The organism is Afipia sp. GW823-FHT06G09 (assembly GCF_058794875.1).
Genome location: NZ_JBXAHF010000004.1, coordinates 168584 through 226254, shown reverse-complemented (window position 1 = coordinate 226254; position 57671 = coordinate 168584). Strand labels below are relative to the sequence as shown.

The 57671-nt window shown below is 61.7% G+C and carries 42 protein-coding genes and 1 pseudogene (2 of these 43 running past the window's edge); 9 read left to right on the top strand and 34 right to left on the bottom strand.

Annotated elements, in window-relative coordinates; all coding sequences use genetic code 11:
* The 7 genes from AC1Q67_RS17890 to AC1Q67_RS17860 form a co-directional block, all read right to left on the bottom strand.
* Nucleotides 1-3108, bottom strand: partial view of a carboxyl transferase domain-containing protein gene (locus tag AC1Q67_RS17890; protein ID WP_492236971.1) — the 5' portion only. Its footprint begins 210 nt before the window's first position; only the first 3108 of its 3318 coding nucleotides appear in the window; it begins with the start codon at nt 3106-3108; the stop codon falls past the left edge of the window.
* Nucleotides 3109-3188: 80 nt separating this feature from the next.
* Entirely contained in the window at nt 3189-4910 is a 1722-nt protein-coding gene (locus AC1Q67_RS17885; protein WP_492236972.1) for an AMP-binding protein, read from the bottom strand.
* A 36-nt stretch (nt 4911-4946) separates the two neighbouring features.
* The gene (locus AC1Q67_RS17880) at nt 4947-5822 is read right to left on the bottom strand and encodes an ABC transporter permease (RefSeq protein ID WP_492236973.1); all 876 of its coding nucleotides are present in this window, start codon (nt 5820-5822) and stop codon (nt 4947-4949) included.
* 1 nt (nt 5823) lies between these two features.
* A complete protein-coding gene (locus AC1Q67_RS17875; RefSeq protein ID WP_492236975.1) occupies nt 5824-6777 on the bottom strand; it encodes an ABC transporter permease in 954 nt (317 codons plus the stop codon).
* A 57-nt stretch (nt 6778-6834) separates the two neighbouring features.
* The gene (locus tag AC1Q67_RS17870; RefSeq protein WP_492236977.1) at nt 6835-8388 is read right to left on the bottom strand and encodes an ABC transporter substrate-binding protein; all 1554 of its coding nucleotides are present in this window, start codon (nt 8386-8388) and stop codon (nt 6835-6837) included.
* Nucleotides 8389-8405: 17 nt separating this feature from the next.
* Nucleotides 8406-9416, bottom strand: a complete 1011-nt coding sequence (locus AC1Q67_RS17865; protein WP_492236978.1) for an ABC transporter ATP-binding protein — start codon at nt 9414-9416, stop codon at nt 8406-8408.
* A complete protein-coding gene (locus AC1Q67_RS17860) occupies nt 9416-10459 on the bottom strand; it encodes an ABC transporter ATP-binding protein (RefSeq protein WP_492236980.1) in 1044 nt (347 codons plus the stop codon). The genes AC1Q67_RS17865 and AC1Q67_RS17860 overlap by 1 nt, the downstream gene beginning before the upstream one ends.
* Before the next feature lie 396 nt (nt 10460-10855).
* On the opposite strand from AC1Q67_RS17860, the gene AC1Q67_RS17855 reads away from it, so the two are divergent.
* Nucleotides 10856-11644: a GntR family transcriptional regulator gene (locus tag AC1Q67_RS17855; RefSeq protein ID WP_024574068.1), complete on the top strand. Its 789-nt coding sequence runs from the start codon at nt 10856-10858 to the stop codon at nt 11642-11644.
* 17 nt (nt 11645-11661) lie between these two features.
* On the opposite strand, the gene AC1Q67_RS17850 is transcribed toward AC1Q67_RS17855, so the two are convergent.
* From AC1Q67_RS17850 to AC1Q67_RS17820, 7 genes are all read right to left on the bottom strand, one after another.
* The gene (locus AC1Q67_RS17850; RefSeq protein WP_492236982.1) at nt 11662-13464 is read right to left on the bottom strand and encodes an AMP-dependent synthetase/ligase; all 1803 of its coding nucleotides are present in this window, start codon (nt 13462-13464) and stop codon (nt 11662-11664) included.
* 17 nt (nt 13465-13481) lie between these two features.
* Nucleotides 13482-14294 carry an ABC transporter ATP-binding protein gene (locus AC1Q67_RS17845; RefSeq protein WP_492236984.1) on the bottom strand — a complete coding sequence of 271 codons (813 nt, stop codon included), beginning with the start codon at nt 14292-14294 and terminating at the stop codon, nt 13482-13484.
* A gap of 5 nt (nt 14295-14299) precedes the next feature.
* A complete protein-coding gene (locus tag AC1Q67_RS17840; protein WP_492236986.1) occupies nt 14300-15478 on the bottom strand; it encodes an ABC transporter substrate-binding protein in 1179 nt (392 codons plus the stop codon).
* A 19-nt stretch (nt 15479-15497) separates the two neighbouring features.
* Complete coding sequence (locus AC1Q67_RS17835) at nt 15498-16538, bottom strand: branched-chain amino acid ABC transporter permease (protein WP_024574064.1); 1041 nt, start codon at nt 16536-16538, stop codon at nt 15498-15500.
* Entirely contained in the window at nt 16538-17416 is an 879-nt protein-coding gene (locus tag AC1Q67_RS17830) for a branched-chain amino acid ABC transporter permease (RefSeq protein WP_024574063.1), read from the bottom strand. Before AC1Q67_RS17830 ends, AC1Q67_RS17835 begins: the two co-directional genes overlap by 1 nt.
* A complete protein-coding gene (locus tag AC1Q67_RS17825; RefSeq protein WP_024574062.1) occupies nt 17416-18255 on the bottom strand; it encodes an ABC transporter ATP-binding protein in 840 nt (279 codons plus the stop codon). The genes AC1Q67_RS17830 and AC1Q67_RS17825 overlap by 1 nt, the downstream gene beginning before the upstream one ends.
* Nucleotides 18256-18386: 131 nt before the next feature.
* Complete coding sequence (locus tag AC1Q67_RS17820) at nt 18387-19163, bottom strand: FadR/GntR family transcriptional regulator (RefSeq protein WP_492236989.1); 777 nt, start codon at nt 19161-19163, stop codon at nt 18387-18389.
* 384 nt (nt 19164-19547) lie between these two features.
* On the opposite strand from AC1Q67_RS17820, the gene AC1Q67_RS17815 reads away from it, so the two are divergent.
* Nucleotides 19548-20672 carry an acyltransferase family protein gene (locus AC1Q67_RS17815; protein WP_492236990.1) on the top strand — a complete coding sequence of 375 codons (1125 nt, stop codon included), beginning with the start codon at nt 19548-19550 and terminating at the stop codon, nt 20670-20672.
* On the opposite strand, the gene AC1Q67_RS17810 is transcribed toward AC1Q67_RS17815, so the two are convergent.
* The 3 genes from AC1Q67_RS17810 to AC1Q67_RS17800 all read right to left on the bottom strand — a co-directional run bounded on the left by AC1Q67_RS17810 (nt 20673) and on the right by AC1Q67_RS17800 (nt 24309).
* The gene (locus tag AC1Q67_RS17810; protein WP_492236991.1) at nt 20673-21461 is read right to left on the bottom strand and encodes an enoyl-CoA hydratase/isomerase family protein; all 789 of its coding nucleotides are present in this window, start codon (nt 21459-21461) and stop codon (nt 20673-20675) included.
* Nucleotides 21462-21680: 219 nt separating this feature from the next.
* Nucleotides 21681-23054 carry an MFS transporter gene (locus AC1Q67_RS17805; RefSeq protein ID WP_492236993.1) on the bottom strand — a complete coding sequence of 458 codons (1374 nt, stop codon included), beginning with the start codon at nt 23052-23054 and terminating at the stop codon, nt 21681-21683.
* A 151-nt stretch (nt 23055-23205) separates the two neighbouring features.
* Nucleotides 23206-24309 (bottom strand): substrate-binding periplasmic protein, encoded by a 1104-nt coding sequence (locus tag AC1Q67_RS17800; protein WP_024574057.1) that lies wholly within the window; start codon nt 24307-24309, stop codon nt 23206-23208.
* Between the two features lie 222 nt (nt 24310-24531).
* Between AC1Q67_RS17800 and AC1Q67_RS17795 the strand changes: the two genes are divergently transcribed.
* The 3 genes from AC1Q67_RS17795 (at nt 24532) to AC1Q67_RS17785 (ending at nt 29629) form a co-directional block, all read left to right on the top strand.
* Entirely contained in the window at nt 24532-25500 is a 969-nt protein-coding gene (locus AC1Q67_RS17795; protein ID WP_492236996.1) for a zinc-binding dehydrogenase, read from the top strand.
* Between the two features lie 99 nt (nt 25501-25599).
* On the top strand, nt 25600-26967 hold the full coding sequence (locus tag AC1Q67_RS17790; protein ID WP_492236997.1) for a cation diffusion facilitator family transporter: 1368 nt from the start codon (nt 25600-25602) through the stop codon (nt 26965-26967).
* A 202-nt stretch (nt 26968-27169) separates the two neighbouring features.
* Nucleotides 27170-29629: a PAS domain-containing sensor histidine kinase gene (locus AC1Q67_RS17785; RefSeq protein ID WP_492236999.1), complete on the top strand. Its 2460-nt coding sequence runs from the start codon at nt 27170-27172 to the stop codon at nt 29627-29629.
* On the opposite strand, the pseudogene AC1Q67_RS17780 reads toward AC1Q67_RS17785, so the two are convergent.
* The 10 genes and pseudogenes from AC1Q67_RS17780 to AC1Q67_RS17735 all read right to left on the bottom strand — a co-directional run.
* A pseudogene (locus AC1Q67_RS17780) lies at nt 29550-32432 on the bottom strand (bifunctional [glutamine synthetase] adenylyltransferase/[glutamine synthetase]-adenylyl-L-tyrosine phosphorylase); the annotation flags it as partial. The gene AC1Q67_RS17785 and the pseudogene AC1Q67_RS17780 overlap by 80 nt on opposite strands.
* Before the next feature lie 11 nt (nt 32433-32443).
* Nucleotides 32444-33874 (bottom strand): ATP-binding protein, encoded by a 1431-nt coding sequence (locus tag AC1Q67_RS17775; RefSeq protein ID WP_492237001.1) that lies wholly within the window; start codon nt 33872-33874, stop codon nt 32444-32446.
* Nucleotides 33858-34583, bottom strand: a complete 726-nt coding sequence (locus tag AC1Q67_RS17770; protein WP_492237002.1) for a response regulator transcription factor — start codon at nt 34581-34583, stop codon at nt 33858-33860. Before AC1Q67_RS17770 ends, AC1Q67_RS17775 begins: the two co-directional genes overlap by 17 nt.
* 318 nt (nt 34584-34901) lie before the next feature.
* A complete protein-coding gene (locus tag AC1Q67_RS17765) occupies nt 34902-36494 on the bottom strand; it encodes a Do family serine endopeptidase (protein ID WP_492237003.1) in 1593 nt (530 codons plus the stop codon).
* Nucleotides 36495-36687: 193 nt separating this feature from the next.
* Nucleotides 36688-37188 carry a cytochrome c-type biogenesis protein gene (locus tag AC1Q67_RS17760; RefSeq protein WP_492237005.1) on the bottom strand — a complete coding sequence of 167 codons (501 nt, stop codon included), beginning with the start codon at nt 37186-37188 and terminating at the stop codon, nt 36688-36690.
* A 233-nt stretch (nt 37189-37421) separates the two neighbouring features.
* The gene (locus AC1Q67_RS17755; RefSeq protein ID WP_492237007.1) at nt 37422-39413 is read right to left on the bottom strand and encodes a heme lyase CcmF/NrfE family subunit; all 1992 of its coding nucleotides are present in this window, start codon (nt 39411-39413) and stop codon (nt 37422-37424) included.
* A complete protein-coding gene (gene ccmE / locus AC1Q67_RS17750) occupies nt 39410-39889 on the bottom strand; it encodes a cytochrome c maturation protein CcmE (protein ID WP_492237009.1) in 480 nt (159 codons plus the stop codon). The genes AC1Q67_RS17755 and ccmE overlap by 4 nt, the downstream gene beginning before the upstream one ends.
* A gap of 278 nt (nt 39890-40167) precedes the next feature.
* On the bottom strand, nt 40168-41268 hold the full coding sequence (gene ccmI / locus AC1Q67_RS17745) for a c-type cytochrome biogenesis protein CcmI (RefSeq protein ID WP_492237011.1): 1101 nt from the start codon (nt 41266-41268) through the stop codon (nt 40168-40170).
* A 192-nt stretch (nt 41269-41460) separates the two neighbouring features.
* A complete protein-coding gene (locus AC1Q67_RS17740; protein WP_492237012.1) occupies nt 41461-42879 on the bottom strand; it encodes a hypothetical protein in 1419 nt (472 codons plus the stop codon).
* A 103-nt stretch (nt 42880-42982) separates the two neighbouring features.
* Complete coding sequence (locus tag AC1Q67_RS17735; RefSeq protein WP_492237014.1) at nt 42983-43570, bottom strand: CGNR zinc finger domain-containing protein; 588 nt, start codon at nt 43568-43570, stop codon at nt 42983-42985.
* Between the two features lie 112 nt (nt 43571-43682).
* Between AC1Q67_RS17735 and AC1Q67_RS17730 the strand changes: the two genes are divergently transcribed.
* Entirely contained in the window at nt 43683-44561 is an 879-nt protein-coding gene (locus tag AC1Q67_RS17730) for an alpha/beta fold hydrolase (protein ID WP_029659619.1), read from the top strand.
* A gap of 85 nt (nt 44562-44646) precedes the next feature.
* On the opposite strand, the gene AC1Q67_RS17725 is transcribed toward AC1Q67_RS17730, so the two are convergent.
* The 5 genes from AC1Q67_RS17725 to AC1Q67_RS17705 form a co-directional block, all read right to left on the bottom strand.
* Nucleotides 44647-45120: an RT0821/Lpp0805 family surface protein gene (locus AC1Q67_RS17725; RefSeq protein WP_492237015.1), complete on the bottom strand. Its 474-nt coding sequence runs from the start codon at nt 45118-45120 to the stop codon at nt 44647-44649.
* Nucleotides 45121-45203: 83 nt separating this feature from the next.
* A complete protein-coding gene (locus tag AC1Q67_RS17720; protein WP_492237016.1) occupies nt 45204-46598 on the bottom strand; it encodes a sensor histidine kinase in 1395 nt (464 codons plus the stop codon).
* Nucleotides 46599-46875: 277 nt separating this feature from the next.
* Nucleotides 46876-47553, bottom strand: coding sequence for a response regulator transcription factor (locus tag AC1Q67_RS17715; RefSeq protein WP_492237017.1), 678 nt, complete (start codon nt 47551-47553; stop codon nt 46876-46878).
* Between the two features lie 101 nt (nt 47554-47654).
* The gene (locus tag AC1Q67_RS17710; RefSeq protein ID WP_492237018.1) at nt 47655-48227 is read right to left on the bottom strand and encodes a 3TM-type holin; all 573 of its coding nucleotides are present in this window, start codon (nt 48225-48227) and stop codon (nt 47655-47657) included.
* Nucleotides 48214-49005, bottom strand: a complete 792-nt coding sequence (locus tag AC1Q67_RS17705) for a glycoside hydrolase family 108 protein (RefSeq protein ID WP_492237019.1) — start codon at nt 49003-49005, stop codon at nt 48214-48216. Before AC1Q67_RS17705 ends, AC1Q67_RS17710 begins: the two co-directional genes overlap by 14 nt.
* 316 nt (nt 49006-49321) lie before the next feature.
* Between AC1Q67_RS17705 and AC1Q67_RS17700 the strand changes: the two genes are divergently transcribed.
* The 3 genes from AC1Q67_RS17700 to AC1Q67_RS17690 all read left to right on the top strand — a co-directional run bounded on the left by AC1Q67_RS17700 (nt 49322) and on the right by AC1Q67_RS17690 (nt 53277).
* Nucleotides 49322-49984 (top strand): hypothetical protein, encoded by a 663-nt coding sequence (locus AC1Q67_RS17700; protein ID WP_492237020.1) that lies wholly within the window; start codon nt 49322-49324, stop codon nt 49982-49984.
* Nucleotides 49985-50088: 104 nt separating this feature from the next.
* Entirely contained in the window at nt 50089-52158 is a 2070-nt protein-coding gene (locus tag AC1Q67_RS17695) for a DUF7024 domain-containing protein (RefSeq protein ID WP_492237021.1), read from the top strand.
* 72 nt (nt 52159-52230) lie between these two features.
* On the top strand, nt 52231-53277 hold the full coding sequence (locus AC1Q67_RS17690) for a DUF4214 domain-containing protein (protein ID WP_492237022.1): 1047 nt from the start codon (nt 52231-52233) through the stop codon (nt 53275-53277).
* Nucleotides 53278-53283: 6 nt separating this feature from the next.
* Here the strand turns inward: AC1Q67_RS17690 and AC1Q67_RS17685 are convergent, their stop codons facing one another.
* Entirely contained in the window at nt 53284-55065 is a 1782-nt protein-coding gene (locus AC1Q67_RS17685; RefSeq protein WP_492237023.1) for a DUF2793 domain-containing protein, read from the bottom strand.
* Between the two features lie 195 nt (nt 55066-55260).
* On the bottom strand, nt 55261-57671 hold the 3' portion of the coding sequence (locus AC1Q67_RS17680) for a baseplate multidomain protein megatron (RefSeq protein ID WP_492237024.1). 1447 nt of this gene lie beyond the right edge of the window; the window shows 2411 of its 3858 coding nt (coding positions 1448-3858); its start codon lies beyond the right edge, outside the window; it ends in the stop codon at nt 55261-55263.

Below are 57671 nucleotides of genomic sequence, written 5' to 3'. Positions count from 1 at the left end.
AATCGCTTCCATCTCCTTGCGAAAGCCGAGCCGGACATAGCCTTCCAGACCCATGCCACCAAATTCGCCGGTCGGCCACGCCGCCGTGAAGAACGACGCGTGGAAGCCACCGCCGATCATCGACTGCGCGCCAAGGCCGTAACCCTTGCGAAGCACGATTCCAAACAGTGGCACGGTCATGCTTGCGCCGGTTACGAACATGCGCGCCACATGACGAACGATTGCGGTTTTCTCTGCCTCCGGGCCAACCATGAATCCCGGCGTGTCGCACAACGACACGATCGGAATGTCGAACGCGTCGCAAAGTTGCAGGAAGCGCGCCGCCTTGTCACCCGCGTTGGCGTCGATCGCACCACCGAGATGCTTGGGATTGTTCGCAATCAGGCCGAAAGGCTTGCCCTCGATTCGGATGAACGCCGTAATCATGCCGACGCCGAAGTCGCGCCGGATTTCGAGCACCGAGCCTTCGTCTGCGATCAGATCGATGACGGATCGGATATCGTAGACACGCAGGCGGTTTTCGGGGATCGCGCGGCGTAGCAACCGCTGGTCAGGTGCTTTCCAGTCGGCAAGCGCGCCCTGAAAATACGACAGGTATTTTTGCGCGGCAGCCGTCGCGGCCTCTTCGTCCGCGACGAGAATATCGACAACCCCATTGGGCGACTGGAACGACACCGGCCCCACTTCCGCCGGATGATAGACGCCAAGGCCGCCACCTTCGATCATCGCCGGTCCACCCATGCCGATCGACGCATTCTCCGTGGCAATGATAACATCACAGCAGCCGAGCATTGCGGCATTGCCTGCGAAGCAATAGCCCGAAACGACGCCGACCACCGGCACCAGCCCGGACAACCGCGCAAACTGCACGAACGAGGGCCCGTCGAGGCCAGTCATGCCGAGCCGGTCGGTATCGCCGGGTCGACCGCCGCCGCCTTCAGCATAGAACACAAGCGGCATGCGCCACTGCTCGGCAAGGCTGAGCATCCGGTCGATCTTCTTGTGATTCATGTGACCCTGAGTGCCGGCCAGCACGGTGTAATCGTAAGAGATCACCATGCAGCGTGCATCCTGCTCGCCGAGCTTGGTTGCGTTCACTGTCGCAACACCGGCAACAAGACCGTCGGCCGGGGTGTTCTTGATCAGGTCATCGACAGGCCGGCGGCGGCGCTGCGCGGCAATCGCCAGCGAGCCGTACTCCATGAATGATCCCTCGTCGACGAGCTGGGCGATATTCTCCCGCGCCGTTCTCTGGTTCGTCTTGCGGCGGCGCTCCACCGACTGCGGCCGGTTTTCATCCAGTGTATTGCCCTGGCGTGCGATCATCTCGGCCAGATCGGGACGAATGAAATCGAGATCGATCTCGGCTTCCTCCACCAACTCCTGCCCGACCATCTCCTGCGGCTCGATATAGAGGATCGTTTCGGCCTGCATTAGCGTGACGCCGTCAGCCGCGACGATCCTGGTGATCTTTCCGCCCTGCTGGGCGGTCACCAGATGCTCCATCTTCATGGATTCGATGATCGCAAGTTGCTGTCCCGGATGAACGATGTCGCCCTCAGCAACCGGGATCGCAACCACCGTACCTTGCAGCGGCGCCGCTACTGCGACCGATCCCGCCGGCCCGCTCGTCGCGCCGTCATTCTTGGCGCCGGTACCCGATTTATCCTCGCCCACGCTTGTAAAGAACAGCGGCTGAGCAGGCTCCCTGGCCGCGCTAACAAGCGCGGCCGCATGGGTATCGACAAAATTCGTGCTGATCTGGTTGGCAACAAAATCCGGATTTGCCAGCAGCGCCTGGATGAACGGGATGTTGGTCGCGACACCGTCGATACGAAATTCGCGCAGCACGCGCGCAGCCTTTGCGACCGCATCAGGCCAGCGTGCGGACGGCGTATGAACGATCACCTTGGCCAGCAGCGAGTCAAAGGCAGCGCTTGTCTTGTAGCCAGCATAACCGAAGGTATCAACACGCACGCCCGGACCGGACGGCGGCTCAAATACCCCCAGCACGCCGCCGGTCGGCTTCGTTGCTCCGCTCTCGTCCATCACTTCCATGTTGATGCGTGATTGAATCGCAAAGCCGCGCGGCGACGGGACATCGGACTGCGCCAGCCCGAGCGAGCCCAGCGTCGCACCGTCTGCGACCGCAAGCTGCGATTTCACCAGATCGACGCCGAGCACTTCTTCCGTGACCGTATGCTCGACCTGAAGCCGCGGATTTGCCTCGATAAACGCAAAGGCGCCATCGCCCTCGCCAGCTTCCCCGTCCACCAGAAACTCGAAGGTGCCGAGGCTGTCGTAGTTCGCCGCTCCGGCCAGTTGTTTTGCGGCTTCAACGATGCGCGCACGGAGACCATCGCTAAGCGAAGGGCTTGGCGCGACCTCGATCAGCTTCTGGTTGCGGCGCTGGATGGTACACTCGCGTTCCCACAGATGGCTGATCGCGCCATGGCGATCCCCGATAATCTGCACTTCGATATGGCGCGCCTTGCGAATGAGCCGCTCGACATACACACCGTCGCTGCCAAATGCCGCTTTCGCCTCGGACTGGCAGCGTGCATATGCTTCCTCCAGATCGGACGCCTTCTCCACAGCACGCATGCCGCGGCCACCGCCGCCGGCCATCGCCTTGACCATGACAGCGCCGTCCTTGCCGAGCGATGCAAAAAACGCTTTTGCCTCGTCCAGCGTGGTCGGGCCGACGGTGCCTTCGATCACCGGGACACTGCAACGTTTCGCCAGCGCTTTCGCCGCAACCTTGTCACCGAACAGATCAAGCGCCTCAGGCGAAGGCCCGACGAATATAATCCCCTCTTCCGCGCAGCGCCGTGCCAGCACAGAGTTCTCGCTGAGAAATCCGTAACCCGGATGCAGTGCATCGCAACCGGTGGATTTCGCCGCCGAGATCACGCCTTCAATATCAAGATAGGCACGTGCACCGCGCCCGGGAATTTCGCAGGCCTTGTCCGCAGCACGGACATGAAGCGATAATGCATCGTCAGCCGGATAGATCGCAACCGTTGCGAGCCCTGCGTCTGCGGCGGCGCGCGCGATACGAATCGCGATCTCGCCCCGGTTGGCGATCAGCAGCTTGCGAAATGACATAACTCTCTCCGTCACAAAACAACATCACTCCGGTGCGGGCACTCGTGACACCGCACCGGATGAACAATTTAGCGATCAACTCACGAGGCGGCGGGCGTCTTCACGTCAAGTTCCTGCTTCTTGACCTTGCCGGTCGCGGTCATCGGCAACGCGTCGATGATCCGCACTTCCGGCACCTTGTAGACAGCCATCCGCTCCGCGCACCATGTACGAATATCTTCCGGCCTGGTCGTTCCGATCGCCTCAGGTTTGAGCTGAATGAACGCCACCGGCACCTGTCCCTTGTCGGGATCATCACGTCCGACAACACCCGACCCCAGCACCGCGGGATGCTGTCCGAGCAGCGCCTCGATCTCCGGCGGAAACACGCTCATGCCCTTGACCTTCAGCATCTCCTTGCGGCGACCGAGGAAGTGAATAAACCCTTCGGTATCGATGCATCCGATGTCGCCGGTGCGCAACCAGCCATCGACGAGAGACTCTGCCGTCGCTTCCGGCTTGTTCCAGTAGCTCTTGAGCAGCGACGGCGTGCGAACGCGGATTTCCCCCTCGCTCCCAAGCGGTACGAGTTCGCCGGTCTGGAAGTCCGTGATCTTGAACTCCGCGCCCGGCACCGGAAGTCCGACGAAAATCGGCTGCGAGATCAAATCGAAATCATTGTCCTGGAAACCCGCCGTGAAGGTGTTCGACGTATGGGTTTCGGTCATGCCATACGCAGCTTCTGTTAGAACTGTTCCCGTCAGATACTTCCACCGCTTGCGATAGTCAGGATTGAGCTTCTTCACGAACGACACCACGCGGACCTGTGTCAGCGACGACAGGTCGAACTCCTTGAATCGCGGATGATCCATCAGCTCGACCGCGCCATCCACCGGCATCGCCGTGATGTTGACTTTATACTTGTCGATAGCAGCAAGTGTGCTCACCGCATCCCAGCGCGCCAGCAGCACGAGCGTCGCGCCAGTGAACAGCGGGAAAATCAGTCCAAAGTTCTCACCCGCAATCCAGAATTCCGGGAAGAATGACAGAAAGATGCTGTCCTCGTTGGCTGCGACAGAAATGCCATGGTTGGCCGCGGCCGTATAGACCATGTCGCGTTGGGTATGGACACAGCCCTTCGGCATGCCCGTCGTACCGCCAGTGTAGTTGAGCGCCGCAATGTCATCGAGACTGGCCGGCGGCAGCGGAACAGGCGCAGGCATCGCAGCAAGAGCCGGCAGCAGATCGGTCGCGCCCGGAACCGCGAGGCGCGGGCCGGTGATCGAATCCGGGACCGGAATGGAGGGGTTTGCAGGGATAACATCGGCGAAGCTGGTGACGATGACCTCGCGCAGCTTGGTCTCCGCTCTCACCTGATCGACGGTCGCCGCAAGCTGGTCGAGCGCGACGATGACCTCGGCATCTGTGTCGTTGAGCTCATAGGCGAGCTCGAAAGCGCGCGACAACGGGCTGACTGGCACATGGATCGCACCCAGTTTAAGGATACCGAAGAACACAATGTGAAACTGCGGACAGTTTGGAAGAAACACGGCGACGCGATCGCCCTTGCGCACGCCCTTCGCCTGCAAGAGGGCTGCGAACCGGTCGCTTTGTTGATCGAGATCGGCATAGGTCGTCACATGGCCGTAGAAAATCACCGCCGGTCGCTGCGGCCGCCGTTTCGCCCAGGCACGCAGATATTCGGTAAGCGCGACCTCGCCGTGAGGATACTGCGGCACTCGCGGGATTCCCTCTGGCCATGTCTTGCTCCAGAGGGCGTGCAACTGCTCCAGATATTCTTTTTCGTCCAGGCGCGCGGCCATTTCCGTTCTTCCTTCTTATCTTTCAGAAATTAATCATCAACGGCGCTTCATGGTTGGATCGAGCGCAACACGCATCGACTCGCCCAGCGTGTTGAACGCAAGTGCCGTGAACAAAATCGCAAGCCCAGGCGGATACATCTGTTCAGGCGCGATCTCCATGTTCTGGTAAGCGCGCGCCAGCATCGCGCCCCAGCTCGGGTCCGGCGGCTGAATGCCAAGACCGAGGAAACTGAGGCTTGCTTCAGCGAGCAGCGCTGCGGCCAGCAACAACGTGACCTGGACGATCACCGGCTGAATTGCATTCGGCAGAACATGCCGCCAGAGGATGCGCCCCGTGGAAACGCCGAAACAACGCGCCACATCAACATAGAGTTCGTTGCGCACCACCAGCGTGCGCGCACGGACCAGCCGCGCCAGTTGTGGCGCGAACACGATCCCGACCGAGATCATACCGTTGGTCAGGCCGATCCCGAGTGCACCCGTGACCGCGATGGCGAGCACAATGGCTGGAAACGACAGGAAGCTATCCACCACGCGGCTGATCGCCTCGTCGACCCATCCCCCCAGATAGCCGGCCAGCACACCGACCGGAACGCCAATCGCAACGGCGATGGCGACGGCGAGAAAGCTTGCGTAGAGTGACGCCATGCCGCCGTAGATCAGCCGGCTCAGCGTATCGCGGCCGAGATCATCAGCGCCGAGCCAGTGCTTCGCCGTCATCGGCGACAAAGCCGCATCGAGATCTTGCAACGTCGGTGAATAGGGAGAAATCCAGGGCCCCAGGATCGAAATCAGGATAAGGATCAGCAGAAACGACAGGCTTAAAGCGCCCCGCAGATCAGAACGAAACCAGCGGCCGAAGCCAGCGAACCAGCTTGGCTTGCGTTCCACGATGACAACCGTATCCGCCATCTCAGGAAATCCTCGGGTCGAGAACGCTGTAGAGAATGTCGGTCAGCAGATTCAGCGTGACCACAATAAGGACCATTGCGAACACGACGCCCTGCACCACCGGAAAATCCCGGTTCATCGCAGCATTGACAATGAGACTGCCCATACCGGGAATGGCGAACACAGCCTCCACGACGACTGTTGCCGCAAGCATGCGATTGGCGAGCAGGCTCACCACCGTGAGGAGATTAACGCTGACATTCTTCAGCCCGTGCCGCCACAGGATTGACGACGGCGGCAGGCCCTTGGCGTGCAAAGTGCGCACCTGCTGCGACGACAGGATTTCGACCAGCGAGGAGCGAAGCTGCCTTGCAACCTCGGCGATGCCACCGGAAGCCAACGCTGTCGCGGGCAGAATCGCATGACGTAACGCACCCCAGGGATCCTGCGAGAACGCCACTGCCCCCGTAGCCGGCAACCAGTTCATTTCCAGTGCGAAGAATGCCACCAGCAACATGCCGAGCCAGAAGTTCGGCACAGCAACACCCAGCGATGCGATCGCCATGACGAAACTGTCGATCCATGATCCCGGCCGACTGGCCGCCGCGATACCAAGCGGAATTCCGATAAATAGCGACAGCAGCAGCGCGAGTGTCACGATCAGAAGCGTGTGTGGCAGACACCGCTGGATCGAGGTGAGGACCGCCTCACTTGAAATGAGCGAGTTCGACAAATCACCATGCGCAGCTTTCCAAAGCCACGCCCCGTATTGGACGAGAAACGGCCGGTCGAGGCCGTAGATCTCGCGGATTTCCGCGATCCGCTGTTCCGATGCATTGTCGCCAGCGAGCGTTACCGCGACATCGCCCGGCACCAGCTTCAGCAGGCCGAAAACAATGAAGGTCGAGAGCACGACCACCGGGACCGTCTGCAACAGACGGCGACCGATGATGCTGAGCTTTGCGGCGGTAATCATGACGGACCATGCCCTCGTGGTCGAATGACCGGCGCCGCAACGGCGCCGTCAAGGATATTATCCCAGCGAGATGTTCTCGAACTTCGGCTTGCCGAGCAGGTTTGGCTTGAAGCCCTTGACCTTCTCGGAGAGCGCGTCGAGTTCAAACTGGAAGGCGAGCGGAGCAGACAGCGCATTCTCCATGGTGAATCGCTGGATCTTCGCGAACACCGCTGCGCGCTTCGCAAGGTCTTCGCTTTCGCGGCTTTCCTGAATCAGCGCCGACAGCTCGGGTGCCGCAAGGCGGCCTGCGTTGTAGTAGGCGCCCTTATCGAAACCGAGCGCATAGGTCATGCTTGGATCGGGACGTCCGGTCCACGCAGACACCAGAAGATCGAACTTCTTCTCGGTGGCGAAGAACTGCGAGCTGATTTCCGCGATCGTACCGCGCGTGAACTTGAGCCGGATGCCCGCCTTGCCAAGCTGATCCTGGATCACTTCGCCGCGGCGAACCGAGTCCTGATCCATGTAACCGCCGATGGTCAGTTCAAGGCCATCCTTGAAACCGGCCTCGGCCAGCAGCTTGCGGGCTTTGTCCGGATCGTGCGGATAGAGATTGGCGATGGACTTGTCATAAGCCCAGTGCGTGCTCGGCAAGGTCATCCTTGCCGGTTCGCCAAGACCTCCCATGGTCGCCTTGACGAAGGCGTCGCGATCCAGCGCGAAATTGATCGCCTGCCGGACCTTGATGTTATCGAGGGGCGCACGAGCGGTATTGATGTAAATCTGAACGCAATACAGCGTCGGCGACGTCACCGTTGTGAGGTTCTTCGCCCGGTCAATGACCGGCTTCAGACGCGCAGGCAGCGCGAACGACATGTCGTTTTGGCCAGCAACCACCGAGCGCAGCGCGGTCGCTAGCTCGGGAATAATATTGAATTCGATCCCGTCGAGATAAGGCCGCCCCGGGCGCCAGTAGCTCTCATTGCGAGCGACGACAATGGCTTCGTTGTCGGCCCACCGCACAAACTTCCACGGCCCTGCCCCGACCGGCTTGCGGTCAGTGTCGTTGCCAAGTGCCTTGATGTTGGTCGGCGACACCATCATGCCTGCACGGTCGGAGAAGATCGCAGGCAATGCGCTGTCCGCGTTCTTCAGCTTCAACGTGACCTGCAGCGGGCCGGTGACCTCGACGGACTCGATGCTCGTGAGATCCGCTTTCACGTTCGAGCGCTGATCCGCGCGGCCGCGATCGATGTTGAACTTGACGGCTTCCGCATCGAGCGGTGTGCCATCGTGAAACTTGATGCCACTCTGGATATCGAACACCAGCGTCTTGGGGTCCGGGTAGTTCCATTTGGCAAGGCCGGGCTTCGGCTTGAGCGTGTCGTAGTCCCACTCGACCAGCGTATCGTACATGGTCCAGAGAATGCTGTGATCGGAACCTGCTCCACCAGTTGCCGGATCGAGCGACGACGGATTGACAGGCGCGGCAACTTTCAGGATGCCGCCCTTCTTTTGCGCCTCAGCGAGCGCCGGCAGACCGAATGCACCGGCGGCGGCGGCACCTCCCATCAGCGCCAGCATCTCACGACGGTGTAAAAGGCCCAGCATGTGATCGGATTTACTCATTTCGTTTCCTTCCGTTGTTATGGCGCAATTGACGCTTTTTGATTGTCCGGTGGCGGCCCGTCGGGGGTAGCGAAGTGGCAAGCAACCGCGTGTCCTGGTTTCAACTCGCGCCATGCCGGAACCTCGGCTGCGCAACGCGGCTGCACTGAGGGACAGCGGGTCCGAAACCGGCAGCCGGAGGGCGGCGCGACGGGGCTCGGGATCTCACCCTCAAGAATGATCCGTTTGTCGATCCGCATCGTGGACGGAAGTGGAATCGGCTCCGCCGACAGCAACGCCCGCGTGTAAGGATGGAGCGGCTGCTCGATGACATCTTCGGTCGGGCCAAGCTCCATCAACTTGCCAAGATAGGTCACGGCCACGCGATCGGAGACATGGGAAACAACGGAAATGTCGTGGGTGATGAAAACGTAGGTCAGCCCGAACTCGCGCTGCAGATCGGTGAAAAGATTGAGCACGTCGCCGCGGATGGACACATCCAGCGCGGCCACGACTTCGTCGCACACAATGACCTTCGGGCGGAGCGTCAATACGCGAGCAATGTTGACACGCTGCTTCTGCCCGCCCGAGAGCTGGTGCGGATACCGGCCTGCCGTTTCGGGGGACAGCCCCACCCGCTCCAGCGCTTCGATACCACGCCTGCGGCGCGATACATCGTTGCCTTCGCGCATCACCTCCAACGGCTCGATCACGCTGTCGATGATGGTCATGCGCGGATTGAGGGCCGCGTTCGGGTCCTGAAAGATGATCTGATAGTCGCGCCGGTGCTTTCTGAACTGGCCGGTGCTGAGCGATGCCGGATCGATTCCGTCATGCAGGATATGTCCGTGAGTTGGCGCGATCAGCGACACCAGCGCGCGGCCCAGCGTCGTCTTGCCCGATCCGGATTCACCGATCACGCCGAAGGTCTCACCGGCGCATACATCGAAATCCATTCCGTCGATCGCCTTGACCGTCTCGCGGCCGTCGCGCGTCGGAAACAGGATGCGCAGATCGCGTACCGCCAGAATGCTTTTCGTCGCGGTCATCAGTTCACCGCTCCCGGCAAGACGAGATCGGGCGAACGCCAACAGCGCGCGCCGCGCCCCGGCTCGACATCGATCATTGGTTGCTCGTGCTCGCAACCGGCGGCCGCATGGGAGCAGCGAGGGCGAAAGCGACAACCTGCAGGCATGCGGTTCGGCGGCGGAACGCGGCCAGGAATCGAAGGCAGAACACCGCGACGCTGACTTAGACCGGGTAACGAACGCAGAAGCCCTGATGTATAGGGATGGCGCGGGCGCATCAGTGCGTCATCGACGGGCGCGTCTTCCACCACCTCCCCTGCATACATGGTGATCATGCGGGTGCAGACTTCAGCGACCACGCCGAGATCGTGCGTGATGAAAATGAGCGCCGTGCCGGTACGCTCGCTTAAGGAGCGCAGGAGATCGGTGATCTGGGCCTGAACGGTGACATCAAGCGCGGTGGTCGGCTCATCTGCTATCAACAGCTTCGGCTTGCAGATCAGCGCCATCGCGATCATCACGCGCTGACGCATGCCGCCGGACAGTTGGTGCGGATACTCATCGCAGCGCCTCTCCGGCGCCGGAATGCCCACCTCTGCCAGGGCGGCAATGGCGCGTTCGCGCCCTTCCGCACGGCTGACGGGAAAATGCGCACGATAGGCTTCGCTGATCTGATCACCGACGGTGAAAACCGGATCGAGTGCGCTCATCGGCTCCTGAAAGATCATTGCAATATCGCGGCCGCGTACAGCTCGCATCTTGCGCGACGAAAGCCTCGCGAGATCGGTGCCCTCAAACAGGATTTCGCCTTTCACGCGCGCGGACTGCGGCGGCAGCAGCCGCAACAGCGAAAGCCCCGTCACCGTCTTGCCGCAGCCGCTCTCACCGACAATGCCGACTCGCTCGCCCGGCGCGATCGAGAAGCTGACATTCCTGGTAATCGGCAACTCGCCGTCTCCGGTCGCGAAGGACAGCGAAAGACCGCGCACGTCGAGCAATCGTGGCGCGGGCGCAGATTGCGTGCACGTCTCAGTGGAACTGGACAAGTCCGTCACGGTGACCATCACGCGGTCACGTCAAACGAACGGAAGGATTGAGCGAAACTTCGAGAGCTGCGGCACGGGACGAACCGAGGCGTCAGGGTCAACCCGATCGACATTCCCTGTCGATGGACCCCGAAGGATTAATGTCGCACGCGGCGCCTTCATCACTCTGCTCCCTTGCCTGCCTCGCCCGGTCTTGGTGCCGGGGATGACGGTCGTCCGCTCTTGTTTGCTGAAGCCGGTCGAGTTCGGGCCCAAGCGAGGCGTTTTCCCCTCTAAACGAGCCGCTGCTCGCATTTCGGGGTGACGTGCCGCCATACAAGGTTATCAGTTGTCAATTGTCAACAATTGACTTTAGCGGTAAAAAGGGACTGAGGCCGTCCGATGTGCGAACGTCCTTACACGGAGCAAAACGCAATGGACGCGCCTCTTCGGATGCAGAAGGCAACAAACGACGCCGACCTCGAGCGAAAGTTCGCGCCAAGAACAATTCCGGATCAGGTTGCCGAAGAACTCGGTGCGGAGATCGTTGCTGGCCGCCGCAAGGCCGGCGAACGTCTCGTCGAACTCGATCTCGCACGAGACTTCGGTGTCAGCCGCGGCCCGATCCGCGAGGCCATTCGCATTCTCGAACGCCGGCGCCTCGTCGAGCTGCTGCCACGGCGCGGAGCTTACGTGCGGCCTCTGTCGCTGAAATCGATCGCCGATCTGTTCAATGTCCGCATGGCCCTCTCGATGCTGGCGGTACGCGCAATGGCAACCGCACCGATCGAGAGCTATGTCGAAACTCTCGCAAGGCGCTGCTCAGAGCTGGAAGCGCTGGTGGAAACCGGCGATCCGGCGGCGTTTGCACTTGTCACGACGCGCGCGGTCAAAACTGTTGCGCGCGGCTCGGGCAACGAGCTTCTGGTCGAACTTCTGACCGATCTTGCCAATCAGACGGTGTGGACGACGATCTGGAAGGCGCCGCTCGACTATCAGACGCGGGAGCTGCGGCGACTGGCGACCGATCTGATGACGTCAACCCTGGAATCCATCAAGCGCAGGGACCCCGAGGCGGCGGCCGCTAGCCACGGCAAACTGCTTGAGGAAGACCGCGACCGGGCGCTGGAAACCCTGTCTCAATTGCGCGGAGAGTCTTTCAATCTGAGCGCCCTCTCGCAACCGGCGTCTCCGGCAACAAACGAACTGGCTCAGGCAGATTAAAGATCGGCCGCCACGTTCTACCGATAAAGGCTTTCGATTTCGGTCTCGTATTTTTTGTGCACATTCGCCCGGCGAACCTTCATCGTTGCCGTGACTTCGTCATCGTCGTGATCGAGTTCCTTGGTGAGCAGGTAGAAGCGACGAATCTGCGAGACCTGCGCGAGCTTCGCATTCGCGCCGTCGATTTCGGACTGGATCAATTCACGCAGACTCGCATTCTCGGTCAGGTTCTTGAAGTTTGTATAGGCGAGCCCCTTCTCCTCCGCCCACTTCCCCGCGAGATCATAATCAATCTGGATCAGCGCGGAAACGAACTTGCGGGCCTCGCCGATAACGATGCATTCTTTGATGAACGGACTCGACTTGACCGTATTCTCGATCTCGGACGGACTAAGGTTCTTTCCGCCAGCGGTGATCATGATGTCCTTGAGACGATCAACGATACGGAAGTGGCCATCGGTGAACTCAGCAACATCGCCGGTATGCAGCCAGCCGTCGCGGATCGCGGCCCTGGTGGCTTCCTCGTTGCGATAATATCCGGCGAATACCGTATCGCCGCGAATGAGAAGCTCGTTGGAAGCGCCGAGCTTCACCTCCATCTTGTCAATGCCATGCCCCACCGTCCCGACGCGGCGATCGGAAAGCACTTGCCCGAGCGCAATGCCGGAACTTTCGGTGAGCCCATAGACCTCGATCAAAGGCACTCCCAGCGTGCGAAAGAAATGCACAATGGCAGGCGAGATCGGCGCAGCGCCGGTCATCGCGATGCGTGTTTTCCGCAGGCCGATGAAATTCTGCAACGCGCGGAAGATCAGCCAGTACGAGAGCGTAAACTTGAGCCTCTCCGCAAACGTCCTGTCCGCCGGGTTCTTTTCGGCGAACGGCTCACATGCAGCATAAGCCCAGTCGAACAGCGCGCGTCGAACGCGCCCTGCTTCGAGCAGCTTGATGTGGATCGACGAGTGGAGCTTTTCCCAGATGCGAGGCACACCAAGGAACATGCTGGGCGCAACCTCGCGAAGATCCTCCTGCACGGTTCGGATCGACTCGCCAAAATTCACCAGCGAACCGAGATAAACCGGCACCATGACCGTCGTCATCTGCTCCGCGACGTGACATAGCGGCAGATAGGACAGAAGGCTCTCTGAGGCGTCAAGACTCAGCCGCTCCGTCGACGCGATCGCCTGTGCCCGGATGTTCTTGTAGCTGAGCATCGCGCCCTTGGGCTTGCCGGTCGAGCCGGAAGTGTAGATTACCAGTCCGATCTGCGAGAGTTGCTGGCGGTCAATGGTGCTGTCTGTCAGTCCAGCGTGAGTTGCTTCGAATTCGACGCCAAGCGCTTCGAGCGCATCGAACGACATGACCTGATCCGGCGGATAGTCCCTGATCCCCTTGGTTTCGAGGACGACGATGCTCCGCAGCTTCGGCAACTCATCGCGTCGCTCCAGAACCTTGTCGACCTGCTCCTGATCTTCGCACACGATGATCTCGGATTCGGAATGCGCGAGGACGTATGCGACTTCGTTGGCCGGGCTGGTCGGATAGACGCCGACAGCGACACCATCGACAATATTTGCCCCGAGTTGCGCAAGCACCCACTCAATCCGGTTCTCGGACAGAATGGCGACGTGGCCGTTTGCGCTCAGTCCGAGCGCCCGGAAGCCAAGCCCCACATGGCAGGCGCGCGCGTAATAGTCCTTCCAGCTGCACGGATTCCAGATTCCGTATTCTTTCTGCCGGATCGCGACACGTTCAGGATGTTTGCGTGCGTTCTCGCGCAACATCTGCGGCAGCGTGAACTCCGGAAATTTCTCGCTCATGCGATCCTCACACAGCCTCAGGACAGCCAGCGCTTGCGGCGCTTGTAGTGCTTGATCCCACGAAAGCCTTTTGTCTCGGCATTTGCTGCGCCGACGCCCAGATAGAATTCACGGACGTCCTGATCGCGCACCAGTTGTTCCGTCGGCCCGTCAGTCACGATCTTCCCCGACTCCATGATGTATCCGTAGGTGGAGACAGCGAAGGCAACCGCCGCGTTCTGCTCAACGAGCAGCATCGAGACGCCCTGCTCACGGTTGATGCGGGCGATAATGGTGAAGATTTCTTCGACCAGCTTCGGCGAAAGGCCGAGCGACGGTTCGTCAAGGAGCATCAGTTCTGGCTGAGCTATGAGCGCACGTCCGATGGCCAACATCTGCTGTTCGCCGCCCGACAGATATCCGGCGCGCCCGGTGCGCCGCTCGAACAGGCGGGGGAAATAAGTGTAGACGAGGTCGAACGGCGTCCTGCCGCCCGCCCGCCCCGACATCGCATAGGTCGCGGCGGTGAGATTCTCCTCGACCGTCAAGTCCTCGAAGATCCTGCGCCCTTCCATCACATGGAAGAGGCCGCTCCGCACCAGCTGATGCGGAGCGAAGCGCGAGATGGTGTCGCCCTTGAACAGGATTTCGCCGGTCGTCACCTTGCCGTCTTCCAGTTCGAGAAGATTGGAGACGGCCTTGAGCGTGGTCGATTTGCCGGCGCCGTTTGAGCCGAGCAACGCGACCACCGCTCCCTTGTCGACCTTCAGCGACAGGCCGCGGAGCACCTGGACCGTCTTGTTATAGACGACCTCGATGTTGTTGACTGAGAGAAGTGCTTCCGCGGTCATTGTCGTTACTTCGCGATCTTGATCCAGTCGGAGACCGGCTTCATGGTCTTGTTCGCACCGTCGTACTGATAGACGCGACCGACAGGAACGGTGTTGCCGGGAATCGAGATCGGCACTCCGATGATTCCGCCGGTATCGAAGTCCTTGATCGAGTTCAGCGAGGCCTTCATGTTAGCGGCGGTGAGCTCTTTCTTGGCGTCAAGCGTGCGCTTGGCAGCTTCGGTCATCAGCATCGCGGTCAGGAAGCCCTGCATGTAGCCGGTCGACTGATATTCCGGACGAATCTGCCGGATCTTCTCCAGCATCGGCGACTTGCCTTCCGTGTCGTAATAGTAGCGATACGGCATCACGCCCATGAAGCCGTCAGCAACGTCTGCCGACTTGGCCCAGATGGCATTGTCCATTGACCAGAACGTACCCATGAACTTGGTCTTGAGGCCGAGCTGCTTTGCCTGGGTCATGAATTCCGGCAGCGGGGCCAGAATGTAGCCGTGGAAGATCGTGTAGTCGGGATCGGCACGGCGCAGCTTGAGGACTTCGGTGGAGACGTCGACGCTGGTCGGCGGCGTTGCAATTTTCTCAACGACCTTGAGGCCGAGCTCCGCCGCCCGCTTTTCGGTCGGCGCGATCGGATCGCGGCCGAATTCGGTATCGGAGTTGACCAGAGCGATCTTGGCGCCCGGCTTCGTCTTCGCGATATATTCAAGCAAAATGCCGATCATTTCCGAATAATCCGGACCCGCGATGAACTGGTACGGGAAATTCTTCGGATCGTTCAGCTCGGTCGCGAACGACGCGCCGGCCAGAACGATATCGCCGCGGCGATTGAGTTCGGCGTTGATGGTCTTGGAGAACGCGGTGGAGTCTCCGTAGTAGAGGCTCACCTTCTCCTGGCTGGTGATGCGATTGAACACCGCCACGGAATTATCGACCTTGTAACCGGTGTCTTCAGCGACATACTTGACCTTGCGGCCATTGATGCCGCCGGCATCGTTCACGATCTTCACATAGTCCTGGAAGGCATTATTCAGCGCGATCCCTGCGAAGGCGAACACGCCGGTCATCGGCATCGATGCGCCGATCACGATGTCGTCGGCGGCCCGAACTGGTGCGTTAAAGCCTAAAGCAAAACAGCCTGCGGCTGCGTACGACAGAAGCTTCCGCCGCGTTGGAAAGATATTCATTGTTGTTTCTCCCTGCATACTATTTTTTGAACGGCCACAGATGGAAGAAGCGCCGCACGCGGCGCCAGATTTCGGCAAGGCCCTGCGGCTCGAACAGCAGGAACCCGATGATGAGCAAGCCGAAAACGATTGTCCGGATCGGTGACAATTGCGCCACCGCATTCGGAATGAAGGTCATGTAGGAAACCGCGATCTTTAGAAATTCCGGCACCATGGTCATGAAGATAGCGCCGAGGATCGCGCCGAGAATGGTGCCCATCCCTCCGACGATCACCGCGGCAAGGAAAAACACCGAATAGATCAGCGGGAAGCTTTCCGGCGTGACCACACGGAAGAAGTAAGCCCACATTCCGCCGGCGACGCCCGCATAGAATGACGACAGCGCAAACGACAGCAGCTTGTACTTCAGCAGCGGAATGCCCAGCACTTCCGCCGAGATATCGCGATCACGGATGGCGATGAAGGCCCGGCCGATACGGGTGCGGAACAGGTTGGCTGCCGCGAGAACCGACAGCGCCGTAAGCGGCATAAAGAGCCAGTACAACTGGAACGGACGCGCAAGATCATATCCGAACAGCCGCGCCGGCGGCATGCTGAGCCCCTGCGTTCCACCGAGAATTGCCGGTCCGTTGGCAAACAGGAAGTGGAGAATGAAAGACGCTGCGATGGTGGCGATGGCGAGATAAAGCCCCTTCACGCGCAGACTCGGAATGCCGACCACCATGCCGACGCCCGCCGCGACAAACCCCGCCACGACGAGATTGATAATGAACGGCGTACCCACCCGTATTTCAAGAATGGCGACGGTGTAGGCCCCGACCGACATAAAGGCGGCCTGACCGAGGCTGACGAGACCGGTATAGCCTGTGAGAATGTTGAGCCCTGTCGTGCTGACGATATGGATCAGGACGAGGCAGGCGAGATAGATCCAGTATTGATCGGCGAAGAACGGAAACAGCACGAGCCCTGCGAACAGCAGCACGAGCATGAACCGTTGCACGCTGGTGTCGAACAGCGCTTCCGCCTGGGCGTAGGTTTGATGGATGGCGCCGATACGCATCAGAGTCGCTCGATTTCAACAGTGCCGAACAATCCGTAAGGACGGATCATCAGCGCAACCACGAGAATGATGAAGGTCACGAGCAGTTTGAACTCGCCGCCCAGATAGGTGCCAACCAGCGCCTCGACAACGCCGATCGCCAGGCCCGCCACCAGCGCTCCGGCAATCGAGTCCAGACCACCGACAATGACAGCGACCAGCACCGACAGACCGAACACGCCCATGGTCGGCGAAATCCCGCCGATCGAACCGATCAGGATCCCGGAGCCCGCTGCCGCCATGCCGGCGACGATCCACGAGACCGAGAACACCGCTGGGACATTGATGCCGCAAGAGAATGCCGCCCCCTGATCCGTGGCAGTGGCGCGCAGCGCGACGCCGCCGCGCCATGTCCGGAAAACCGCAAGGAACACCGCGATCAAGATCGTCGCGACCACAAAGCTCACCGCAATCTTCGGGGAGACGTAAGCGCTGCCGATAAAGATCGGTTTCGACGGCAGGAAGTTCGGCAGCGTCGCCGGATCGCTTCCCCAGACGAATTCGACGAACCCGATCAGAACAGAGCTGAGGCCGACTGTCACCATGAACACCGAGATGGGGCTCTCGCCCAGCATCGGCCGGATCAAAACGCGCTCGATCACGCCGCCGAGAATGCCGCCGCCGATCACCGTCAGAATGATCGCGAGCCAGACCGGAAGCGCCAGCGCAGCAGTCAGTCCGAAGAAGAAATACGCGCACAGCATCAGCATTTCGCCGACCGCGAGATTCAGCACCTTGGTGGCCTTGTAGATCAGCACGAAGGCAATGCCGGTCAGCGCCAGCAATGCGCCCGACCCGAGGCCCGAGAGCACGATCTCGATGAGAAAGAGCCAATCCATCACGCCGCCTTCTCGCCCGCAATACGCCGCGACAATTCGCCAACATCGCCCGAACCCAGATAGGCCGAGATGACATCGGGGTTGTTCTGGATCTCGGCCGGCTTGCCGGCTGCAATCACCTGTCCGAAGTTCAGCACGACGACGTGATCGGAGATGTCCATCACAAGGCCCATGTCGTGCTCGACCATCAGGATGGTGACGCCCCACTCTTCTTTCACATCGAGAATGAAGCGGGCCATGTCCTCGGTTTCTTCGCGGTTCATGCCTGCGACCGGCTCGTCCAGCATCAGGATGCGCGGACGCATCGCAAGCGCGCGTGCCAGTTCGACACGCTTACGGAGGCCGTAGGACAACGACGCCACCGGCTGATCGCGGATGTGTTCCATCTCAAGAAAGTCAAGCACACGCCGCTCGATCTCGGAGCGCAGTTCAAGCTCTTCGCGTTTTGCCCGGCCGAAGTACCAGAGCGCATCGAAGACATTTGTCTCCATGTGGGCATGGCGGCCGAGCTTGATGTTGTCGAGCACAGTCATGCCGCGAAACAGCGCGATGTTCTGGAACGTGCGCGCCAGGCCGAGCTTGGCTCGCGCCGGCGGATGCAGTTTGCTGATGTCCTCGCCGCCGAACGCGATGATGCCGGTGGATGGCCGATAGAAGCCGGAGATGCAATTGAACAGCGATGTCTTGCCTGCGCCGTTAGGGCCGATCACCGCCGTGATCGATCCGGGCGCGACTGAAAACGAAACATCCGTCAGCGCCTTCAGGCCGCCGAAAGCCAGCGACAGATTGCTGACGTTCAGTTCGGCGGACGATAGCGGATCGCGATCACGCATCGTCATGCCGCGCTCCGCGCGATCGGCCTATCAATATCCGGATGCACCGGATTCCCCAACCCTGTCACCATGACCTCCCCTTTGATTTGCCCGGCGCTTCAGCGCTCTTGTGGCGAAGTGTTTTTAAACCGCTGTCCTCATCGCTTCTGCTGCGCCAGCAGCGCATGTTCCATGTACATCCGCTCCACCGGCCGATCGAGCGAGTTGCCTGCCCGCTCAAAGCCGCGCCGCCAGTCTTCGACATGCCGCCGCATCCAGATCATACCGTGTTGCTTGTCGCGCTTCCGGATCGCATCGAGCAGATGATGATGTGCGGCAATCAGACGCGGCATGCCTTCGGCAACATTGCGCACCACCATCTCGGTGGTAGGAAAGAACAGCAGACCGGCCGGCTCGCGCGCCAGTTGCAGCACGCGATTGTGTGAGGCTTTTGCAATCAGGATATGAAACTCGGCGTCGAGTTCGGCGAACGCCGCGGGATTGGCGATGGATTGCTCGGTCTTCTCAATGTTGAGAGCGATCTCGGCGATGTCCTCGTCGGTGGCGTGATCAACCGCGTACTCAATCGCAGCGACCTCGAGGATCATCGCGGTCTCGAACAATTCCCTGAACGTGACTTCGTGCAGCACAAGCGCGCGGCTCAGCCGGCTTGCGAGCTTGTTGTATCGCGGCAGGCACGCATACAGACGGCGGCTTGAATCCCGCCGGATCAATCCGCTCTCCTCGAGAACCCGGATTCCCTCGCGAACCGTCGAACGATTGACGCCGAACTGCTGAACTAGTTCGGACTCCGTTCCGATCGGGTCATCGGGCTTGATCCGGCCGTTGACGATCTCGCGCTCAATCGCGTCAGCCACCTTTTGATAGGCGGGCGCGACTTCGATGCGCTTGAAATTCGGGGACGTCGACGACATGAAAGCCCGATGTTGATTGTCGGACAATTGGTAGGGATGTGTCTTGTGCTCGTCAATGGGCTTCTAGCAGCGACTTTTTTGCTGCATTGCGAAAATTCACCGGTCAGATTGCACATTTGTTGTCTTGTCCGACAATGTAAACCAACCTGATGGCTTTTGATTGATCCCGTTGCAGTTGCTGGAGAATGTCGCCCTGCGCATCTCGGCATTGAACAACCGCGGCCGAGGTTTTCGCCGCGGCGAAAAACAAGAGCATGCGGATTCCGGAATTCGATTGGCATCGTTGCAACCGTGCAAATTGACAAGGAGGGTGCCGTAGACGAAATCCGAAGACGGGATTTCCGGTTATATTGCGCCGTCACCGATCAGCAGAGCGGATAACCTATGGTCAGCCAACGACTCCGAGCCCTGGACGGCTTGCGCGGCGTGGCCATCCTGCTGGTGATGGGCTTTCATTATTTTTATCATCTCGAGTCGTTCTACTATAAATCGACGCTGTACCCGTACGGCGAGACGTTCAGCAGCGTCCTGATCTTCAAGTACGGCTACATGGGCGTCGAGCTGTTTTTCATCATCTCTGGCTTTGTCATCGCGATGACGCTGGAAGCATCGCGATCCGTGATTGATTTCGTGATCCGCAGATTCGCGCGCATCTGGCCCGCGCTGATTGTTTCTGCGATTCTCACATTCTTTCTGCTGAACTGGTCCGATGCGCCATTCGCCCTCCACCGCCGACAGTCCTGGCCGAATTTCCTGCCGTCGTTGACGCTGACGCCGCCGTCGCTGTGGTCCGGCTGGTTTCCGAAGGTGGATTACGTCACCGGGGTCTACTGGTCGCTGGTGGTCGAGATCCGGTTCTACATGATCGCGGTGATCCTGTTCTGGCTTTTCTCGCGGGAGAAACTCGCGCGCAACCTCGTCATCTTTACACTCGTCGTCTATATCGCCCGCGCCCTGCTGCGGCGCGCGATGCCCGGCTACAACGGGGTCTATGACGCGCTGTTCATTCCTGATTACCTGCCGTGGTTCGCGGCCGGTGCGGTGTTCTACGAACTGTACAAGGAACGGCTCGCCAAAGGCGCAGCACTTATCATGCTCGCCATGATGTATGCGCTGATCGCGCGGGTCAGCACAAACTACGCGATGATCGGGCGAGATCCGGTCTTCGCTAGCGCCGCTGCGCTGTTTTTTCTGACGTTATTCTGGTTTCTCGCAACAAAACCGACGTCAATAAGAATTTTTGAAATTCGCCCGCTGGTCTGGATCGGCGAGTGCAGTTACTCGATCTATCTTTATCACTACGCGGTGGGGATGATCCTCATCTCGCAGGTGTCGAAGACCATCGGCCTCGCGCCGCAGCTTTTCCTGGTGGCGGCGATTTCACTGCTGGTGCTTGCTGTGGGCCGCGTGTCCTATGCGACGGTTGAGAATCCGGCCCGGCGCTGGCTGACGAAGCTGCTGATCGGTCCGCTGCAGAAACCTGCGGCGGCGGCATCCCCGGTGGCCTAGTTATTTGCCCGTGAAGGTCGGCTGTCGCTTGGCGAGAAACGCGTTGACGCCTTCGGCAAAGTCCTTCGTACCGATGCAGGCGCCGAACGCCTTCGCCTCAGCCTCCATCTGATCGTGCAAGGAGTTGTCTAGCGAGCCGCGCAGCAGCGCCTTTGCCTGTCCATAGGCGAATGTCGGCCCCTCCGCGAGACGTCGCGCCAGCTTCTCGGTCTCGCTGGCGAGATCGGCCGCGGGCACCACGCGATTGACGAGACCCAGCCGCAGCGCTTCCGCGGCATCATAAACATCCGACAGCAGCGCAATCTCCAGCGCTTTGCGCAGGCCGACCAGCCGGGGCAGCGTCCATGACGACGAGCCGTCAGGGCTCGTGCCAAGCTTGGAATAGGCCAGCGTGAAAATCGCGGTGTCCGCAGCAATCGCGAGATCCGTCGAAAGCGCGATGCTCATGCCCGCTCCGGCGACAGCGCCGTGCAGGCTCGCGATCACCGGTTGCGGCAGGCCCGCAAGGATTTCCAGACCCTCATGCAATGGCTCCATGATGGTTGGAACGTGCTTGCGAACTTCGTCTGCCGGTCCCTGAAATGCGGAAATGTCACCACCCGCCATAAAGGCCCGGCCCTCACCTGCAAGAATAATGACGCGGTTTCCCTTATCGGCGGCGACGCTTTTGCAGGCCGCGAGAAAGGCGTTCGCCGCATCGACGCTCAGCGCGTTCAGGACCTTGGGACGATTGAAAACGATGCGCGCAATCGGTCCATCGACTTTCAGAAGTACCGGCTGATCTGACACTGACAACTCCCTTGAGTGTGGTGGTTCGCAAGTCCGCATCATCTTTACAGCGCGTTCTTTTGCGGACTTGCGAACCAAGACCACACTAAAATAATAATTTCTAGTGTCCTTTTGAATCCGAAGTTCGCTGCGGAGCGCGCTGCCAAATAAGGCGAACTTCGGATTCAGGACACTAGAGTTGTTTCTTTGAACAATCGGTAAGCTGGAAAGTTCGGAGCGTCAACGCACAGCGAGCCGCAGGAAACTCATGATGCAGCCGAGCGCGCCGAAACCGGCCCCGAGCGCGAGCGCGAAGGTCGCGCCGTGATGACCGGCGAGCGCGAAACATAGCGCAGCCAGGGCCGCGCCCAGAGTCTGCCCGATCAGCCGCGCGGTGGCGACGATGCCGCTCGCGCCGCCGCTGCGCCCGGCAGGCGCACTGCCCATGATGGCTTTCATGTTCGGGGACTGGAAAAAGCCGAACCCGCAGCCGCAGATCGCCATGCGCCAGACGATGTCGGCAACGCTCGGTGAGGCCGGCAGCATGGCCAGCAACGCCATTCCGATCCCGAGCATGAGAAGCCCCAATCCGCCCAGCAGACCTGCGGGATGACGATCCGACAGACGCCCTGCGATGGGCGCCATGATGGCGACGACGATCGACCACGGCGTCATGAAGAATCCGGTCTCGACCTGGGTGCGGTGGAGAACGTCCTCGAAGTAGAACGGGAGCGACACGAAGGCGAGCCCCTGCACTGCGAACGAACAGACAGCGGTCGCGACCGACAGGGAGAACATCGGCCTGCGAAACAGATCGATCGGCAGCATGGGAGCCGGATGATCCGCCTGCCTGTAAAGCAGCCACGCACCGAAGATAACCGCACCCACGAGCTCGATGACGACAACGCCCATCGGCGCCTTGTGGGCGGCGCTGCCGATTCCGAGGATAAAGAGGCACAGGCTGACCGACGTCAGCAGTGCGCCGGGAAAATCGAAGGCGTGGGCCGCGCGCGGCGTCTCCGGCAGCGTCTTGATGCCGATCAGCATGGCGGCCACGCCGAACGGAATGTTGATCGCGAACAACCACGGCCAGGAGGCCACGGACAGGATGCCCGACGCCAGCGCCGGGCCGAGCGTGAATGCGGTCGCGACCACCAGCGCATTGTTGCCAAAACCGCGTCCGTGAAGTCTTGAAGGATAGACGAATCTAACGAGAGCCGTGTTCACGCTCATGACGCCGGCTGCGCCCAACCCTTGTAGAACGCGCGCAATCAGCAGCGTCGGCAACGACCACGCCAGGGCGCACGCCAGCGATGCAACCGTGAACAGCAGGAGTCCGCCAAGGTAGATGCGCTGATGGCCGACGATTTCGCCGAGCGCCGCGAGCGGCAGCAGGGTTGCGACCATCGCGATCTGGTAGACGTTCACGACCCAGATGACATCGGCGGGCGTTGTGCTGAGATCGGCCGCAATCGCCGGAAGCGCGATGTTGGCAATGGCGGTGTCCAGCGCCGACATGGCCAGGGCGGTGAAGATCGCAAGCACCGCCCAGCGTCTGGTTTCCGGTGGAAGACCATCGATCACGGGAGGCAGCTTCGCCGAAATAGCGTCCATTTCGCGAAGTGTCCTGAGGCGGTTCGCGCGCGGTGTGAGGTGCGTATGTAGCCGGAATAGGTTCAGCCTGCACCGGCGGTGCTGCATGCGGCATATGCGCAGCGCAATAACCAAGCCAAATGGCTACACGATCGCGTGAAAACCGCAGTGCTCAGGGCGAACTCAGAGAGTCCTCTCCGAGGTAGCGGATGCGCGCCTCGATCCACGACTCTTTCTGTATGGCGTCCAGGATCGCGATCGACAGCGACTTTCGCAGCGGACTGTCGGGCGGCAATGCGAACGCGTAGTTTTGCGCCTCGATGGAAATGTCCAGTACCTTGAGCCGAGACGCGAAGCCCTGCCGGATGGCCCATGTCAGCAGCGGCTTGTCATAAACGAACGCGTCGATACGGCCTGCACGCAAGGCCTTCAGTCCGTCGCCAAGCGTATCATAAGGCTGGAACTTGAGCTTGCGCCGCAGAAGATCGCCTTCGGATGATGTCCCCTTGACCGTGCCGACACGCACCGATGCAAGGTCGGAGGCGCCATAGATCGTTCCCCGGATTTGCGAAGTCGTCAGCACCGAAGTGACGCCGGCGGTAAAAACCGCAATGGTGATGACCGACACCACCAGCCAGATAGTTGCGACGCTCCGGCCGAGAATGGTCTGCGGACCCTTTTCCGCCGACGATCGCTGCGTCATCGCCAGCGTCGACCACCACACGCTGGAACTGATGCCCTTGGTGATGCCGCCTCCGAAATATTCGTTCTGCCGCCGCTCCAGCAACCAGACGAGAATACCAGCCACCAGCGTCAGCCCTATCAACACAGCAACGGCCTGGATGAAATTGAATGACGTCATCGCGCGGCGGAGTGTCGCCCAGTTCATCACACTGACGATGGGAACGGCGATGCCGGTGCCTGTCGAATAGTAAGACTGCGTGAAATCCAGAATCTTTTCGCGATCGACAGTGACGGTGATGGCGCCCACCGCAATATCGAAACGCGAGGACGCCGTCCCCTGAATCAATTCGGGCATGTCCTCGACTTCGACGAACCGGAACGTCTGGTTCGTCGCCTTCGCGACCTGCCGCCAGAGTTCGATGCTGAGACCCGACCAGGCGCCGTCGGAGCCCTTCATAGCAAACGGCGGCGCATTGTTGACGCCGACCACCAGTTCGCGCTTCGCGGGCGCCGACGCCTTCTGCGCCTGCCCTTGGGCGAAAGGCAGAACGCACGACCACACGAGCACCAGAAAGGCTATCCGCAGGATCATCGCTTCTTCCGCAAGTTCGGTGGCGTCCGAAGGCCGACCGGGAAAAATCAGTGACGCGTTTCTGACTGATTCTGCCGACATCACGTTACTAAAAAGCTGGGATCTATCAGCTATTGCCAGCCGTTATTGCCGAGCGCCGCGCGCTACCCACCTTTTGTGAGCCTTGAAACTACTGCTATACCTTGGCTTCATCCGAGTTCGCACGATCGAAAGACCAATCCCATGAAAGCCTATGTCTACGGCGCGAACGGCGCGGCGATCACCGACGTCCCGAAGCCCGTGCCGAAGGGCCCGCAGGTTCTGGTAAAGGTTCACGCCTGCGGCATGAACCGGGCGGATCTCGGCATGATCAGAGGGCATGCCCATGGCGCAGCCGGCGGCGTCGGCACTGTGCTCGGCATGGAATGGGCCGGCGAAATCGTTGAACTCGGCCCTGACGCAAAAGGCATAAAAGTCGGCGACCGCGTGATGGGCTCTGGTCCCGGCGGCTACGCGGAATATGCCGTCACCGACTACGGCCGCATGTTTCCCATTCCGGCGTCGATGGATTTCGAGCATGCGGCGTCGCTGACGCTGGCGCTGACCACGATGCACAACGCGGTCGTTACCAACGGTGCGCTTCAGCCAGGTCAGAACCTGCTCGTCCAGGGCGCGAGTTCAGGCGTCGGGCTGATGGCGCAGCAGATCGCCAGGCTCAAAGGCGCGAAGCTCGTGATCGGTTCGTCCACCGATCCGAAACGACGCGCGCAACTCACCGAGTGGGGCGCGGATCTCGCGATCGATTCCAACGATCCCGCATGGGTCGATCAGGTTTTGAAGGCCACCGGCGGCGCGGGCGTCGATGTCATCATCGATCAGGTCTCCGGCAAGCTCGCGAACCAGAACCTCGCTGCGACGAAGGTCCTCGGGCGCATCATCAACGTGGGGCGGCTTGGCGGCACCCATGGCGACTTCGATTTCGATCTGCACGCCGCGCGCCGCATCCAGTATATCGGCGTGACCTTCCGCTCCCGCTCGATCGAGGAAATCCGCGACATCTTCGCGGCGGTAAAGCAGGACATCTGGCCCGCGGTCGAATCCGGCAAGCTGAAGCTGCCGATCGACCGAATCTTCCCGTTCGGCGGCATTGCGCAGGCTGTGGACTACATGTCCGCCAACAGGCATTTCGGCAAGATTGTCCTCAAGCTCTGACCTACTATCCTTCCTGCGAATGATACGCATTTTGAATCGCGAACTCATGCGTTGACCTTCGCCGCAGGGACGTGACAAGAGGCGCGCATTGAGGAGCCGATGAGCGCAGTCAAGCAACGAGTAGCCGCGATATCGATTGTCGCCAGCGCCAGCATGGCAGCCATCAAATTCGTCGTGGGCGTAGCCATCGGCAGCCTTGCGCTCATTTCCGAGGCGCTGCATTCGTCCGTCGATCTGATCGCCACCGTCGTCACCTGGGTCGTGGTGCAGGTGTCGGACAAGCCCGCTGACGCCGAGCATCACTACGGCCACGGCAAGCTCGAAAGCCTCTCCGCACTGGGTGTGATCGCCCTGCTTTACATTCTGGCCGGCGGCATCGTGGTCGAGGCCTACAGCCGCCTGCGGGAGGGCGTAGCACCGCCGACACTGACTGCCCTGCCTTTCGTCGTTCTCGTCGTGGACATCGTGGTAAACTTCTGGCGCGCGCGAACGCTCCACAAGACAGCCATGGAGACCAAAAGTCAGGCGCTGGAAGCTGATGCCCTGCATTTCGCCTCCGACGTGCTGGGCTCATTTGCCGTCATCATCGGCCTTGGGCTGGCGGCTTTCGGCTATGCCTGGGGTGATGCTGGTGCGGCCATCGCAGTCGCGGTGCTGATCTCTATTCTGGGACTGCGGCTCGGCAAGTCGACCATCGAGACGCTGCTCGACCGCGCGCCCGACGGCGCGTCGGAGAAGGCAGAGGACGCCATCCGGGCTATTCCGGGCGTGGTCGCTGTTGAGCGGCTTCGTGTGCGGATGGTCGGCGCCCGGCACTTCGTCGATGCGGCGGTACAGGTGCCCCGCACCTACCCCATCGACCGTATCGACAGCATCAAGCGCAAGGCGCAGGATGCGGTGACCCGCGCGCTTCATGACGCCGACCTGACCTTCACCGCGGTGCCCGTCGCGCGCAACAATGAGAGCGTGCGCGAACGGATCATGGTGATAGCGCGCAACTCGGGCCTCGCAATCCACCATGTGACCGTGCACGACCTTGGCGAAAAGCTGACCGTCAGCATCGACCTCGAAGTCGATGGCGACATGCCGCTGAACGAAGCCCACGACATCGCCCACGGGCTCGAACACGCCATCCGCGATGAATTCGGCGCCGATGTCGAGGTCGATACCCACATCGAGCCGCTTGAGCCGGAGCTTCCCCACGGCACCGACGCCAGCGCGGACCGCGTCGAAGCCATCCAGCAGGCGCTGTCGCGCTACGCGGCCGAGAGCGGCGCGATCCATGACGTCCATAACGTACGGGTGCGCGATACCGATGCCGGCGAGATCGTGAACTTTCACTGCCGTGCGGTGCCTTCAATGAGCGTCATCGACGTCCATGGAAAGGTCGACGAGATTGAACGCGCCCTGCGCCGCGCATTTCCGTCCGTGAAGCGCGTCATCAGCCACGCCGAGCCCGCGCGCTGACGACCAGTTGCTCCGTTCTCGTTTCGGACTCAACTTTCATCATCGAAACGAGTCCGTTTTTCCTTGGGACAACATTTATTTCGTCTTAACGATTCGTTGACTCTCGACAGCCCCGGAAAAGTGGATTCAAATCACATTGATTCGGAGGGTTGGGGAAAACCTCCCGAACGGGGTGCAGACAAAAAAGTTCGAGGGGCAAGGAATGGCGCGTTCGCACGCAGCGACCACGTGTGTCCAATCCGATTCTATCAAGGGATTGGCACAGTCGATCGCGAAGCCGGCATATCACCGGCTGCTGATCGCGGAGCCGACGCTGCGGCGCGCCGTTCCCACCCTGATCATCGCCTTCCTCGTCACCATCTGCATCGGCGCCTTCGTCCAGGTCCTCGACCAGACCCGGCAAAAGCGCGCATCGGTCAAACGCGATCTCTCAGCGCTGGCAGATGTGCTGGCGGAACGTCTCGACCGCATTGTCCTGACGCGTCAGGATCGTGCGGCGTCGGCCGAGCGGCTTCAGAGCCTGTTGCCCGGCTTGGTGCCCTCATGGGGTACAGCCGCCGGCCGCCATATTATCGTGACCAGCCCCGACCAGCGCATCATTGCGCGGGTCTCCATCGATGTGCCGAACGACGACGCCAACCGTCTGATCGACGTTCTGAGCGCGACTCAATTGCTGACCTTGCAGGGAACGCAAACCAGCGTGGTCGAAGTCAATCTTCCGAACACCTCCCGAGCTCTCGCTGCCCAACGCACCGTCAAATCGATGCCCGGTCAGGTCGTCGTGGTCCAGGAACAGGTCGAATCTCCCTGGCGTTCGGATGCCGCATTGCAGATCACCCTGTCTGCCACCACCGGCTTCGTCGTGCTGATCCTCGGCTTCGCTTTCCACTGGCAGTCGACCCGCGCCCGTGAGGGCGACCTGATCAACGATGCCGTGCGCTCGCGGATCGACACCGCACTCAATCGCGGCCGTTGCGGCCTGTGGGACTGGGATCTGTCACGCGGGCGGATCTTCTGGTCGCAGTCGATGTTCGAACTGCTTGGCCTCGAAAGCCGCAGCGACCTGCTGACATTCGGCGAAATCAATGCGCTGGTCAAAACCGACGATATCGACCTCTTCCACATCGCCGACCAGCTTGTCTCCGGCAAACTCGATCATATCGACCAGACGTTCCGGATGCGCCACGCCAACGGCCACTGGATCTGGCTGCGGGTTCGCTGCGAACTCAGCCAGGGCCAGAACGACAACAGCTGCCACCTGATCGGGATCGCGGTCGACATTACCGAGCAGAAGAGCCTTGCCGAAAAGACCGTCGAAGCCGATCTGCGGCTGCGCGACGCCATCGAGACAATTCCCGAAGCCTTCGTGCTGTGGGATGCCGACAACCGGCTGGTGCTCTGCAATTCGCACTTCAAGCGCCTGCACAAGCTCCCCGACTCCGCCGTGAAGCAAGGCACGTCCTACGAGACCGTGATCGAAGTCGGCAGTATGCCGGAAATCCGCACCCGGCTGCCGAACTCCCTCGCCCCCGGCGCCCGGACCTTCGAGGCGCAACTGGAAGACGGAAGCTGGCTCAACATCAGCGAACGCCGCACCAAGGACGGCGGCTATGTCTCCGTCGGCACCGACATCACACAGATCAAGCTGCATGAGCAGAAGCTGATCGACAACGACCTCCGCCTCACCGCGAACGTGATCGATCTGAAGCGCTCGCAGGCCGAACTCGAGCGGCAGGCCCAGTTGCTGGCCGAACTCGCGCAGAAATACGCCGAGGAAAAGACGCGGGCCGAGGAAGCCAACCAGACCAAGTCAAAATTCCTCGCCAACATGAGTCACGAACTGCGCACCCCGCTGAACGCAATTATCGGGTTCTCGGAAGTGATGGGCAGCGGCATGTTCGGCGCGCTCGGCTCGGAGAAGTATCAGGAATACTGCAACGACATCATGACCAGCGGAAATTACCTGCTGGACGTCATCAACGACATCCTCGACATGTCGAAGATCGAGGCCGGACGCATGAAGCTCGACTACGAGCCGCTCGATCTGGCTCAAACCCTCACCGAATCCCTGCGCGTCGTCTCCGGTCGGGCCGAAAACAAGAACCTGACGGTGAATGCGGACATCCGCGGCGCGATCCCCATCGTCGCCGACCGCCGCGCCATGAAGCAGATTGCGGTCAACCTGCTGTCAAATGCCGTGAAGTTCACTCCGGACAACGGCAAGATCACGGTGCGCAGCCGGATGCGCAATGGCTCGATCGTGCTCACCATCGCCGACAGCGGCATCGGCATCGCCCGCCAGTCGCTGGCGAAACTCGGCCGGCCGTTCGAGCAGGTCGAAAGCCAGCTCACCAAGAGCTATCATGGCTCCGGCCTTGGACTTGCCATCGCCAAGTCGCTGACAAACCTGCACGGGGGCTCGATGAAGCTGCGCTCGAAGCTGGGCGTGGGCACCATCGTCTGCGTGACGCTGCCGTGCGGACACGGCGAACAGCCCGCGCCAAGCATTATTGCCGAGGCGATCCCTCAAGCAGCCTCAGGAAAACGTCGCGGACTTCGTTCTGCGTCTCGCGCACCCGCGCTTCAAGCGCCGAAAAATCCGGCGCGTCCCCAGCCCGTGTCAGCACCCGCAGGAGATCCTCCCCAGCTGTCTCTGGTTTGAACTTCCCGATCACGCAGAGACGGATGATCTGCGTGAGATCATGATACAGCCGCGAGGCCGCCCGCAGGATATCGGCATCGGACTGCGGCAACACTCCGAGCCGCGCCGCGTTGTCTAGCACCTGCACTGTGCTGACGTTCAGAATCTCAGGTTTTTCCGCTGCGTGGATCAGTTGAAGATACTGCGCGACGAACTCGATATCGACCATGCCACCGGCTGCATTCTTGATATCCCAGATGTCGCTCTCGCCTTTTTCCTCGGCGATAGCGCGCCGCATTTCGAGAACGTCGTTGGCAATGATGCCGGTTTCGCGCTTGCGCGTCAGTACCTCACGGATGACGGCTTCGATCTTGGCCTGAAATGCCGGCGATGCCGAAATGACGCGCGCCCGCGTCAGCGCCATATGCTCCCAGGTCCAGGCTTCGTGCTCCTGATACTCGGCGAATGAATCGATCCGCGACGCCAGCGGCCCCGCGCGGCCCGACGGCCTCAGCCGCATATCGACCTCGTAGAGCACGCCGTAGTTGGTGCGCGTGGTGAAAGCGCTGATGAGACGCTGGGTCAGCCGCGCGAAATACTGCGAGCCGTGCAGCGATCGCGCGCCGTCCGAGTCCGGTGCGTCGTGATCGAAGTCATAGATCAGGATCAGGTCGAGATCGGAAGATGCCGTCATCTCGCGGCTGCCGAGCTTGCCCATCGCAACAATGGCGGTTTCCTGATCCTTGATCCGGCCGTGCTGTTCCGCGAACTGGTCCATGACCAGCCCGTGCACCGTATGCGCGATGCCCTCGGCCACATCTGCGAAGGCAACGCTGGCGTGCTGCGCCGAGACTGTGCCGGACAGGATTCGTGTGCCGATCAGGAACAGGCTTTCCTGTCCGAACAGCCGCAGGCGATCCAGAAACTCCTCGTATGAATTCGCGTCGGACAATGTCGTCGCGAGGCGCGAGGACAGTTCACGCTGATCGGGCATCGCACCGAAGAAGCGCGGATCGATCAGGCCGTCCATGATCTGCGGCTGCCGAGCGAGCATGTCACTCAGGCGCGGCGCGGCGCCCAGCACGAGCGCCACCAGCGCCACCAGATCCTTGTTCTGGCTGAGCAGCGAGATCAGCCGCCCGCCCCGCTGCAAGGCCTGCAGGAAGCGGTCGAACGCCGTCACCGCGTCATCGGGCTCCTCGGCGCGCGACAGCCCGCGCATCAGGTCAGGAACGAACTCGTTGAAGGCCAGCCGCGTCGCCTCAACCTTGAACACGCGGTACTCGCCGCTCAGCCAGCGCTGGACGGTCTCCGCCACCATCTTCGGCTTCTTGAAACCCAGCGTGAGAAGATGTTCCAGCAGCCGATTATCGTCAGGCCCCTTGCCGTAATCGATGTCCGGCAGCTTCTCCGTGCCGGTCGGGTCTCCCTCGAACAACCGGCTGTAGTGGTTCTGCACGCAGTTGAGATGCGCCAGCAGATCCTTCGCAAACGCGGCGCGGTCGTCGTATCCGAAGAACCGCGCGAACCGCTCGACGGCCTCTGCCTCGGTCGGCAGCGCATGGGTCTGTTCGTCGGCGATCATTTGCAGCCGATGCTCGACCCGCCGCAGGAATTCATAGGCAGAGGTCAGTTCGTCGCGCGCCTCGTTCGTGATCCATTTGCTGGCGGCGAGAATGTTCAGCGCCTCCAGCGTCGGACGCACGCGCAATTCGGGATGCCGTCCGCCCGCGATCAATTGCTGGGTCTGGGCAAAAAACTCGATCTCGCGAATGCCGCCGCGGCCAACCTTGACATTGTGGCCTTCGACCGAAATCTCGTTCTGACCGCGGAACGTCTGCATCTGCCGTTTCATGTCATGGACGTCGGCGAGTGCCGCGAAGTCCAGATGCTTGCGCCAGACGAATGGAGCGATCTCCGCCAGCAAAGCGTTGCCGGCCTTCTGGTCGCCGGCGCAAGGCAGCGCCTTGATCATCGCGGCGCGTTCCCAGGTGCGGCCCTCGCGCTCGTAATAGTGAAGCGCCGCCGCCGTCGAGATCGCCACCGGCGTGGACGCCGGATCGGGCCGCAGCCGCAGATCGACGCGGAACACGTAACCGTCGGCGGTGCGCTGTTGCAGCAGGCGCGAGAGCCCCTGCGCAACCTTGACGAAGAATGGCGACGGCTCGATGCCCTCGGCCAGTGTCGGGGCTTCCAGCTCGTAGAACACGATCAGGTCGATATCGCTGGAGTAGTTCAGCTCATGCGCCCCCATCTTGCCCATGGCGAGCACGACGAGGCCGCTGCCGATTTCGGGATGTTCGGCATCGGGCGGCAACAAACGTCCGCGCGCCGCTTCCTGCTTGAGCAGAAAACGGATGGCGCACTGAACAGAGGCCACCGCAACGTTGGTCAGAGCCCGCGTCACCCGCATCACCGGCCAGACGCCGCCGATGTCGCACAGCGCGATCATCAATGCGGCTTCGGATTTCATCCGGCGAAGCACCGTCATCACATCGGCTTCGGTCGCAGCGGCGGCGACATCGGCCACTGCCTTCTCGATCAGCGCCGCGAGATGATCATCGGGATCGCATTGAAGGAGCCGCACGACGCGGCCCGCATCGGCGCGCATCAGGTCGAACAGATAGGGCGAGGCTTCCGCGATACCTTCAAGGATCGCTTTGGCATGCGGGAAGGAACCAGACACCTCCCTGAGCGCTTTCGCAGACTCAGGCGATACATCCCCTAGCCAGTCGGCGAGCCGCCGCTCGGCGTCCTGGGGGGCAAACAGTTTTGGCCCGGCCACAAAACGGGCCGCCAGGGTGGGCCGGTCAGCGCGGCCCATCTCAGGTGAACTCATACAGTCTTCTGTTCCACGCCCCGGCTCGGGATCACAAGCGTCACGCGCAGCCCCGGCTGGCTGTCGGCGAGTCGCAGGTCGCCACCATGCAACGTCGCGACTGCGGATGCCAGACTCAAACCGAGCCCCGATCCGGGCTGGGTCCGGCTGGCTTCCAGCCGGACAAAGCGTTCGACCGCACGCTGGCGGTCGGCCTCTGGAATGCCAGGCCCGTGGTCTGTGACACTGAGAAGAACATTGTCCCCGTCCCGCCGCGCTTCGATCAGAATATCCGGGGGTTTTGAGCCGGCAGCAGTATCCACGGAAGTCGCCGTGGCAGCCGGCTGGCCATACTTGATGGCGTTCTCGACCAGATTGGCCAGCGCCTGGCTGATCAGTTCGCGGTTGCCATGAATCGTGGCGGGATCGGCTGCGACCTCCAGGGCCAGGCCTTTGTCCTCGGCTAGCGGCTCGTAAAGTTCGTGGATACCGTGGGCGACTTCGGCAGCGTCGAAATCGGTCATGTTGTCGCGCGCCTGGCCGGACTCGGCGCGTGCGATCATCAAGAGTGCATTGAAGGTCCTGATCAGGCCGTCGGACTCATCGATGGTCCGTTCCAGCGCCGCGCGGTACTCACTCTCGTTGCCAGCTTTCGCCAGCGCATCCTCGGCGCGGTTGCGCAGCCGCGTCAGCGGCGTCTTGAGATCATGGGCGATATTGTCGGACACCTCCTTGAGTCCGACCATCAGCGCCTCGATGCGCTCCAGCATCGCATTGAGATTTTCCGCGAGCCGGTCGATCTCGTCGCCGCTTCGCCCCACCGGCAATCGTTCGGACAGATCGCCCGCCATGATCCGCTGCGTGGTGCCGGTCATGGCGTCGATCCGGCGCAGCACGCGGCGAGCGACGAACACGCCGCCGCTGAGGCCGAGCACGACCACGATCAGCACCGACCACTGCGCAGCCTTGGCGACGATGGCGAACAGCCGCCGCCGCTCTTCGAGATCGCGTCCCACCAGAATCCGGAAGCCGCCGGAAAGCTGGGACACTTTCACCAGCGCGAAGTGGCTCTTGGTGTCGGTCTCTTCAAGCCGCTTGTAAAACGTCTCGGCCCAGCCGGGATGATCCATCACGCCCGGCTCGAGCGAGGCGACATTGCCGGCAACGCCCTGCCCCTGGGGCGTGGTGACGAGATACAGATTGGCGCCTGGGCGCAGTGCGCGTCCTTCGACTGCGGCGACGAGTCCGCGCAAGCCGCCGCGCGTATACTGGTCGGTCAGTTCACCCAGCTCGGAATTGACGGTGTCGGTGATCTGCTCGGTGATCATGCGCCGCGTGTTCCAGGCGAAGTAGCCCAGCAACGACGCGGCGAACAGCGCAAACAGGAACAGGTAGACCAGCGTTAGCCGGAACGCGGTCGTTCGTATCAGTTTACCGAATGCCGTCACGGATCATGTATCCGGCACCACGAATGGTGTGCAGCAGCGGACGATCCTGTCCCTTGTCGATCTTGGAGCGCAGCCGCGAAATATGCACATCGATCACGTTGGTCTGCGGATCGAAGTGATAGTCCCACACGTTTTCGAGCAGCATGGTGCGGGTCACGACCTGCCCCGCATGTTTCATCAAGTATTCGAGCAGCCGGAATTCGCGCGGCTGCAACGTGATCTCGGTGGCGCCGCGCTTGACCTGGTGCGAGAGCCGGTCGAGTTCGAGATCGCCGACGCGATAGGTCGTTTCTTCGGATGGACCGCCGTGGCGGCGCGACAGCACTTCGACGCGCGCCAGCAGTTCGGCAAATGAATAAGGCTTCGGCAGATAGTCGTCGCCGCCGGCGCGAAGTCCCTTGATGCGGTCGTCGACCTGGCCGAGCGCCGAAAGGATCAGCGCCGGGGTATGATTGCCCTTGCCGCGCAGAGTACCGATGATCGACAGCCCGTCGCGCTTGGGCAGCATGCGATCGATCACGAGTACGTCGTAATCACCCGACTCCGCCAGCGCGAGGCCCTCCTCGCCGTCGCCCGCATGGTCGGCGATGTGGCCGACCTCGCGAAATGCCTTCACGAGATAGTCAGCCGACTCGCGGTCGTCTTCAACGATAAGCAGTCGCATCTGTGATTCGGTCTGGGTCTGAGCAGCAGAGCTTTGTGTCACCATGGCGCGATGATCGTCCTCATGCAAGGCAGCGAATGACGTGCCCGCGGCCGCCAGCCCCGACAAGAGAAAGAGAACGGGCGGCGAAGCTGGGGGACTTCGCCGCCCGCATTGCACGACCGACTGGAGTGCGATCGCGCCGCTTTCGACGGAGGGGGGCGTTTTCCATCGAAAGCATTCCTGCATGACGCTGAAAATCGCATCACGCCTTGATTTCAAGGGACGGGCTTGTGGCCCGCCCCCGGGAAGGAGCCGTCGGCGGGGGCTACTTTGCCGGCGACAACTCCCCATCTCGCCCTCACCTTTCGGCGAGGATCATGCTCAGCCCTTGGCGACCGGCACCGCGACGAAGCGCGACGAGTCTCCGGACTTCACGCGAACCAGAACGCTGTTCTTGTTCTCGCTGCGCGCGGTGTTGATCGCCTCGCGGACTTCAGCCGGGTTCGAAACCAGCTTGCCGGCGACTTCGAGAATGACGTCGCCTTCCTTGAAGCCGCGCTCAGCCGACGGGCTGTTCGGATCGACGTCGGTCACGACCACGCCTTCCTTGCCCGCGCCGGCCACGCTGTTCGCGGGAGCCAGCGTCAAACCGAGGTTCGGCACGGTGACGTTGCCACGGCCCGACTTGCCGCTGTCCTTCTGATCGGTATCGGCACTTGCAGCCCTGGCGTTCGGCAATTCGCCGAGCGTCATGCTGAGGATCTTGTCCTGGCCCTTGTGAACCACGACCAGCTTGACCGTCTGACCCGGCGCCATGCTGCCGATGGTGCGGGCGAGTTCGCGCGCATCCTTCACGGGCTGGTCGTTGACCCGGGTGATCACGTCACCGGATTCGACGCCCGCCTTCGCGGCCGGACCATTGGCCTGCGGCTCCGCGACCAGCGCACCTTCCGGCTTCTTCAGGCCGAGGCTGTCGGCGATCTCAGGCGTCACCTGCTGGATCTGCACACCGATCCAGCCGCGGCTGACCGTGCCCTTGTCCTTGAGCTGCTGCACAACACTCTTCACGGTCGAAGCCGGGATCGCGAAGGCAATGCCGACGCTGCCGCCCGACGGCGAATAAATCGCGGTGTTCACGCCGACAACATCGCCTTCGGTGTTGAAGGTCGGACCACCCGAGTTGCCCTTGTTCACGGGCGCGTCGATCTGGATGAAATCGTCATACGGACCGTTGCCGATGTCACGGCCGCGGGCTGAAACGATGCCGGCGGTCACGGTGCCGCCGAGGCCGAACGGATTGCCGACCGCAAGCACCCAGTCGCCGATCCGCGGCTGACCGTCAGACAATTTAGCGAACGGCATGTTGCTGACGCCATCGACCTTGATCAGCGCGAGATCGGTGCGCGGATCGGTGCCGATCACCTTAGCGGTGTGAACCTTGCCGTCGTCTGTGGTGACTTCGACCTTGTCGGCGCCATCGACCACATGATTGTTGGTCACGGCGAAACCGTCAGCCGAGATGAAGAAGCCCGAGCCCTGCCCGGTCATCTGACCACCGCCACGACCACCGCGGCCGCCACGGCCACCGGGGAATCCATCCGGACCGCCGAAGCGGCGGAAGAAGCGCTCCATCGGCGAGTTCGGCGGGAACGGATTGTCTTCCGGGCTTGCGTTTTCACCAGTGGTTGTCTTCTCCGCGATCTTGACGCGCACCGAAACCACCGAGGGCTTCACGCGCTCGACGATGTCGGCAAAGCCGATCGGCTGCTGAACCTGACGGACTTCCTTATTGACCTGCGCATGCGCGGTCGTGGTCAGCAGGTCGAAGTTATTCGACGGGCTGAGACCATAAGCGGCGACGCCGAGGCCCGCGACGACCGAAGCCATCAGCGCGAACTTGCGCGCGGAGAAAATGGAACGGCGGGGAGCGACATAGGATGGAAGTTTGGAAAGATCGGTGGGGCGGTCGGTCATGAACAATCTCCAGAAGGGCGCGAAAACGGGGTGCGAATCTCGCGGTGCATGTGTGCACCTGTGCTCTGGAAGATGGGGGGCGCAGCCTTACCGCGCTCTGACGGGGGAATTAATGTTTTGTAATGAAAACAGGGCCTCAGCGGCCCTTGATGCCTGCGCCGGATCGAGATCGGAACCGCGCGCGAAAAGCCCGCTAAACGGACGTTTTCGGCGGTTCCTCGCCCGCGATGAGCTTCTCCAGCCGGGCCTCTTCTTCCGGCGTGAGCCGAAATAGCGCCCCCTCCTCGGCTGCGGCAGCCCTGTTGCGGCGGCGGTTACCGAACCAGAGCGCGAGCCCGCCCCCGGCGAGGACCAGCGGCGGAATCAGCCACAGCAACAGCGTACGGCTTTCAACACGCGGCTTGAGCAGCACGAACTCGCCGTAGCGCGCGACGAGGAAGTCCATCACCTGCTGATCGGTGCTGCCGGCCGCGATGCGCTCGCGCACCAGGAGACGCAGATCGCGCGCCAGCGGCGCGTCGGAATCATCGATGGACTGATTCTGGCAGACCATGCAGCGCAGTTCGCGTGACAGATTGCGCGCCCGCGCCTCCTGCGCCGGATCGGCCATGATCTCGTCAGGCTGCACGGCTAAGGCGACGGAGGGCAGGAGAACGGCACAAACAATCAACAGAATCGCTACACTGGAAGCCAATGCGCGCGAAACACGGAGGATGCGCCCCCTCTCCCCCACGGGGAGAGGGTTGGGGTGAGGGGCGCTGGATGTCAGAGTTGAAATCCGATCCCCCTCACCCGGCGCTGCGCGCCGACCTCTCCCCATTGGGGAGAGGTGAAGAAACATCCGCAGACGTTCGCTCCATGCGCGATGTCGTCCCGCCAAATGCGCGGACGATATCGCAAATATCTTTGCGTTTGCGCGCAACATCCCTACTCCGCAGCCTGCAACGCGCCGGAAGTCTTGGTGGCCTTTGCCGGCTTCGGCGCACCAACGCGGAGCCGCCGGTCGGTCAGCGACAGGAATCCGCCGAACGCCATCAGCACCGGCCCGAACCAGATCAGCAGCACCAGCGGCTTGTGATAGATGCGCACCGCGATCGAGCCATCGGCGTGGCTGTCGCCGAGCGAGACATAAATCTGGCTCACACCGCGCGTGAGCAGCGCGGCTTCCGTGGTTGACATGCCGCGCGTCGAGAAATTGCGCTTCGACGGCGACAGGATGCCGATGGTCTTTCCGTCCTGCATGACCGTGAAGTGCGAAATTGCCTCGCGGTAATTCGGCCCCTGCTGCTGCGTCACATCATCGAGCCGCACCTGATAACCGCCGACAGTGACGACATCCTTCGGCTGCATCGAGGCGATGCTCTCGCTGTTCCACGTCGTCTCGCAGACGATTCCGATCAGCGCGATCCCAAGCCCGGCATGCGCAAAGGCCGAGCCCCAGGTCGAGCGCGGCAATCCTCGTGCGCGGCCGAGCGATGTGGCGAACGGCGCGCGGAACAGTTGCGTGCGCTCGACAATGTCAGTGAGCGAGCCGAGCACCACGAACGCCGCGACACCGATCATCAATGGCGCAAACGCGCCGCCGCCTTTGGTCCAGGCCCACAGCACCGCCATGGTAACCAGCGCGACAATGCCCGCTGCGGTCAGGCGCTGCGCCGCGCCGACGATGTCGCCGCGCTTCCACGCCAGCAGCGGCCCGAACGGCACCGCGAGCAGGAGCGGCAGGAACAGCGGCGCAAATGTCAGATTGAAGAACGGCGCACCGACCGAAATCTTGTCGCCGGTGAGAACCTCAAGCGCCAGCGGATACAGCGTGCCGACGAACACCGTCGCGCAGGCTGTTGTGAGCAGCAGGTTGTTCAGCACCAGTGCACCCTCGCGCGAGATCGGCGCAAACAACCCGCCCTGCTTCAATGCCGACGCCCGCCACGCATAGAGACTAAGGCTGCCGCCGATGAACAGGCACAGGATCATCAGGATGAACACGCCGCGCGCGGGATCGCTGGCGAAGGTATGCACCGAAGTCAGCACGCCGGAGCGCACCAGGAAGGTGCCGAGCAGCGAGAGCGAGAATGTCAGGATCGCCAGAAGAATGGTCCAGACCTTCAGCGCGTCGCGCTTTTCCATCACTACCGCGGAATGAAGCAGCGCAGTGCCCGCGAGCCACGGCATCAGCGAGGCGTTCTCCACCGGGTCCCAGAACCACCAGCCGCCCCAGCCGAGTTCGTAATAGGCCCAGTACGACCCCATCGCGATGCCGAGCGTGAGAAAAATCCATGCCATCAGCGTCCATGGCCGCACCCACCGTGCCCATGCAGCATCGATGCGGCCTTCGATCAGCGCGGCCACCGCAAAGGAAAACGAAATCGAGAACCCGACGTAGCCGAGGTAGAGCATCGGCGGATGGATCGCGAGGCCGATGTCCTGCAGGATCGGATTGAGGTCACGGCCCTCGATCGGCGGATTGGCGATCCGCGCAAACGGATTCGAGGTCGCGAGAATGAACAGATAGAACGCCGCACCGATCCACGCCTGCGCCGCCAGGACGAGCGCACGCAACGTGCGCGGCAGGTTATTGCCGAATGCCGCCACCATCGCGCCGAACAGCGCCAGGATCAGCACCCACAACAGCATCGAGCCTTCGTGATTCCCCCATACTCCGGTGATCTTGTAGATCATCGGCTTAAGCGAATGGGAATTCTCATAGACGTTTGCGACCGAGAAATCCGACGTGACGTGCAGCCATGTCAGTGCCGCGAACGACAGCGCGGCGAATGCGAACTGCGTCAGCGCCGTGGAGCGCGCGACATTCATCAGCGCAGGATCACGCAGACGCGCGCCGATCACCGGCACCACCGACTGGATCAGCGCCAGAACCAGCGCCAGCACCAGCGCGTAATGTCCCGCCTCGGCGATCACTTCGCGTTCCCCTGCACGTTCTGTGCGGACGGCTTCTTGTCGTAGTCGTCCTTCCAGTGGCCGGTCTTTTTCAGTTCGTCCGCGACGGCCTTGGGCATGTAGGTCTCATCGTGCTTGGCGAGCACGGTGTCGGCCTTGAACACGCCCTGCGCGTCGAGCGCGCCTTCGGAAATGATGCCCTGCCCCTCGCGGAAGAGATCTGGAAGAATCCCCTGATAAGTCACCGGCAGGGTTGCATTTCCATCGGTCACATCAAACTTCACTTTAAGCTGCTCGCCGCGCACCAGCGATCCCTCGCGCACCATGCCGCCGAGGCGGAAGCGCTGGCCGGGCTGAATGTGCTTTTCGGCAGCCATGGTCGGCGTGGAGAAGAACAGGATAGAGTCGCGCAGCGCGTTCAGAACAAGTGCGGCCGCAATCGCCAGCACCGCCAGCGCACACCCGATCAATGTCAATCGCCGCTGCTTGCGCGTCATCGTATCATTTCCGTTTGTATCTGAATGCTTGCCGTCCTCGCGCTCTGCTCCCTCTCCCCAATGGGGAGAGGGTTGGGGTGAGGGGCGCTAGATGCTCGAAGTGAAATCCGATCCCCCTCACCCGGATTGCTTCGCAATCCGACCTCTCCCCGTCGGGGAGAGGTGAAAAGAGCTCCGTCATTGCGAGGAGCACTCGCGACGAAGCAATCCATTCTTTCTGTTCCAAAAGATGGATTGCTTCGCTTCGCTGGCAATGACGTGGCTGATGCAACTCGCATTTACCCGTCCAATCCAAGGCTCTTGAGGCCGTCATTCAGAAGCTGCAGCCGCGCGGCATCGTTGCCAACCGCGCCCCGCGCATCGATCAGCGCTGCCTGCGCCTTGTCGCGTTCGCCGAGGAGCATATAGGCCCGCACCAGCCGCAACCAACCCTCGACATCGTTGCCGTTGTCCTTCAGCCGCGTCGCGAGACGATCCACCATGCCGCGGATCATCGCGTTGCGGTCGCCCTCGGTCATGTCCTTGGCGGCGGCGATGGTGTCGTCGGACAGCTTGGGCGCGACAACGCCGACGCGCACCAGCGCGCCCTGCACCAGCGGACGCCACGGCGCATCGGCCGGCGCCGACGCCAGCATTGTGCGCCAGATGTTGACGGCATCGTCCTTGCGGCCATCCTGCTCGGCAGCGAGGCCGGTGAAGTAGCGCGCCTTCACCTCATTCGGATCGAGCGCGATGGCGCGGTCGAATTCAGCCTTGGCTTCCGCAGTCACAACGCCGCCGCTTGCGGCGGCCATTGCTTCGCCGAGATCGGCGCGGCGCGATGCGCTCTCGCCGTTGTAGGTGATGGAGTTGCGCCAGGCCCTCACCGCGTCGTCATAACGGCCGATCCGTGCCAGCACCGGCGCGAGCACGTCCCAGCCGCGACCGTCGGTCGGATTTTTCTCGAGATGGGTTTCGACCTGCGCCACCAGCTTGTCCATCGACGCGGTCGCGACAGCCGCGCGGCTGCGTTCCGCGAGCGGAAAGTCGCCGAGCGATGGCGAGCCGAATTTCGCGTAAAGTCCCGCGGCGAACAGCGGCAGGCCGATGAGCGCGATCACCGCGACCGCCCGGCGGAGCGAAAGGCTCGACGTCGATGGAGCAACCGCTGCGGCGTCCGACGCCGCGAGCAGACGGCGGCTGATCTCGACGCGCGCCGCTTCCGCCTCTTTTTCTCCGATCATCCCGGCGGCGGCATCGCGCTGAACCTCGGCGAGCTGATCCTTGTAGACCACCGCTTCGCTGCCCTCGCGCGCCGAGGTGTTGCCGCGCCCGAGCGGCCACAGCACGGCAAATACCGCTGCGGCAGTCATCAGCGCGAACACAAACCAGAGCGTCATTTCAAAGGGTTCCCGGCAAAGTAGAACCGTTACAAGCGGCTATTCCGAGCCGGGTTACACCATGGCTGGCCGATGGGCGCAATTGACATTTCCGTCACGGATTCAATGGGATTCGAGGCCGTCTTGCGGCCTTTTGAGAATCGCTCAGGTGGAGGCAATAGCGCGCGGAGGCTTTTGGCCCCTTGCGCAAGATCAACCGGCGCGTGGCTGCTTGGCAGGTTTTGCGGGCTCGGCCGCCTTGCGCTCCACCGGCCGCGCCATCTCGGCCGCCTTGCTCATCAGCGAGGCGTAATCCGGTCCGAACATCACCTCGCAGAACCGGATCGCCGCCTTCATCTGCATCAGGCGAAAAGCGCGGACCCTCTGGTCGTGGGTGCGCAGCGATTCCACCAGCGTCTCGGTGGCCTTCTCGACATAGTGCTGCAATTCGGTATGCGCGCGCAGCGACACTTCGTTGATCGCAAGCTCGCTGGCGTAGTTGCGGCACACGGCGACGAAATCGATCAGCGCCGCTGTCTCCTCGACGTCCACCGGATCGATCCGGTTCGCCGTGGTGACGTCCTTGTCCGGTCCCTGCCGCAGCAGCCGGCGCACGCGGCCCGGCACGCTGTCGATTTCCGATTGCAGCGAATTGGAAATTTCTGAGCGGATCGCCGCGAGCTGCTTGCCCCATGCGGAGTCCGAGCGAATGTCGAGTTCGGTGCGCAGACCGCGAACGCCATCATGCAGCGTCTTGAGATGGTTGGATGTGTCCTGAAACTGGCCGCGCTTGATGTCGTTGCGCAGCTCGGCGGCGACGCGCGACAGATCGTGGATCGCCATCGTCACGGTGACGCCGAACGGCGTACCGGCCACGCGGATTTCATCGTCGGATGCGGCGACCGCGATGCCGAGGCGGACGATCTGCCAGGGAGATGCGAGCCGCTGCATCACCAGCGAGATCGCGAACGGCAGCACCTGTGGGGTTTGCAGCGATGGAACGTTGAGAGCAGCCATGGTCGAGGTGATGTGGGAATCCGCGAACACCCGGATATGTCCGGTCAACTTGTTGTCGAGCTTTTCCAGTGCATCGTTGGCGCTGAGCACGGCGCCGATCGGCACGATATCCTCGACCACACTCGGCGCGCCGAGGCGTCCGAGTGTGCGCTGTCGCTCGCCGCTGGACAGCGCGCCGGTGACATTGGCGATCGCGTCTGAAGCTGCAGCCTGCACGGCACGGACAGCGGCATTGATTTCGGGTGTGGCAGTCGCCTGCGCCAGCGCCGCCTCGAACGCGCGAACCGCATCGGGAGCGCCCTCGCGGCCGAGCCAGATCCAGATCGGGCCCAGCGACGAGCGCCTGATCTGGCCGGGCCTGACATGGGGAATGTTTTCGACCAGAAACGGCTCGAGCGGACGGAACACCAGCCGCATCGGGTCGCTGGTGCGCGGGGTCATGTCCTCGCTCGGCGCGCGCACGATCATGCGCAGTTGTTCGAGCACGAAGCCCGCCACCGCAACGTCCTCGCCGCGCTCGATCGCACGCTCGAACTCACGCATCAGCAGCGCCTGCGCCTTCGGCGGCAGCTGCCCGAGATACTCTCTCAATCGCTCGATCGACGATTGGCTCATGCGCCCAAACGCTCACCTTCGGTGACACCGGCGGGTGTCCACCGGGTGTCATAGCCGGGGCGTCGTTAATTTGGCGTTGAGGAGACTGGCCGGAGCGTGCGGCTCAGCCCTGCCTGCGCTGGCGAAACGCAGCGACCTTGTTCCGGTTGCCGCACAGCGCCATGCTGCACCACCGGCGCCGGTGGGACTTGGTGCGGTCGTAGAACCACATCACGCAGGTCCTGTCCTCGCACTTGCGGATCAGGTTGAAGTCGCCGGTGGCGAGCAGTTCGGCGGCTGCTTCCGCGACAGGCCCGAGCACCTGATCGGGCGTCTTCAGCGTCCGCCGGCGCGTCAGCCGCAAGCCCGGCTCGTCGCAGACAAGTTCCGAATGACCGGGCGACTTTGCGAGAAGGTCGTTAAGCGGCGACGGATCGATCGCACCGCCGCCTTTACGATCCACCACCAGCGCGCGCACCGTCTCGCGCAGGCGGCGCGCGGACGTCAGCAGACCCGGCATGGCGGGCGGAAGTTCGCCTTCGCCGTACCACCCCGTCCGCACCAGCCAGTCCCGCACATCGGCATCCGAGGCCCACGAATCCACGGCTTTCCCGTCGATCTGCGCCAGGGTGTTCAGCATGTCGAGCACCGGATGATCCGCCGCCACATGGGGCAGGACAGGCTCGGACGGATCGAAAATCTGTTGGGTCATCATTGTCTCTCGCAGCCATGAACGTAACCATCAAAATAGCATTTGACAAGTTACAACCCAGTTTGTAACCAGCAAAGACATTTTTAGCGGTTTCAACCCCGGAGTGCCTGCGATGTCCCCCTTATCCGTACCCGCCACCTCAATCCGGACCATCGACGCCGACGGCGTCAAAGTCTTCTATCGGGAGGCCGGGCAGCCGGACGCGCCCGTCATTCTCCTGCTTCACGGCTTCCCGACCTCCTCCCATATGTTCCGGACGCTGATTCCCCAACTCGCCAGCAAGTATCGTGTCATCGCGCCCGACCTGCCCGGCTTCGGCTTCACCAGCGTCCCCTCAGAACGCAACTATCGCTACAGCTTCGATTCGCTTGCAAAGACGGCGCTTGCCTTCGTCGACGCACTCGGTCTGAAGCGTTACGCCATCTATGTTTTCGATTACGGCGCGCCGGTCGGCTTCCGGCTGGCTCTCGCCCATCCAGAGCGTGTCTCAGCCATCGTCTCGCAGAACGGCAATGCCTACGAGGAAGGCCTGAGCGATGCGTGGAATCCAATCCAGCGTTACTGGCAAGACCCGACACCCGAAAATCGCGATGTGCTGCGCGGCTTTCTCACGCTGGACGGAACGCGCATGCAATACGTCACCGGTGTCAGTAATCCGGAGACGATTGCGCCGGAGTCCTACATGCTTGATCAGGCGCTGCTGGAGCGGCCGGGTAACGACACCATCCAGCTCGACCTGTTTCTCGATTACGCCTCGAACGTGAAACTGTATCCGGCGTTTCAGGATTACTTCCGGTCGGCGAAGCCTCCGATGCTCGCCATCTGGGGCAAGAACGATCCGTTCTTCATTCCGCCGGGCGCCGAAGCCTATCGCCGCGACAATCCCAATGCCGTCGTCGAGCTTCTCGATACCGGCCACTTCGCGCTGGAAACCCATGCGCCGGAGATTGCCTCATCGATTGATCGACTGATGGCACGCGCGGCCGCATGAGTTCATGAATCAAAAAGCCGCCCGGCTCGTCGGATGACGAACCGGGCGGCGATGAAGCGGACTCGTTACGTGATCGGCAGTGCTGTCAGCCCACTGCCGTCCAGGTGCCGTCCGGATTGCGGCAGGCTGTGCCACGCTCGGCGGTCGGCTGACCGTTGATATAGACGGTGTGGGTAAAGGCTCGGCAGCGAGTCCCGCGCTTGGTATAGGCCGGACCCGGCACGATGTTGCCGTAGCGGCCGGTGTCAGGATTACGCCAGTCCACAGGCGCGCCGGGTGCGCCCCGGTCGAGCGCGATCATCTCCGCCTCGTAGGCATATTGCCGATCCTGATCGTCCATCGATGCACCGATCCGGTTGCCGATGAGACCGCCGATTGCCGCGCCAGCCATTGCGGCACCAACACGCTCGCCCGTTCCGCCCCCGATAGCCGAGCCGATCAGCGCGCCACTCACCGCGCCGAGCACGGTTCCGGAATTTTCCTTCGGTCCGCTGTCGGCGGCACAGCCGCCGAGCGTCAGCGCGGCCGCGAACAGAATGGCTGCTTTCGGATGATGCATATTGTCGTCCCCAAATTCGCTGCGGACACAAATCGTCCGGCGGGCGCTTTGAACGGACGAATGGGGCGAGAGAGCGGCGGGTTTCAGATTCCAGGCAGCACCAGTTCCGCCCGCAGGCCGCCGATCGGCGCCGCGCTGAGCGTGAGGCTGCCACCGTAAAGCGCGGCCAGATCGGTGACGATGGACAGGCCGAGGCCGGAACCCGGCTTGGTCTCATCCAGCCGCTTGCCGCGGCGCGCCACCTGCGTCCGCTCCGCCGGTGACAATCCAGGACCGTCGTCATCGACGATGATGCGCAGCGTCGGATCGAGTGCGCCGCCGGGAGTCAGTTCCAGCAGCACCTCAATGAAGACCTTCTGCGCCGCCCACTTGCAGGCGTTGTCGACGAGATTGCCGACCATCTCCTCGAGATCCTGCTTCTCGCCGCGGAATTTCGCACCGGCATTGACTTCGGCATCGATGAGAATGTCACGGTCACGATGAATCTTTTCCATCGTCCGCGTCAACGCTTCGATCACCGGCGCAACCTCAGTCACGGTGCCGATGGTGGTGACACGGGCGGCGATGCGCGCGCGCTCCAGATGATGCGCGACCTGATCGCGCATGATGTCGGCCTGCTCCAGAACCTTGATCGCCAGCGGATCGTCCCGGTTGGCGCCCGCTTCATTGACGATCACCGACAGCGGCGTCTTGATCGCATGGGCAAGATTGCCGACATGGGTGCGCGAGCGCTCGACAATGGCGCGGTTGGCGTCGAGCAGCGCGTTGGTTTCGCGCGCGAGCGGCGCGATCTCCTCGGGAAACTCTCCCTCCAGCCGGTCGGCCTGACCCGAGCGAATGGCCGCCAGCGAATTGGAAATGCGCTTGAGCGGCGCGAGGCCGTAGCGCACCTGAAAGATCGTGGTCAGCAACAGTCCGACAGTGAGCGCCGCGAACGTCACCGCCAGATAAGTATTGAACGCCCAGGTCTCTTCCTCGATCTCGGTGGCGTCGCCCGCCACCGTCGCGAGGAATTTTCCCTCGGTGCCGAGATCGACCGGCCGCTCCACCATGCGCAGATGCTGGTTTTCCGGTCCGATGACATAGCCGAGCCGCACGCCGGACTGATCCAGTTCGATACCTTTGTCTTCGAGCTTGGGCAGCGACGCATCCCACAGCGAACGTGACGCGCGCACTTCCGGTTTGTCGCCGTCGGTTCGCGCCATGCGCCAGTACCAGCCTGACAACGGCAGTTCGAACAGCGGCTCGCCCAGCGACTGCACGGATCGTTCGGACTTGTCGCTCTTGTCGTTCGGATCGTCAGGCTGCGCGGCTTCGGCGATCAGGGTGCGGAGATAGAAATTGAGCCGGCGGTCGAACGCGCGCTCGGTCGAACGCTTGTAGACCGTGGACAGCACGATGCCGGTGATGACAAGGATCAGTACCACCCAGGCCGTTGCCGACAGGAACAGTCGTGTTGCGAGGGATTTCGCGCGCATCGCGTAATGACCTAACCACTGAATGCTAGAAACATCATACGCGGCATGAAATCACGCGATAAATCCAAACTCTCCGATGCTAACGTAGAACTGCAAACCAAAGAATTCCAAGCGCAATCCAAACCGCCATCCCCGTAAACATTGATATTATTTCGGGCGGCTTTTGGCCGAAGAGCTTGAACAATCGGCGCCCTGTTCCTGCAAAAAATACCTCCAATATCGTGCTGAATAGCGCATCGATCATGCCGCACGCCTCTACTTCAGCCCTTGCACGGCGCTAATGCGCATTGGCCGCGGGCGGCGGCGCCAGCAGATAGCCAAGGCCTCGCACGGTCTGAATAATATCGACGTCGAGCTTCTTGCGGATGCGGCCGACGAACACTTCGATCGTATTCGAGTCGCGATCGAAGTCCTGATCGTAGAGATGCTCGACCAGTTCGGTGCGCGACACCACGCGGCCGGAATGATGCATCAGATACGCCAGCAGGCGATACTCATGCGACGTCATCTTGATCGGATTTCCGTTGACGCTGACGCGGTTGGTGCGCGTATCCAGCATCACCGGCCCGCAGGTCAGTTCGGACTGGGCATGGCCCGCGCTCCGGCGCAGCAGCGCGCGGATGCGTGCGAGGACCTCTTCGAGATGAAACGGCTTGGCGACATAGTCGTCCGCGCCGGCATCGAAGCCCTGCACCTTGTCGCTCCAGCGGTCGCGTGCGGTGAGGATCAGCACCGGCATGGTGCGCTTGTTGCGCCGCCAGGCCTCCAGCACCGAAATGCCGTCCATTTTGGGGAGTCCGATGTCGAGCACCACGGCGTCGTAGGGCTCGCTGTCGCCGAGGAAGTGTCCCTCCTCGCCATCGAATGCGCGGTCAACGACATAGCCTGCGTCCGACAAGGCCGTCGTGAGCTGGCGGTTGAGATCGGGATCGTCTTCAACAACAAGAAGGCGCAACGTCGTCTCCAGTGACAGGCTTGCAATAACCTAACATGAACGCCGCGGCGGTGAATGCTCCATGAACGGAAGCCGGGCCGGAGATTACTTTTTCTCCATACTCATTTCTTCTTCGCGACCGCCTTGACCAGCTTGTCAAACGCGCCGGGGGTCTCCTGACCGGTCGCGAGACAGAGTTTTTCCCGGGTCCGGCCGCTGACGTAAACGCCTAACACGCCGAATCGGAACCCCCAATAGCTGACCAGAAGGCCGGTCGCGCCGATCAGGGCGTTGATCGCCGTCATATCGCCGGTCCAGAATTCGTGGACAAGGACGACCCAGAGTGCGGCGCACTCCAGTGTTAACTCCAGCGCGTAAAGGGGGCGCCAAAGCCGCTGGAATAAATCCTGACTGGTGAGTTCCGCCCGGATTGTCGCCTGTGTCTCGGCGACCGAACCGCGGGCGGCTTCTGCTTCGGCGCGGACAGCTTCGGCCCACGTATTTTCGGCCTGCGCGATCCGCTCCGCACCGCAGGTCGGCAGCGCCTTGCCGACGGCCTCGGGCGTTGCGTCCGACGCACCGACGGCTTCCGCCAGGATGCGTCCCGCCGCGCCGCCGAGCGGCCCGCCAAGCGCTGTTCCGAGAATCGGCGCGCCAAGCCCGATCACCTGTTTGGCGATGTCAGCCCAATCCATTGGATGTCCTTTCCGAGAGTCCCGTGACCGCCGCCTCTTGCTGCCGGCGGTGACGCCAGCGCCAGATCAGAAACACCGCGACTGACGCCGCGAGCGCGGCCGCAATAACGAGTGCTGCCACCTCAAAGCGTGACGTAACCGCTGCGGCCGCGGTGCCTGCCGCGATCACCGCGCCGGCTGACGCGGGACCGGCAGGGTTCTTCACCGGCACAACGGCTTTCCCTGGTGAGGTGTCAGAAGACGTCATCGTGACCAAGGCACGTCCCTCCGCCATGGCGGTTGCGGCCGCGCGCACCCCATTGACGCGCGTTGTCCAGCCGCGCCCGAACACGGGAAAGATTTTCAGCCCTTGCAAAAACGCCAGCCGTTCCGTGCAAATCGCGGCAACAAGATCACTCGCATTGCATCTGGCAGCCGCAGCGATGACCTCATTCGTGATCGTGCTTGCGGTGTCCGGCATCTCGAGCACGCGGCGCAGGACCTTGCCGGCACGGCCGATGCCGGAGTTCACTCCGTAGTCGAACACCGCATAGTCGACGCCGGCGGGAAGCTCGTCGCAGCGCATCGCATTCCAGTAGCGCTCGCGATAGATCTTCCGCGCAACACTCTGCGGCATCGTCCGCACGTCATCGGCCGTGGCGTTGCCCTTCCAGTAACGCCGCGCGTCGGCAAGCGTGATGCCGAAATTGGTCGGCCCGCCGGGATCGGAAGGATGATCGGTATAACCGCCCTCGTCTTTCAGAAGACGCGTGAGCGATGCGTCGTATGACGACAGCATGACTCAGATCCTCGTCTTCAGGACATTCGCCCATGCAATGATTTTCGGCACACACAAACCGGTAAGCACGCCGAAGGCGTACAGGACCGCGAGCCCGGCAATGGTCAGGAAGGTCATGGATGTTCTCCGTTTTCAGAGGCAGATGAACCAGACGAAGACGCAGGAAAGCGTCAGCAGAATTCCGATGGCAGGCCAGCGCATGGGCTTGGCTCCATGGGTTCGCGGCTCGCGAAGGCCAGCTGGTCAGATCGATATTTTCTGGGGTTATTGCCGGAGTGGCCGGGGCGCGGCGGCCACAACGTGATACGACCACCGCATGCTCAGAGCCTTGGCGGACCGCACATCGAGTTTCATCGGACGGAAGATCATCCCCTCCGGGGGTGACCGTTTCCGGATCGGATTATCGCTGCGGTCGTTCCCCTACTTCCATCACGCGCATAATTGCGGTTTTCCCGGCAAGCGGAAAACCGAGCGCACGATCGAGCTGGCGCTGGCGGACTTCTGGCTGGACAGGGTGACGGACGCTGTCGAGGTCGGTGCCGTTACACCTTATTATTGGCCGGGACGGGTCAAGCACGTCATCGATCCCGCGGATCAGTCACCTCACGTCACACAACAGGCATCTCTGCTCGAGGTGGATCTTACCGGCCGAAACGTTCTCAGCATTTCGACGGTCGAGCACATCGGCGAACAGCGCTACGGCATGAACGAAACCGCGACGTCGATGCAGGGACTGGAAAAGCTGTTCCGGGAATGCGCGCGTTATCTCGTCACATTTCCTGCCGGCTACAACCAGATCCTCGATGAATTCGTATTCGCGGGCGGCGCGGACAAATTCGGCAAGGTCCGCTATCTCGTCCGTAACCCGGACGAAAGCTGGCGCCCGGCGCCTCGCTCGCTGGCGTGGCGCGCCTATGGCGGCGACGGAATCACCTGGGCGAATTGCGTTGTCGTGATCGAAAAAGGCGGCGTTCTGTAGCGGTATTTGCTGCAATCCGGGCGCGTCTGGCGGATGCCCGGGAGATGTGGCATGTAGCAGACCGGCCGGTGAAGTCGCATCTTTCCCACTGCAGAAAAGCACTCATGACCATTTCGACTGTCTTGCGGAAGCCGCCCGTCATTTTAGCTGCGGGGACCCTTCTGGTCGCTCTTGTGGTCTTCTTCCGGATTCACGCGCTGTATCCCACCGTGTTCTCTGACGAGTGGACGTACAGCAGGATGTCTCGGTTGGATGCCTTATCGCAAGCGGAAATACCATCCTTCTTATATCTTTCAACTTACAGATTGACGAATGTCTGCGGCGACGGGTTTCTGTCCTGCGCCCGGCTGATGAATGTCGCGTTTTTCTTCTCCGCAATCCCATTCATCTATCTGATCGCGCGGAAAGTCGCGACGCCGGCGCTGGCGGTGTGGATCGCCCTTCTCGTCGCGATCAATCCGATGAATTCCTACACGGCCTACTTCATGCCGGAGGCGATGTTCTTTTTCGCCTTCTGGCTGTTCGCATGGTGCCTGCTGCGGCTCGACGCAGCACACAAGTCCGTGGACCTGATCGTTCCCGCTGTTCTGTTCGGGTTCATGGCTCTCGTGAAACCGCATCCGATCTTCATGTACCCGGCGCTGATCGTGTATCTCGGATACATGTCCCGGCAGGCAACGTATGCCGCATGGCTAAGGCTGTGGGCGATGCGGTCCGCGATCTTCGTTGGTGTTTCGCTGCTTGCAAAACTGGCGATCAGCTCCATCTTCGCCGGAAAGGCCGGCCTGACACTATTTGGGGGAAGATACGAAGCCCTTGCGGAACGCATGGATGGAGGCACGGAAAGATACATAGCAATTGCGTCGAATGCTGTCGGAAGCCTAAGCGGTCATTTGATGATTCTCGCGGTGTTGTTTGGAACCGCGATCTGCGTCTTGCTCTATATCGCTATGAACGGGCTCTTCCAAAAAGAACAACCCGGCGAAGCGCATAAGATAGCAATCTTCGGCTTTCTCGTTATCGGATCGATGATCGCTCTGTCGGCAATATTTACTGCGGCCGTAATGGGCCTAGCTCCCGCCGAGTCCCTTGCCCGCGTCCACATGCGTTATTACAATTTTTCGCTCCCGCTTCTGCTTATTCTGGCCGGGGCTGGGATTGCAGATAATCCGCATCGAAGAATTAATGTCGTCGCGGCGATCACGGTCGCTATTGCCGGTCTTACAGCTTATGCTATCGGCACCCGCATTTCCGGATTTACTCCGTCATGGATAGACGCGCCTGAAGCGACGGCAGCCGCTGAAGTGCCGGAAAGTTTTTACCTCGTTGCCGCCTTTGGTCTGTTCACCACCATCGCATGGGCGGTCAATCAACGCCTCGGCAGCAGAATTTTCCTACTCGCCTTCGCGCCGGTGATGATCCTGCTAAACTTGTACGCAGTGAATCGATATGCTCAACAATTTGAGCAACCCGATGCCGCGGATCGGGCTGGCATAGTCGCACACCAACTTTTTCAAAGTTCCGAGCTTCGCAATGTAACCGTTTACGGGCTCGACTTTGGCTACATCTCCAAGATTCTTTTCCATATCGATAGTCCACTTGCTAAATACGTCCAATCAGATCGAGGAACGCTTCCTAACTTTGAGGCAATTCGAAATACAAATAAAATTGCCGTCGTGTTAGGACCAACTCTCGGCGCACCAACCGGCACAACAGAAATACAGGGAGACGGTTTCTCCATTATCAGGAGTGCGAATCCCGAGTTGTACGTGGATTTTACAAGGCAAATGCCCTCCGGGGCACTTGCAGATACCACCGGAATGTCACTCCCTGAATCCTGGGGGGCATGGTCCGAGGGCGCCCTCGTGACATTGAAGTTCAGAAAGAACTTGCCGGAATCCCTGCGCGTTCACCTGCGCGCGAAAGCGTTCGGCCCGAATGTCGGCAAGCCATTCACGATGCGCGTCGGCGACCAGACCAGGGATTTCTCACTCACCGACGTTCCCCGCAACATCGAACTCAAATTCGGCAATCCCGGCGCAAGCGACACCATCACCATCGCGGTCCCTCAACCGGCCTCGCCTCACGAAACCGGTGTCGGCGGCGACCCTCGCAAGCTCGGAATCGCCATGATAGAATTCCGGATCGAGAAGCTGGACGGGTCAGGCAACTAGAACACCTCACAAGAAACTGCGGTCTCGGCACATGCGGCTGCCGAAACCACGGACACCTTCTGGAGACAGACAATGGGTTTGGGTTCTGTTCTGAACCTCATCAAGTATCGCAACGTCGTCGATGAGCTTTACCGCGGCCTGCTCGGCCGCGAGGCCGATGCCGATGGCCGCGCGCACCATTTGAACCTGCTCAGGAGCGGCGTGCCGCTGTCGCAACTCATCAGCGGCCTGGTCTCGTCCGATGAATTCAGACAGAAAAATCCCAAGAGCGGCGAAGAAGAGCCCGAAGGCTGCTCGAAGGCCGAAGCGATCGCCATGTTCGCGAAATTCGAGGACCCGGACCGCAAGCCACGCGAAGGCTTCACGACAAATTTCATGGGCGGCGTCGTGGCCGTCAATGTGATCGACATGCTCGGCGGCCGATCCGGCTTTGTCGAAGGTTACCCGATTCCGGCGAACATTCAGGGCCGCACCATCGAGTGGATGGGCACACTGCAATCCGTGCTCGATGCACGTGGCTCCTACTCCATCGTCGAACTCGGCGCCGGATGGGCGCCGTGGTGCGCTGCCGGATATGTTGCCGCTAAGAAAATGGGGATCACCGACATTTCCGTCGTCGCGGTCGAAGGCGACAAGGGCAAGATCGCCTTCATCCGCGACAACTTTGCAGCGCATGGAATCGACGAGAAAGCCACCACGATCACCTATGGCGTCGTCGGCCCGTTCGACGGCTTCGCGGAATTTCCCGACCTGTCGGTCGATCCCAACATCAACTACGGCCTTGCCGCGGACTTCAATGCCGCGAAAAAGGACGTCAAGATGCTGAAGGTCCCTGCCTTCAGTCTCAAGACCATCCTGGCGCCGTTCGACCGCGTCGATCTTATTCACTGCGATGTGCAGGGCGCTGAAGCCGACGTGTTCGAGGCCGGAATGGATGTCGCGCTTGCGAAGGTCAAACGCGTCGTCATCGGCACCCATTCGCTCGACATCGAAAAGCGTTTGATCGGAATCTTCAAGGGCTGGGTCTGCGAAGGCATGACATCCGGCGAATACATCGTCCCGTCGATCCTGACCCGGGACGGTTGCCAGATCTGGCGCAACCCCAACCTCACATCATAACGTTCACTACAGGATCTGCCCGCCGGTCGCGGTGGTGCCGTTCGCATTGCCAGGAAAATACGCGGTGGATGGCGTCGCCTGCGCGCCGGACGTGAAGATCACGCTGTTGCCCTCGATGGCGTAGCGCGGTCCGGTGGTCGCGCCGCTGTAGGTGTTGGCATTTCCATAGATCAGCGACAGCGTATCGGCATGGGCGAAGCCGCCGGCGAATGCCGGTGTGCCGGTGATGGTCACCGTCGCCGCCTGATAGCGGATCGAGCCGCCGATGCTGGCGTGCAGATGATAGTAAGCGCCGCCGGTGATGCTGTAGGCGACGAAACCGATGATCGATCCGCCTTGCAGCGCCATCATGTGAGCAACATCGCATGCCCCGAATTCCATCTTGCCCGTGATGTTGCACTGGGCACCGAGATCGGCGGAGATGCCGACGCCTGCCGTGGTGGTGATCTTGAGACCTTCCACCGAGACCACGGCATAATTCGAGCAGTAAATGGCGTTGGCGCCGCCACCGCTGATCACGACATTCGCCGGTGTCGTGGTGTCGCCCTTTACCTTGATCGTCCCCGCGCCGATCTGCGGAGAACTCACCTGAAATCCTGCGAACGTTCCCGCGCCGAGCTGGATCGTGACATTGAACCCGCCGAGATCGAGCTTGTTGTAGACGGTGTCGATCGCCTTCTGCACGGTCAGAAATGCGCCGCCCGATGTATTGGCCAGCCCGTCGTTGCTGTTGCTGCCATCCGAGCGGACATAATAGGTCCTGGCTGCGGTCAGCAGCTCGCGGACCACGGGGGCTGGACGCGCGATCGCATACCAGCGCGACGCGGTGCCGTCATAGCGCAGCAGCGCTGCTCTCTTCGCGCCAATCACGACATCGCTGCCGAGCGCAAAGCGATTGGCGGCGGATGAGGACGCGCTCTCGTTCAGGAGCGTGATGATCTGGCTGCCGGTATTGAGGATGACGACGACGCGGCCCTCTGCCCCGCCCGCCAGACCCGAGACGCTGCGCGATGCATCGGACGACAGGTTGACGACAGATGCCGAACTGAAGCCGGTTGGACTGTAATCGTTCTGGTTCGAGCTGATCTGCGACGGCGAGATGACACCCGTCAGCGACATCCCGCGTGGAAACGCCGCGTTACCCGAACTCTGATCGATGGCCAGCGCCTCGACAAACGCCGATCCATCGCTCGAAACCTTGAGCCTGAAGGCATCCGATCCGATCAGGCCGAATTCGGCGCGGCCGGAAAACGCATCGGAGAACACGACCGACGCTGTTTTCGCGCTGGCTTCCTTGGAAATCTGCACGCGCATGTGACCGGTGCCGCCTCCAGCGACGGAAACCGCATTGAACAGCGCCGCATTCGATTTCACGGTCAGCAGATTAGGAGCGCTCGCGGTATCGTTGATGCCGAGTTGAGCGACACTGCCTGACATGGCGCCAGCGCCGCCCGCGACATCGGTCCATGCCGTCCCGTCATAGACCAGCAACGCGCTATCGGCGTCGCACCACGCACACCAGCCGGGCTTCGGGACCAGAAAGCGCCATGCGCCGTCTTCATAAGCGGCAACCGCGTCAGCGTGTCCTGCCCATGTGCCGGTCGGCCCAGCCGCGACGATATGACGATCGCCTTCCGCTGGTGCGGTGGGAGGCGCGGTGCGATCGGCATCGAGCACGCCAATCTGCACCACGGCGTCCAGAATCCGCAACGCCTCGTTGTGCGTGACATGCTTCTGCGCCTGGCTGCCTTCGATGAAAGGCATCCCGAGATGAACTGTGTCTGTCATGAGAGAGATAACTCTGTTTGCGATGAAATACGCGGCTCTCCGCCGGCATGATCAAGCTCCCTCTCCCGTGGGAGAGGGTTGGGGTGAGGGCGTAGAAGCTATCGAGAGAGCGTACTCCCTCACCCGATGCACTTCGTGCATCGACCTCTCCCCACGGGAGAGGTCACGCAGAACTGGACACCTTCGGCGATACCCTCAGAGTGTGAGAGTGAATTCGGCCGGATGGCCGCGCCCGACCGTGCTCGACATCTGCGAGACGCGGCCATGCAGGCTCGATTGCGGCGTGCCGAAATCGGCAAGTTCGTCGGCGCTCGCATACAGCACGGATGGCAATGCCGACGAGATGCTCCGCACCACGGAGGAGCCCGAAAGAATATCGAGCGTGTAGGCCTCGGTGTCTTCACCAAGAGGCACCTCGACAGTCCAGTTGTCGCCGTCGCGGCGGGTCCGCCTGACCCACGACACATGGATGCCGTCGCCCCCACGCACCGCTTTGACATGCACAGGCGACAGCGGCAGCAGCGCAGTCGGTTGCGGTATCACTGTGAGCGCGAGCGCCGACGGATCATCATGGCTGCGGCCGGTCGCCACGATGCGCAGATCGATGGCGCGATCGAGCGCACCAAGGCCGCGCGCAATCGTCGCCACATGATCGTCGAGCAACACAAACGGCGAACCGGCGGGCAATGGATTGGCAATCGCGTATTCGCTGCCCGCCTGCCCGCGCAAGAGCCGCGAGAGCTTGTAAGTCTTATCGTCCACCAGCTCGGCGTTGGCGAACTGCAGGATCTCCCATTCACCTGATGCGTTCAGCACCGCTGCCGCATTGGCGCCGTCAAGCACGCGCGCATCGGCCACGGACGCCAGCGCGCCGCCGTAAAGCATCACGCGCGCTTCACTTCCGCGATCCCAGCGGCTCGTGGGCCCGGCGGGAAGCGGATCGAGCGTCTCTCCGATGATCGAGGGCGCGAACGCCGTCGCCGCTTTCTCGAAACTCAAACCGTCAGCCGAGCGCCACACCGTCACCGAACCCGGCCAGGGATCGGCGAAAATCGCCAGACGCGTCAGCACGGGCGGCTCAGATGAATCGATGCCCGGCAGACTGAGCACCAGCGCCTGCACCGGACCCAATGCCGGTGGAATAGCTGGCGGTTTCACCCGCGGCGCCGACAACGGCACGGAGAAGACCTCCGGATCGATGCTGCGCGCCTTGACCTGCCGCGATTGCGTATCGACCAGTTCCGAAATCTCGAACAGCCGCCGCCGCGCATTGATGGTCACGCCGATCACATCGCCCGGTGCGAGCGCCAGCGCCTTCATGCCGAGCGAAAATTCCGCGCTTTCGCGCCCGGCCCACAGATCCTGCAGCCAGATGTCGGCGCGGCGTGTCGCGGCGGCATCATCGGTGATGACGGCGAAATCCGAATGCAGGGTGCGGTTCGATCCGCCGACCAGCCGCCGCGAGGTGACGGCGGAGCGGCGATAGTCCGCCGCGCCATCCGTGAAGCCGAACGAGATTTTGCGCGGCAACTCGGTTTCCTGCCCGCGTGTCAGCCGCGCCAGTGCTCCCTTCTGCGGATCGACCATCTCGTCCTCATCGATCTCCGCCACTGGCGGCGCGCCGCGCTGGACGAACGTCAGGTCGCCGCCCGCCACCGTCGCATCGAACGCATAGGCCATCGCCAGCGGATCGATCGCGGCACGCGGCGACATCGGGCGATCCACCACATAGCCGTCGCAGCTTTCGCGCAGATTGTCGGTGCGCGCGTCCGTGACATTTGCATCATCGAGGATCGCGCCGACCAGTGCATCGAGCGGCGCGGCCCCCAACCGTCCGGTCAGCCAGTGCCCGGTCTGCCAGTTCGGGCCGTCGCCCCAGACATCTTCCGCTGCCGGAAACACCGGATAAGGCCGCGCGTCCCAGGTCCACAGGTGCAGACCGGAAACATCGAGCATCCGCCCGCCATAAACCGGCGACACCGGATTAAGCGTCGCCGCCCCGAAGTCGGGATCGAACGCAGCGATAACCGCCTCGAGATAGCGGCGCTGGATCAGGTCGTCGCGCTGACCGTTCGAGAAATATGGAACGGTGCCTTCGATCGACCGTGCATCGGGAAACGCACTCGGCTGGTTCGCGCCCTTGTCCACGGCGGGGCATCCCACTTCCGTCAGCCAGATCGGCTTGCTGCGCGGCGTCCATAACGTTGCGCTGCCGACTTCGACGCCGCCGACGCGCTCGATGTGCGGGTTGGCCCACCAGCTCCATAAATCCTTCGCCCGATAGATCCACGGCTTGCCGGGGCCGTCGGTGATCGGCGCGCGTGTCTGTGCAGAACGCGCGGCATCGTCGGCATAATACCAGTCATAGGCCTCACCGCCGCTGAGGTTCGCCATGAGGTAGTCGCGATCATGGATCGATGACGCGATGGTCGCATCAAGCTGTCCTGCATCATCGCGCCAGTCGGACAGCGGCGCATAGTAATCGATACCCACTGCATCGATCGCCGATGACGCCCACAGCGGATCGAGCGGAAAACGGACCTCGCCGCCGATGACATGCGCGCCGTATTCGGTCCAGTCCGCGCCATAGGTCACGACAGTGCCTG

Coding starts and splice junctions, on each gene's coding strand:
- AC1Q67_RS17885 (WP_492236972.1), bottom strand. CDS start 4,910: ATGGCCGCGCGCCTGGACGAAAAAGAATATCTGGAGCAGTTGCACGCC.
- AC1Q67_RS17880 (WP_492236973.1), bottom strand. CDS start 5,822: ATGGCGGATACGGTTGTCATCGTGGAACGCAAGCCAAGCTGGTTCGCT.
- AC1Q67_RS17875 (WP_492236975.1), bottom strand. CDS start 6,777: ATGATTACCGCCGCAAAGCTCAGCATCATCGGTCGCCGTCTGTTGCAG.
- AC1Q67_RS17870 (WP_492236977.1), bottom strand. CDS start 8,388: ATGAGTAAATCCGATCACATGCTGGGCCTTTTACACCGTCGTGAGATG.
- AC1Q67_RS17865 (WP_492236978.1), bottom strand. CDS start 9,416: ATGACCGCGACGAAAAGCATTCTGGCGGTACGCGATCTGCGCATCCTG.
- AC1Q67_RS17860 (WP_492236980.1), bottom strand. CDS start 10,459: ATGGTCACCGTGACGGACTTGTCCAGTTCCACTGAGACGTGCACGCAA.
- AC1Q67_RS17855 (WP_024574068.1), top strand. CDS start 10,856: ATGGACGCGCCTCTTCGGATGCAGAAGGCAACAAACGACGCCGACCTC.
- AC1Q67_RS17850 (WP_492236982.1), bottom strand. CDS start 13,464: ATGAGCGAGAAATTTCCGGAGTTCACGCTGCCGCAGATGTTGCGCGAG.
- AC1Q67_RS17845 (WP_492236984.1), bottom strand. CDS start 14,294: ATGACCGCGGAAGCACTTCTCTCAGTCAACAACATCGAGGTCGTCTAT.
- AC1Q67_RS17840 (WP_492236986.1), bottom strand. CDS start 15,478: ATGAATATCTTTCCAACGCGGCGGAAGCTTCTGTCGTACGCAGCCGCA.
- AC1Q67_RS17835 (WP_024574064.1), bottom strand. CDS start 16,538: ATGCGTATCGGCGCCATCCATCAAACCTACGCCCAGGCGGAAGCGCTG.
- AC1Q67_RS17830 (WP_024574063.1), bottom strand. CDS start 17,416: ATGGATTGGCTCTTTCTCATCGAGATCGTGCTCTCGGGCCTCGGGTCG.
- AC1Q67_RS17825 (WP_024574062.1), bottom strand. CDS start 18,255: ATGACGATGCGTGATCGCGATCCGCTATCGTCCGCCGAACTGAACGTC.
- AC1Q67_RS17820 (WP_492236989.1), bottom strand. CDS start 19,163: ATGTCGTCGACGTCCCCGAATTTCAAGCGCATCGAAGTCGCGCCCGCC.
- AC1Q67_RS17815 (WP_492236990.1), top strand. CDS start 19,548: ATGGTCAGCCAACGACTCCGAGCCCTGGACGGCTTGCGCGGCGTGGCC.
- AC1Q67_RS17805 (WP_492236993.1), bottom strand. CDS start 23,054: ATGGACGCTATTTCGGCGAAGCTGCCTCCCGTGATCGATGGTCTTCCA.
- AC1Q67_RS17800 (WP_024574057.1), bottom strand. CDS start 24,309: ATGATCCTGCGGATAGCCTTTCTGGTGCTCGTGTGGTCGTGCGTTCTG.
- AC1Q67_RS17795 (WP_492236996.1), top strand. CDS start 24,532: ATGAAAGCCTATGTCTACGGCGCGAACGGCGCGGCGATCACCGACGTC.
- AC1Q67_RS17790 (WP_492236997.1), top strand. CDS start 25,600: ATGAGCGCAGTCAAGCAACGAGTAGCCGCGATATCGATTGTCGCCAGC.
- AC1Q67_RS17785 (WP_492236999.1), top strand. CDS start 27,170: ATGGCGCGTTCGCACGCAGCGACCACGTGTGTCCAATCCGATTCTATC.
- AC1Q67_RS17770 (WP_492237002.1), bottom strand. CDS start 34,583: ATGGTGACACAAAGCTCTGCTGCTCAGACCCAGACCGAATCACAGATG.
- AC1Q67_RS17765 (WP_492237003.1), bottom strand. CDS start 36,494: ATGACCGACCGCCCCACCGATCTTTCCAAACTTCCATCCTATGTCGCT.
- ccmE (WP_492237009.1), bottom strand. CDS start 39,889: ATGACGCGCAAGCAGCGGCGATTGACATTGATCGGGTGTGCGCTGGCG.
- ccmI (WP_492237011.1), bottom strand. CDS start 41,268: ATGACGCTCTGGTTTGTGTTCGCGCTGATGACTGCCGCAGCGGTATTT.
- AC1Q67_RS17740 (WP_492237012.1), bottom strand. CDS start 42,879: ATGAGCCAATCGTCGATCGAGCGATTGAGAGAGTATCTCGGGCAGCTG.
- AC1Q67_RS17735 (WP_492237014.1), bottom strand. CDS start 43,570: ATGACCCAACAGATTTTCGATCCGTCCGAGCCTGTCCTGCCCCATGTG.
- AC1Q67_RS17730 (WP_029659619.1), top strand. CDS start 43,683: ATGTCCCCCTTATCCGTACCCGCCACCTCAATCCGGACCATCGACGCC.
- AC1Q67_RS17725 (WP_492237015.1), bottom strand. CDS start 45,120: ATGCATCATCCGAAAGCAGCCATTCTGTTCGCGGCCGCGCTGACGCTC.
- AC1Q67_RS17720 (WP_492237016.1), bottom strand. CDS start 46,598: ATGCGCGCGAAATCCCTCGCAACACGACTGTTCCTGTCGGCAACGGCC.
- AC1Q67_RS17710 (WP_492237018.1), bottom strand. CDS start 48,227: ATGGATTGGGCTGACATCGCCAAACAGGTGATCGGGCTTGGCGCGCCG.
- AC1Q67_RS17705 (WP_492237019.1), bottom strand. CDS start 49,005: ATGCTGTCGTCATACGACGCATCGCTCACGCGTCTTCTGAAAGACGAG.
- AC1Q67_RS17700 (WP_492237020.1), top strand. CDS start 49,322: ATGCTCAGAGCCTTGGCGGACCGCACATCGAGTTTCATCGGACGGAAG.
- AC1Q67_RS17695 (WP_492237021.1), top strand. CDS start 50,089: ATGACCATTTCGACTGTCTTGCGGAAGCCGCCCGTCATTTTAGCTGCG.
- AC1Q67_RS17690 (WP_492237022.1), top strand. CDS start 52,231: ATGGGTTTGGGTTCTGTTCTGAACCTCATCAAGTATCGCAACGTCGTC.
- AC1Q67_RS17685 (WP_492237023.1), bottom strand. CDS start 55,065: ATGACAGACACAGTTCATCTCGGGATGCCTTTCATCGAAGGCAGCCAG.